We start from the raw sequence: 54,090 nt of genomic DNA on the forward strand, positions 1-54,090 counted from the left end.
GGCCACCTCAACGAGGATGCTGCCGTCACACCGGACGATCGACCTGTCGATCTCACGGGTCGTGGTTTCGGTCACCCAATCGCCCGGGGCATGAAGGCGCCTCTCGCGTCTGGCTGGTTCTCGCGCAAGCGCCGCCACGCACCGGTTCACGACCATTACATAGCTCAGCGGGCGATCTAAGCGCAGGTCTTCTGCTCGACGTCACACCGTTTGACCTCGGGGTAGCGCGTTGACGGCCTGTCCAGCAGGGGCTGGGGCTTGTGGCGCAGGTGCAGGTCGAGGAAGGCCCGAACGGTGCTGCGGGTGATCTCAACCGCGCGCTCTGCGGACAGGCCGGGATTGCGGTGGATACCGAGCTGCTCCACCAGCAGCGCGGTGTCGGTGAAGGAGGCATGCTCTGCCCCGGCCACCACGAGCCAGCGCTTCCATCCCGTCAGATGTGCCCAGTCACGTTCCCACGTGGTGTCCTTGCCTCCCGGGCTGTGCATGGCCTGCGTGCCCAGGAAGAGGAACGGCCGCGACAGTCCGCCGTTCGGAATGGGGAGGCCATGCGCAAGGCCGTCCAGGAAGAGCGCTCCCGGATCGCCGCGGAACTCCATGATGTCGTCACCCACAATGTGAACGTGATGGTGATCCAGGCCGGAGCGGCACGCAAGGTGATGGACACAGCCCCGGCCCAGTCGAAGCAGGCCATGCTGGCGGTCGAAGCCGGCGGCCGAGCCGCCATGGCCGAACTACGCCACGTCATGGGCCTGCTCGCCGGGCCGGAGAGCGAGCGGGCGGGCATCAGCGCCGACGGGCTCGAACCGCAACCGGGACTCGACCAGCTCGACTCGTTGGTCGAACGCGTCCGCGCAGCCGGAGTGCCGGTCAGCATCGAGATCTCCCCGCCGCCCGGCCCGCTGCCGCCCGGGGTGGACCTGGCCGTCTACCGCGTCGTTCAGGAGGCGCTGACCAACACGATCAAGCACGCGGCGGGTGCAAGGGCGTCCGTCACCATCGGCCACCGCGGCGACTGGCTGGAGATCGAGATCACCGACACCGGCGGCAGACACACGACACGCGCCGGAGACGGCCAGGGCCGGGGGCTGATCGGGCTGCGAGAGCGGCTCGCCCTCTACGGCGGCACCCTCCAGGCCGGGCCGCAGAGCGACGGCGGCTACCAGATCAAGGCGCGGGTTCCGTGGACCACCACATGAACAGCCCCATGCGCGTGGTCATCGCCGACGACCAAGCACTGGTACGCAGCGGGTTCGGGATGATCCTCGCCGCCGACGGCATCGAAGTGACGGCCGAGGCGGCCAACGGAGCAGAAGCCGTCGCCGCCGTCCGGCGTACTCGACCCGACGTCGTGCTCATGGACATCCGCATGCCGCAGATGGACGGCCTCGAAGCCACCCGGCAGATCATGGCGGACGGCACGAACGAGACCCGCGTCCTCATATTGACCACGTACGACCTCGACCACTACGTCTACGCCGCACTCACCGCAGGGGCCAGCGGCTTCCTGCTCAAGGACGTCACACCCGAGCACCTGGTGGCCGCGGTGCGCCTGGTGCGCGCAGGCGACGCCCTGCTCGCACCGACGATCACCCGCCGCCTTGTCGAGCGGTTCGCCCGCCGCGACGAGGCCGAACCAGCCGTACACCGGGATCTGTCGGAGCTGACACCCCGGGAACTGGAGGTGCTGCGCCTCCTCGCCACCGGGCTGAGCAACGCCGAGCTCGCTGACCGACTGAGCCTCAGCCCGACGACGGTGAAGACCCATGTCGCGCGCATCCTGTCCAAGCTCGGCCTCCGGGACCGGGTCCAGGCGGTCGTACTCGCCTACGAGACCGGGTTGATCGCGCCAGGCTCGCCCGCCGACCGGCCGCCAGGGAGTATGCCTGGGCGCTGAGAGCTGGTCGCTTGAGTCCCTCTCCCGCTCCAGTGCGCGCGCCCCGCTGCTCGCATGGTGTCGTCGTCGAGGTGCCGCTGCAGGTTGGTGTGGATGTAGCCGGGCTCGAGCGCGTTTGCGGTGATGCCGTCGGCGGTCCAGCGCCGGGCGGCGCCGACCGCGAGCAACGCGTCGGCGGTCTTCGACTGCGCGTACGCGATCCACCGGTCGTACGGGCGGCGCTCGAAGTGCGGCGGGGCTGTTCCCGTCGTGTGTCCGCGGGGGAGTGACCGGCGACGCTCTCGTGTGTGGGGGAAGCCCAGCGACCTGGCCGCGAGGAAGGCTCGGCGGCTAGATGACCTAGCAGGCCCATGGGGCCCGCCTGGAATCGAACCAGGAGAAGGAAGCTGCCGAATGGCCTCACGACCAGAGCGCGAGGAAAGCGGGAGGACTAGAGATTCTTTTGCAGAGAAGAGGAGAAGGAAGCCCTCCCATGGCCTCGCGATCTTCACTCTATCAGGCGGGGATCAGCTCGTGCAGCGTCGCCGGCGTGTACACCCGCGCGCCCTCCGGCAGGTCGGCCGGCGCCTGCAAGCCGATGTAGGTGGTGTGCTCACCCGCCGAGCCCTTGCCCCGCAGCAGGTCGGCCAGGTACCGGACCCGCAGGTGGTCGCGTTCGACGATCGAGCGCACCAGGAGAGAGGCCGTGACGCGATTGCCTTCCACCTGGTTGAAGCGAGGGTGCCCCTTCAGGTAGAGGTGCAGCCACTTCACCTGCCAGGCGCCGTCGTCGCCGCGCAGGAACACGAGCGGCAGGGCGACGCGGCCCGCGCCGCGCAGGTCGGACTTCATCCGCACCGTGCGAGGCTCGAAGGGCATGCCCTCCTGCTGGACCTCCCTGATCATGTACCCGAAGAACGCCTCCGCCGCCTCGTCGAACGCCTCGCCGGCGTAGATGTTGACCTGCGGGATGATGATCGGTCGGGTCGCCTGGGCGAGGCGGATGTTGATGAACTCGCTCGCGCCGTCGGCGGCGTCGGTGAGGTCGCCGGAGTACTCGGCGAAGTCGTTGCCGTAGTTCGTCCACGAGACATGCTCGGCATTGCCGTACGAGGCGTCCAGCATCAGGGCCGACAGGTCGTAGTCGGTGCGCCGCTCTGCCTGGCGCCAGTAGACGAAGAACCGCAGCAGCTCCCCGTCCACCCGCGACAGCGAGCCGCGCGGCAGCATGCCGAGCCCGGGCGCGACGGCCTTGCCGGACAGCGGCAGGGCGACGTCGAGCACCTCCGGATCGACGATCAGCTCGCCGGGGTCCGGCAGACGCCGGGTGATCTCCTCATCCAGGATGGCCACCGCCCGCGCCACGACGTCCTCCTCCAGTCGCGAGCGTGCGTCGGCCGCCGTCCAAGCCCGGCCGCGCCGGTTGACGAAGACGCGCCCGGGGGCGACGGCGAGCCGGTTCTGCAGATGCTCGCGCAACGACAGCAGGACCCGGCCGGAGGCGCCCGCCGCGGCCTTCTCGGCGGCATCGAGCACGATGCCGGGGGCGGTGCCGGTCCGCAGCAGATGGTCGAGACGGCGCAGCAGCGCGCCGGGCGCCTTCTCCAGCAGTTGCACCGCGTCGCCGGTGCGGCCGGACCACAGGGCCTCCTCGACGCGGCTGTCGAAACTACGCGCTTGGCGTACGCCTCGCGCGACCTCGAAGACGTGAGCGGCCTGCGGGAAGCGCGGGTACTCGTGCGGGTGCAGCCGTTCGCCGAGCCGCTTCCACTGCTCCCGATGGCGGGGCACGTCGCCGAGCTTCCCCGGGGCGGCGACCGCGTCCAGGGCCTGCAGCAGGGCCCGGCGTTCGCCCCGTCGGAACGAGCGGAACCTGGTGGGGGTGGCCAGCGTGACGTCGCCGCCGGAGCAGCCGCAGGCGAGCCGGAGCACGTCGGTCACCGTGTCCACGAGCAGCGGCCGACCGGCGGCCAGGCGCACTTCGTTGATGACGGCGCGGTTCTCGCGCACCGGGATGCGTTCCGGCTCGTCGCTGCAGAAGGCGGCCAGCGTGCGCAGCGCCGCCAGGTCCTCGGCGGCCAGCGGCGCCTGCGAGCCCGCCAGCGACAGGTAGAGCTCGCGCGCCTCCGACTCCAGGCTCGCGCCCAGGTCCAGCACGGTCACCCGGTCGCCGGCCAGCGGCATGAGCTCGGCGTGCGCGGCCAGCAGGTCGGCATAGGTGTGCTGGTAACGGCCGTAGCCAGGCAGCGCGAGCAGGTTGAGCGTCGCCGGCCGGACGCGCGTGGCGGCGACCTGGTCGAGCAGCGCCGCACGCAACAAGCCCACCCAGAACTCCACAGTGTCGGGCACGTTGCGAGGGAAGTCGAGGAAGTAGGCGTTGTGCTGCACATGATCACCGACCAGGTGGCGGACAGCAGCCAACACCCGCACGCCGAGATCGACCACGGTCTCGCCGCGCAGCTTCGCCAGGCGCTCAAGCAGGGCCGCCGAGCACTTGAAACCTACGCTCAGCAGCGCGGCGTCGAGCTGGCGGGCGGCCACCTCTCCCCAGCCCGGTTGGGAACCGGTGGGCGCGTCGCCGATAGGGACACGCAGCCGCCGGGCGATGACGAGGCTTTCAAGATTGTCCACGTCCGCACCTTATAGCCGGAGCTTCCTGGCATGCCGCCGCGTTTCCGGCATGCAGGCGGCCGCGTAGCGGACGTTGCGGCACTATGCCTGACTCGCAGTCAGTTCCCCGTTCCCGTCCGCTTGCTGGCGTTCTGCTGTCCGCGGCGGTTACCGCTGTGCTCGCGTCATGCTCAGCGATCGAGCCAGTCCCCAACGACACCGCCGCGTCGACCTCGGCGTTGCCCAAGCCCTCCGCCACTTCCACTGGCGCCACCAGCACTCCTACGCCCCCTACTGCTTCGCCCACGCCATCGCTGCCCGTGCCGGCGGACGGGAAGAATTCGCGGCCAAGATGGTTGCACCGTTGACCCAGTCAGCGTTCTCCAGCGACGGTGGGTGTTCTTCCGTCATCACCGGACCGGCGGCGAACGACCCCGCCCACGTGGACCTGACCTGTCACACGGGCGAGAAGGCAGTCTTCAACAAAATGAAGCTGGAGGTTGTCGGCATCGCCAAGAAAGCCGCCGTCATCCGTATCCGGCCCAAGAAGTGACCGGCCTCAGGCCTGGCCGCGTCATCCGGTAGAACCGACTGCGGCCGTCACGGCGTCGGTGGCCGCACGGGGAGGGGCAAGGGTGAGGCCGGCTGGTGGTGCGGGTCGGCGAGCTCGTGGGCGGAGCGGACCAGCCAGATCACCATCAGGGCACCCGCAGCACCTGCAGCCGCCGTTGCGGCGCCGTGGAGGTTCCCCACGCTTGCGAGCAGCGAGCCCACAAGTCCCAGAACCAACGGCGCCACCAGGGCGGCGATGCCGTACCGGACAGTGGCCCGCTGCCAGCGGCGGTCCCACCGCTGCGCCCGAAGGACCAGCACCGTCCAGATCAGGGCCGCCAGGCCACAGATCAGCGAAAACAATTCGGGCACGGGCTGGCCGAGGACGTCGAGTGTCTTGATGGCGGCGGCGCCTCCGTACCCCAGCACACCCGTCACGCGCGCTTGACCGGCGTGCTCCAGGTTGCGTCCCAGCACCGGCTGGAACAGCAGCACGACCACACACATCACCACGGCATCGAGCGCCTCCGCCCACCAGGGCCAGGACGGCACGAGGAGGTAGAGCAGCCAGGAGGCCGCCGCGGCATACAGCGCGACCCGCAGCCGCCGCGTGTCCCGGTCCAGCTCGGGCGGCGGACCCGCCAGCGGGCCACGCAGGCACTGCCACAGCGCCCAGGCCCACGCGATGCCTGTCAGGAGCACGACGAGCACGTTCGGCCACGTCGCCGCGGCGCCTTCGGCCGCCTCCGTGAAAAGCGCCAGCCGCCACAACACGCCGAGGTCGCCGGCGGCCAGCGCGATCGCGGCGCAGATCGCCAGCGCGGCAACGTACACGCCCACGACAAGCAGGGCGAGGATCCCTAAACGGTGACGACGGAGCACGCGGCACTTCCTGGGGGCGAAGGGGAGCGGACGCCCACCCTAACGGCGCGTGGCAACGAAGTCGACCAAGCATCCCGGCGACCGGCTTGTCCTGTTCGTCACGGGCGAGCCGGCGTCACAAGGGGGGCTTTGCCTGTCCCGTTCATAGTGCTCACCGTTCCACATGCCGCATGCTGGAAGCGGGGAGTTCGCCGGTGATCTGGGAAGGGGGCGTTCGTGAGGATCGGGTCCGTGAAGCGGCCTGTACGAGTTGCTGTCATCGGAGTGGGCATCCTGGGAGCCAGCGTGGGCTGGAACCTGTCCCGGCACGGCGCCAAGGTGATCTTCATCGACGCAGGCCAGCCGGGTGAAGGCGTCACCAACTGGTCTTTCTCGTGGGTCAATGCCAGCAACAAGACCGCGCGTAAGTCCTACTTCGAGCTGAACGTCGCGGGCATGGCTGCGCACCGTGAGCTTGCCAGGACCATCGGGCCAGATTCATGGTGGTATCCCAGCGGCCACCTGCGCTGGGCAGACGATCCAGCAGCGGAGGCCAAGCTCCTGAAAACAGCCGGACTGCTGGCTGGCTGGGACTACCGGGTCGAGGTGTGCACGGGGGCCGAGGTGCGCCGCCGCCTCGAACCTGCTCTCACGATGCCCGGCGAGGTTCCAGTCATGTACTACCCCGACGAAGCCTGGGTGCATGGACGTCATCTCGTCGGCCGCCTGGTCGGCCAGGCCGTTGCCGCCGGCGCCGAGCACCGGTTCGGCACCGCGGTCTGTGACATCGGCACCGGTGCCGACGGGAGCATCCGGACAGTTGCTCTTTCCGATGGGAGCTGTCTCGACGTCAACATCGTCGTGAACGCAGCAGGTCCCAGCGCCTCCCACGTCGCCGAGCTCATCGCACGGCACTTGCCGATGCGCCGGGAACCCGGCGTCATCACCCGGATCAGCTCTGCCCAGGTCCCGGTTCGCCGGGTCATGCACGCGCCTCACATCGAGATCCGTCCCGACGGAGACGCTTCGGTGGTGCTCCACAGCCGCGAGATCGACGCGCTCATCGACACCGGCGAAGATCCAGCGGAACTCGCACGGCTGCTCCACGAATCGGCGCGGCACGTCGTTCCCGAGTTCGGCAACGCGCGCATCGTACAGACACGGGTAGCCGACCGGCCCATCCCAGCCGACGGATTCCCCTCGGTGGGAGCGGTGCCGTCTGTGCCCGGCTACTACGAGGCCGTTTCCCACAGCGGCATCACGCTCGGGCCGCTAATCGGCCGGCTGCTTGCTTCGGAGATCCTCAGCGGGAAGAGAGATGAGATGCTTGCGGACTTCCGCCCGGAGCGGTTCCCCTCGTGACAGCCCGGGCAAGCGCCACCAAAGCCCGTAGATGAGTGCGGGTCCGGAGAACCCGGGTGAAGGGTCCCGGGCAACCGGCGCCCCTCGTCCTCATCAAGACATTCCGCGGCGCTGGGCGTCGTCGTATTCGCTCTGCCACCGGCGGGTGACGTCGGTAGGTTCCTGTCCGCCGTACCGCGTCAAAGTGCGGGCGGCGTTCACCAAGGCGATGGAGTCCGCCCGCACGGTCAGGAAGGCCATGACTGGGCATGAAAGGGCCGATCACAGGCCCCGGCCGCGGTGTCCGCCGATCTGGCGCAGCGCCCCGTGCGGTGAACGGGGACAGATTCCAGGCTGGCGACGTGTGCACCGCTCGCGGGCCTGACCACGTGGCAGATCCGCGTCGACGTCGCCCGCATCGACCCCGGACAGCGCGTGCCCGTCGCGGCCGCAGCCGGCGGAGGGGCACCTGGTGTACGGGCACCTGAAGGGCGACACCGTGCCCCGCCAGCCAAAGAAGACCCCTCGGTAGGACCGGTACGCAGTTGGGCGAAGACGACCTTGGCATGGTCGTCGTCGCCACACCCACTCGCTTACGGTCCCGGCTTGCACCTCAGCTATTTAGCGCTACTATGTACCAGTAGTCAGCAACATTGAGTAGCTGAAAGGGGGTGCTCCATGGGCAAGCAGATGACGGAGATGCTCAAGGGAACGCTGGAGGGCATCGTGCTGGCGATCCTGTCCGGCCGGTCCGCCTACGGCTACGAGATCACGGCGTGGCTGCGGGATCAGGGCTTCTCCGACATCGCCGAGGGCACCATCTACGCGCTGCTGGTCAGGATCGAGCAGCGCGGCCTGGTCGACGTGGAGAAGGTCCCGTCCGACAAGGGACCGCCGCGCAAGGTGTACTCCCTCAACGATCAGGGACGGGAGTATCTCGAAGAATTCTGGAGGACCTGGAGCTTCCTCGCAGAACGGCTCGAACAGCTCCGCGAAGGAGGCAGATGACCATGTCCGACGCTGAAAAGGGCGGCTTCCTCGCAAAGGTGATCGGCCCCAAGCGGCGGTGGCGCGAGTACAAGGCGCGCAGGGAGCAGCTCCCCGAGAACTACCGCACGGCGGTCGAAGCGATCGAGCGGTACCTGATGCACTTCGTGCCGACCGACGGCGACAGCAATGCGTCGATGTTCGAGGACCTCGCCGACCTGTTCGAACAGGCCGCGGCGGACGGGACGCCGATCCGCGAGATCGTCGGGGAGGACCCGGTGGAGTTCGCCGAGGCGTTCGTCGAAAACTACTCCGAAGGTGGCTACGCCCCCACCCGTGAGCGGAAGCGGCTGACCGACGCCATCACGCGCGCTGCCGACGAATAGACCAGAAAAGCAGACCAGACAGTCCGATAACGACACGGCACATCGTGCCCCGGGCCGAGCCCCACTTTCATCGACTGTCTGCACCACGCGGCCACGGGTCATGCCCGGCCGGCTACTTCTCGCCGCGGTTCAGCGGCGCGTCAAGACGGCGACAGCCAGTATCAGAGCGGTTGGCGATGGTGGACGCCATGAACCGTTCAGCGAATGCGCCCCGGGGCTGCGAACCGGGCAACGCCGCGCCCACCCCCGCCCCCCGTGCGTCGCCCATGCAAAAGCCCATGAGCGCCACGCGGGGACGGGTCCCGCAAGATCAAACACTGGGTGTGTCGAACACTGTATGCAAGGAGATTCTTGATGGGACAAGGCAACAGCGGCTTCTCCGAAGCAGGGCTGCGCAGACTGCGCGAGGTGCTGGCACGGCATGTCGAGTCCGGGAGGATTCCTGGGCTCGTCGCCCTGGTCAGCCGGGGCGAGGAGACACACGTCGAAGCGATCGGTACGATGCGCCATGACGGTGGCGCGCCGATGCGCCGGGACACCATCTTCAGGATGGCCTCGACGACCAAGCCGGTAGCGGTGGCGGCGACGATTGATGTACCAGCCGGGAGAGCGGTGGCTGTACAACGTCAGCGACGACGTGCTCGGCGTGCTCGTCGCCAGGGTCACCGGCCAGTCGTTCGAGACGTTCCTGCGCGAACGCATCTTCGATCCGCTGGGCATGAAGGACACCGGTTTCCACGTGCCCGCCGACAAGATCGACCGGCTGCCGCCCCTGTACGCCCCCGATCCGCAGACCGGAGAGTTCCTCGTGGAGGACGAGGCCGAAGGGGGACACCACAGCCGGCCTCCGGCGTTCCAGTCAGGCGGCGGCGGACTCGACTCAACCGTCGACGACTATCACGCCTACTTCCGGATGCTGCTCAACCACGGCATGCACGGCAGCGAACGGATCCTGTCCCGGCCCGCCGTCGAGCTGATGACCACCAACCGCCTCACGCCCGAGCAACATGCCGCCCTACAGGCCTGGGCCCGCAGCGTCGTCCATCTCTCACACGGCACGGGGCAGCACGGCGGCTGGGGCTTCGGGATGACGGTGCGCACCTACCGCGGCGACTACGCCCCCATCGGCCAGTTCGGCTGGGACGGCGGAGCCGGCACCACGACCTACGCCGACCCGGACAACCAGCTCGTCGGCATCCTGCTCACCCAGACCGGGATGTCCACCCCGGATTCGGCGCGGGCCATCCACGACTTCTGGACCACCCTCTACCAGGCAATCGACCACTGACCCGCCTACCTGGTCGAGGTCGGTACGGCACAAGAGCTCTACCAGGCTCCGGCCTTCGACGCCACCACGTTCTGCGATCAGCTGCACGACCGGAAGGCATCCCGCAGCTCAAGCGGTACGGCCCAGGACGACAGCGCCCACGCCAAGCGGATACAGCAGCTGATCAAGTCGTGGATGCCGGAACGCTCGTTGCTGAGCATCGTCTCGCGGACCGCGCACTCGCTGGAGTGTGGCGCCGGTGACGGTCCACCAGCTGCTCACTCACACCGCAGGCGTCCCTCCTAGCCCTGGACGGCACCGAACGCGATGACATCCGTCGGGAGGGTAAGCCGCCGACCCCAGCAGCAGCAGGAACAACGCGACCAGGAGTGCATCTGCTCGTTCGCGTACAGCCTCTATGGGTCGCCGGTGGCTGGCGAGCGCATGATCTGGTTCATGACTGCGGTTGCGAACCGGGAGGCCAGTCAGAGCCTGCCGAGGGCTTTGGCCAGCGCGGTCGCGGTGGAGGCGATCACCTTGTCGTCATGCGGGGTGTCGTCGGTGTTGCGGTTGGTGAACACCGACAGGATCATCGGCGCGTCAGACCCGGGCGACCAGACGATCGCCAGGTCGTTTGCGGTGCCGTAGTTGCTCGCGCCGCCGGTGCCGGTCTTGTCGCCGACCGTCCAGTCCTTGGGGAGTCCCGCCCGGATCCGGTTGGCGCCGGTGAGGCTGGCCTTCAGCCAGCCGACCAGCCGCGCCCGGTCGCGGTTGTGGAGGGTCTTACCGGTGGTGAGCTTGGCGAACGTCTGCGCGGCCGCCGCGGGGGTGGTGGTGTCGCGCTCTTCGCCAGGCTTCCACTCGGTCAGGCCGGGCTCCGGTCGGTCCAGGCGACTCGTCCGATCGCCGGTGGCGCGGAAGAACTCGGTCAGGCCGCGCGGCCCGCCGATCTGCTTCAGCAGCGTGTTGCCCGCGAAGCCGTCGGATTTGGTGATCCCGGCGCGGCACAGCTGTGCAGGTGTCATGCCGGTGTCGGTGTATTCGGTGGTCTCTGGGGAGTTCGTGGTCAGCCCGGCCATCTCTTCAGGCTTCCAGCGAACCACCTTGTCCATCAGCCCGGGGTCGCTGGTGCGTGCCTTGTGCAGTACTGCCGCGCAGGCGAACACCTTGAACATGGAGTTGAAAGGAAAGCGCTCGTCAGCCCGGTAGCCGACCGTTTTACCGGTTCCCAGGTCGATGCCCACCGCGCCGATACGCCCCTGGTAGGACTTCTCATGTTCCTGCAGCGTCTTGTTCAGGTCGGAGTCGGAGGGGGCGTTGGTCCCCGTCCGGACGGCGACGCTGGAGGCACTCGTCTCGCCCGTGAGGGCAACCGCCGCGTCGGCGGGGCCGCCCAGCAGCGCAGAAGCGGTCAATGTCGCGATCCCTAGCCGCGGGAGTACATGTGTCATGCCGAAGAGGAGATCAGAAGCTAGCCAGGGATGTCCAATATTGATATTGATCATTTCGTCATATCGATATGGATATCAGCAGGTGTCTCAAGCGCAGATGACGCCGATGAGTGTGCAGCGTGACCTGCCAAGACCCACAGGGCAGTCGGCTGCCTAAGGCGCCTGCCGGACTCGGGGAGACGTGGTGGCGCCGAAGTGCCATAAGTCCCGCTTTGGCGCAAGACATCGCGGGCCAGGAGGCTCAGCCACGGGCGGCCTCCTCCATGACCTTGCGCGCGTCGCGTTCGAACGACGTCCGGGCCCTGAGCGTGAGCAGCCCGCCCGCGATCATCGGGGGCACCAGGATGTACATCCCGGCGAGCAGTGACCCGAACCGGTCCGAGGCGATGCCGACGACCAGGGAGCCGAAGGCGCCGCCGCCCGTGGTGAGCAGCTGCAGGACGGCGAAGCCGAGCCCGCGCGAGGCGGCGGGGACCACGTCCGCCAGGCACGCCGTCAGGTTGGGCATCGCGATCGCCAGCAGCGAGCAGGCCAGCAGGACCAGCACGGCCATCGCGCCGATCGACTCCATCGACAGCGCCCCGGCCAGGACCAGCGAGCCGGCCGTGAGGCCGCTGCCACCGGCCAGCAGCCGGCCGCCCTTGCGCGTGCCGTGCCATTTGCGGCCCAGCCACGTGCCGACCAGGGTGCCGGTCAGCGTGCCCGCGACCGGGATCAACCCGGTCAGCGAGCCTGCTGTGCCCGTGCCGACGCCGAGGCTGCGCACCATGAACGTGGGCAGCCAGTAGAAGATCCCGGACAGGCCGAACGTGAGGAGACAGAGGCCGGCGCAGACGAAGACCAGGGTGGGGATGGCGAGAACCTGCCGCAACTGCCGCCAGAACGGCAACCGCACCACGGCCGCGGACCCCGGAGATACGGCGGAAGCATGCGTGGGAAAGACCAGGGCAGCGCGCGCCGCGGAGGCCGAGGGAACATCGCCTGCGGCCACCAGCCGGTCCAGCCGGCCGCGGGGCGGCTCGCGTAGCAGCCAGACGAGCAGGGCCGTGAGCACGCCGGGGACGACCATGACGAGGAACGCCGTACGCCACGAGAACGCCTCCGCCAGCACCCCGCCGAGCAGCGTCCCGACGCCCCCGAGGTGCGTGGTGACCCGCGTGAACCCGTACGCCTTCGCCCGGCTGACCGGCGGGTAGTAGTCGGCGAGGAGGCTGCCGGCGGCGGGGTTGTCGATGTTCTCGGCCGCGGCCAGGAGCACGCGCATCAGGTAGAACATCAGGAAGCCCGTGGCCAGGCCGGAGCCCAGCGTGGCGACCGCCCAGACGAGGACGACAACCGCGATGATCCGGGTACGGCTGAGCCGGTCCGCCAGATACCCGGCGGGCAGGGCCACGACTGCCGCGGCCAGCGCGGCCGCCGTCGGGATCGAGCCGGCAGCCGTGTCGCTGAAGCCCCATTCGCCCTGGATGGCCGGGAGCACGCCGGAGAGCAGGTTGTGCTCGATCCGGTCCACGAATCCGACGACGAACAGGACCGCCAGCGGCGCCCACCCGAACGGCGCGCGCGAGCCCACGTCGATGGCACCGGCGCGCGGCGAACCCAACGTCCCGACCATGCCCACCCTTCGGTTCGAAATTCTAGAACGTTGTTCTAGTATCTCAGAGTAGGGCGGTCGCCGGATTGCCAAATAAGGGGGCGCACGCTCACCACGCCTATTCCGTGCACTGGGTGGGGGCCAGCCTAACGGACACCCCGGTTCACACCGCCTCATGGCAAGGCACATGGCAGGGATGGCCGCTGCCGCCCTGCCATGTGCCTTGCTCGATGGACAGGGCTTACCAGCGCTCCACAAGGTGCTCGCGACCAGACGGCGGATCATACGGCTCCGGCCAGTAGTCGACGATCCGGCTGATCAGCCCCTGGTCGGAAATCTCGAACCACACGCACGCGTCCTGATGCTCGGCGCCGACCCGCGCGTCGATCCACGCCGCAGCATGGCGACCATCGGCGACGATGCGCCGCGTTTGAAGGTGCCAGTCACCGGGATACTCCATGTTGAACTGGAGGAAGGCCGACTTCCCGCGGATCCGTTCCCGGGTTTGCGGCATCTCGTACACCACATCCTCGGCGAGCAGGGCGCCGAAGCTCTCCCAGTCACGCCGCTCGGCGCTGTCGATGTAGGCATGTACGGCACCTCGGCTGCTGGCGGTCTCATCCATACGCCGGAGGTTATTAGGTCGCCGGGCAGAGCACGGCTTCGACGGCCTTGATCATTGCGAGGACGACAGCGCGGGTGTCGGCGGTGTTCAGCGTGACAGAGATGGCGAACTGGCGCCGGCCGTCGGCCGAGGCGAAGGTCAACGCGGTGAGACCGGGTGCCGAACCGCCGGGCATGGCGCCTTTCAGCGTCCCTCCGCACAAACCCGCGCCCTGTTGCCCGCCGCCATTAGCCTGCGGTTGGGTGAGGACCTGCTGCAGTGACGGCGGCAGCAGCTTGCCACGGGTGAAGGCTCGCTGGAAGGCGCTGACGTCACGTGTGGTGGAGACGACGCCTCCGGCTCCGTTGCCGTAACTGGCGTTGAACCGGTGCACGTCGCGCAGCATGCCGGTGGAGTCGGGGTAGTAGCCGTGCCCGTGCGGGCCTTTGATGCCCTGCGGAGGCTTGGTGAGCTGGTAGGTCCCGGTCATGCCCAGCGGGCGGAAGAGGCGCCGCTTGAGCTCGTCCGCCAGGGTGTGGCCGGTCAGCTTTTCGATGATCATGCCGATGAGGGTGTAGTTGGTGTTGGAGTAGCTGAACTTCTCGCCGGGCTCCCCGGTGCGCGGCCACCCGCGGGTCATCTTCACGATGTCGATCGGCCGGTAGTAGGTGGTGAAGTCGAAGACGTCGAACGCCGGCGTCGTTGAAGAACCCTTGCGGAACCAGTCGGGGATGCCGGACGTGTGCTGGATCAACTGCCGCACGGTGATCTCGTCGGCCCGCTCCACCAGACCGTCGGCGGCCACCTCGGGCAGCAGGTCGCCGAGCTTGTCCGCCAGGCCGAGCTTGCCTTCCTCGACCAGTTGGAGCAGCACGGTGGCCACCATCTGCTTGGACTGTGACCCGATGCGGAAGCGCGAGTCCGGCGGGATCTTGCCTCCCTTGCCGTCGAGCAGCCGCGATCCTGCGGATCCCTGGCCGGCCGGCTTGCCGTCCACGTATGCCCCGCCGATGGCGCCCACCACGCCGGGGGTCTTGGCCAGGGCTTCCATCGCCTGCTGGACGTCTCCGATGTCGGGCCTGTCAGTAGGAGGACTGGCCGGCGATTGAGCCGGGGCGGTACGAGCGGGGGTCGCCGCCGCGGGCGGGGTCGCGGCCAGCAGCAGGGTCGCCGCGGTCGCGGCGGTGATGGTGCGGACAACGGTCGCGTGATTCACGGAAAACAACTTTCTCGGAGTCGGACTCAGGCGAAGCGGTCAGGAAGCCGCGGCGGCCCTCGGCCGGGCGCTTCCGATGATGATCTGTCGTGCCGTCTCGACGATGGGTGCGATGGGGGTGTCGTAGTTGCTGAGGACCAGCGCCACCCAGTCGAGGCCGGGATAGGTGTCCAGGTAGTTGGCGGCGCCGGCGGCGCTGCCGGAGTGTCCGACGACGTGTCGGCCGCCCACGATGGCGTCGATGAAGCCGTAGCCGTAGAACAGGTGCTGTCGGGTGAGGCCCTGCTGCTCTGACGGAGGCATGATCATCTTTCCGGTGGTGATCAGTTCGGCGTAGGCGGGGCCGAGCAGGGCGCCGTTCCACAGGGCACGTGCGAAGGCGAGCAGGTCAGTGGCGGTGGAGTAGGCGCCGCGGTGCGGCCCGCCGACGAACGGGAAGAAGTCGCTGGTGGTGAAGTCGACACGGGAACCGGACGGCTGGGACGCATAGGGGCGTGCGATGGTCCGCTCGGCTGTCACCTGGGCCTTGGTGAAGAAGTCCGAGTGGGTCATCCCGGCCGGGGCGAAGACGTGCTCGCGGACGTAGTCGTAGTAGGACCGTCCCGACACCGTGGCCACGATCTCCCCGAGCAGGAAGAATCCGTCGTTGCTGTAGCGGTACTGGGTCCCTGGGGTGAACTGCAGCGGCAGAGCGCGGATGGCTTTCGCGGTGCCGTCCCACACCTTCTGGACCGTGTCCCATTCCGGTCTGGTCGGCGGTTGGGAGCCGACGGCCGGCCTGCCGACGCCGGAGGTGTGCGTCAGGAGCTGGTGAACGGTGACGGTCTGGCCGATCTCCGCCGGGAACCCCTGGAGGTAGGTGCCGAGCTTCTCGTGGAAGGCGATCTTGCCTTGCTGTGCGAGCTGGGCGACCGCCACCGCGGTGCAGGTCTTGGTCACCGACGCGATGTCGAAACGGGTGTCCAACCGGTTGGGAACCGAGGAGGCCTTGTTCGCCATGCCGTAGGCGCGCCGCAGCACCGGCCTGCCCTGATGGGCCACCAGCAGGACGCCGGAGAACAGGTCCTTGCCGGCCCGGTCCGCGACGAAACGGTCGAGCTTTCCGCCAGGCCGCAGATCGGCAGGAATCGAGCCGGAGGCCGAAGCCTCCGCCTGTGCGGGCTGACCGGCCGTGAGCAGCCCGGCCGCGATCGGAGCGGCGCCCAGCAGCCCGAGTACGGAACGCCGGGAGGTGCGCGAAGTGGACGTTTCGTGGGTCATGACAGGCTCGTCTCCTCGTAAACGGCTGTCGCGATCTCGCCCAGCGCCTGGCCCGCGGCATCGAGAAGATCGGCAGAGGTGGGATGCTGCTCCATGAATGCCGCGAACGCCGTCCTGGAGCCGTCGGGAAGATCGATGTACCCTGCCAGCGCCTTGGCGACCAGCGGCTCGCCCGTGTCGGGGGATGTCGTACCTGCTGTCCCAGTCTTGGCGTGGACATGACCCGCGGCGGGCGAGCCCTCCTCAACGTCGGCCAAGGTCCCGTCCCTGCCCATGATGGGCAGCGCCTGGTGGAATTCGCGGAAGTACCGCTGCCGCGCCATGTGGCGCAGGAACCCGATGAAGAAGTCCGGCGTGTATCTCACGTCGGCGGCGCCCGGCGGGTTCGGGTCCAGCCCCGCCTGCTGGAAGAGCCGGCTCTGGAGTTCTTCGCCCCGCTGCTTGGCGTTGCGCGCATCGCGTCCGGCGATCGCCCCGACCAGATAGGGGAAGTGGACGGTATGCACGTTCGAACTCACCTTGAGCATGACCTTCACCTCCTCCGACAACGGCAGCGAGACCTGCTCCGCAAGGAGGTTGCGCGGATTGTCATATGCCGCCGGCTGATCGCGGCCCGCAGCGGCGTCCACGCCGATCCCGGCGTCCCCGAGCGCGGTGGTGAAGGCGGTCTCAGCAAATCGTGTGGGGCCGGGCACGTGGTAGGCGATGAACTGCTCTTCACCCCCGAGGACGACGTCGCCGACGAGCCGCACCTGCCGCGTGCCGGCCGAGCTCGCGACGTCACCGGTGAACGTCAGCCGTCGTGCGTCCGCCGCCCTGTCCGCGGCGATGGTGGTCACCTCGTTGGCGATCTGTACGTATCCGGTGTCCGGCGACAACCTCACCAGCCCCGGCGCCCCGACCCGCGCCCCTGGCCGCACTGACACGTCCACGACGTTGTCGTTGACCATCATGGGCGACACCGCGGCCTTGATGCCGTCGCTGAAGATGTCCTCCAGCCCTTCACGGAACAGAGAGGCGTCGACCAGCACGCCGCCTTCGACGCGACGGATTCCCCGGGCTCTCACCTGGCGGGCAAGACCCCGAATTGTCCCCAGCGGGTCACCCGCGAGCGGCTTGGCGTTGTAAGTGTGGTCGGGATCCGGCAGGGAAAGCGTGCCGTCGCGCTGGACGCGGCCGCCCAGCAGCAGGTCCCCGCCCGCCACAAGAACCAGATCGCCCTTCAGAACGCCTCGCGCCACCGGCCCTGTGCGATACACCCTGGTACGGAAGCGATAGCCGCCACCCAGCGTCGAGAAGGCGGTACCGGCGGGGAAGATTTTGAACGACGACCCGGCGATGAACAGCTGATCCGTGTTCATCGAATAGAGGTCTTCGCCCGAATTCAGCGAAGAGACCTTCATGCCCCAGCGGGAGCCCTGGAACTCAGGCCTGCGGATGATTTCCTGGATTCTGGCGTCGATGGCGGGACTGCCTGTCCCGCCATGGCCGGGAACTTTGAACTGGTTGACACGGAAGCCGGACAGGCCGCCCATGCTCCCTAACGGAAGCGCCCCCAGCATGCCGAGCATCGCTCGCCTGGACCATGCCGGCGGCGATGATGATGATCGGTGTCGAGTCACGCCGACATGCAACACAGCGGCATGTTTCCTCACCGTTTCCGCCGCCTCGATACCCCTGAGATGACCGATCCGACAAAGAAGGCGCCCGCCGCCTGGTGTGGCGACGGTCAGTTGGCGGCGCGGGTGAGATCCTCTGCCCCGGGGACGCGAGAGAACGGCATGTCGCCCCGAGCGGGACGCCAGACAGCGGTGACACCCGCAGCGCCCAGCCGAGCCGCCGATCCGCCTCATCCATCGCCAGCAGGTCGGCGTGTACCGGCCACACCGCCGTTCCTGCTGGTCATGCAGAAGCATTGGAGGTTCGGCGCATGCTATGGCGATTTCACCACGCACCCGTCGTTGTGGAGGTTGTGGAGCCCGGCCGCGCTCTCCGCCATCCGCTGGTAGGCAGGGCACTGGGTGAAGTCGTCCGCGGTGCACTGCATGAGGTGCTCGATCAGCGCCTTGGAAGCCGATATCTCCTGTAGCCGGTGTTCCAGTTCCGCGTGGTGCCGCTGCAGGAGGGCCTGGCGTTCGGCCTGGCCGGCGACGGTGAGGATGTCGCGGATCTGCTCCAGGCTCATGCCCGCCGCTTTGGCGCGGATGATCGTCATGACGCGGATGACATGGTCTCGGGTGTAGCGGCGGCGGCCGTTGACTCTGTGGGCAGGGGTCAGCAAGCCCATGGCCTCCCAGTGGCGCAGGACATGCGGGGCGAGGTCGAACCGCTCCGCGAGTTCCCCGATCCGCATGGAATCGCTTGACTTCATGTTGACATTAACTTGCAGACTTGCCTTCACGTCAAGCGATCATCGCTAGGAGGCAAGAGATGTTCGACGTCGTCACCATCGGGGGAGGGCCGGCCGGCATGGCCGCCGCGCTGGCCCTGGGACGGGTTCACCGGACGGTGCTGCTGCTCGACGCCGGAGAGGGCCGCAACGCCGCCGCCGAGAACGTGCACAACTTCCTGACCCGGGACGGCACCCCACCGGCCGAGTTGCGCAAGCTCGGCCGCGAGGAACTGGCCGGATACCCGACGGTGCAGACCAGGACGGGGGCGGTCGCCGACGTCCGTGTGCTGGACGGGGACGGCTTCCAACTGGACCTGTCCGGAGGTGGGACGGTGGAGGCGCGGCGGCTGCTGCTGGCCACCGGGCTGGCCGACGAGCTTCCCGGCCCGCGCGGGGTGGAGGCGATGTGGGGCCGCTCCGCCTTCCACTGCCCCTACTGCCACGGCTACGAATGCACCGGCAAGCGGGTCGCGGTGCTCGGCACGGATCCGGCCCGAGTACGGCTGGCGCTGCAGTTGAGCCGCTTCGCCGCCGACGTCGCGCTGTGCACCGGCGGCCGGCCGTTCGACCCCGCGGCGCAGGCCACGCTGGTAACGCACGGTGTCGGCGTACGCTGTGAGACCGTCACCCGCCTGGAGGGCACGGACGGACAGCTGGAACAGATCGTGTTCGAAGACGGCCCATCCCTGGCCAGAGACGCGGTGTTCGTCGTCAACGTGCCACGCCAGCGCTCCGACCTCGCCGCCCGCCTTGGTTGCGCGACCTTCGCCGACGGATGTGTGGAGGTGAACGAGTTCGGCCAGACCAGTGTGCCCGGCGTGTACGCCGCCGGTGACATGGCCCGCCGGGCCAGCGTGCCGATGCCGATGGCCGCCGTCATCGCCGCGGCGGCGAGCGGCACCGTCGCCGCAGCGGTTGTCGACCAGGACCTGCTGAGCGCCGACTTCGACCTGCCCAACCCGTTCGCGCAGGCAAGGGGCTGATCGTGGTGTCCGCGGATCTCACGCAGACCGCCTCCGGCGTCCCGTCGAAGGGGGGCAGCAATGTGCCGCTGGCCACGGCCGGCCTGCTGCTCGGCATGCTGCTGTCGGTCCTGGACCAGACGGTGGTGGCCATCGCCCTGCCCGACATCGCCGCCGATCTGGGCGGCATGGACGCGATCGGCTGGATCATCACCGCGTACGTGCTGGCCTCCACCGCGACCGGCGCGCTCTACGGCCGCATCAGCGACCGGTTCGGGCGGCGCGCGGTCTTCGTCACCGCGGTCGCCGTGTTCGTCGCGGGTTCCGCGCTGTGCGGCCTGGCCCAGACGATGCCGCAACTGATCGCCGCCAGGACCGTGCAGGGCATCGGCGCGGGCGCGCTGTTCGTGCTGCCCACCATCGCGCTGTCGGAGCTGTACCCCCGGCATCTGCGCAGCAGGGTTCAGGGCTTCACCGGCGGCGTCTTCGCACTCGCCAGCGTGGGCGGTCCGCTCGCGGGTGGCGGGATCACCGACGCCTGGGGCTGGCGCTGGATCTTCTACATCAACCTGCCCCTCGGCCTGCTCAGCATGGCACTCGCCGCGTTCGCCGTGCGGTTGCCGAAGAGCGGCGGGGACGGCAAGGTCGACCTGGCGGGGGCAGCGTTGATCACAGGCGCCATCGTGGCTCTGCTGCTGGTGGCCGAATGGGGTGGCCGCACGTATGCGTGGAGCTCCGGCGTGATCCTCGCGCTGATCGGCGCCTTGGCTGTGCTGGCGGCCCTGTTCGTCTGGTGGGAACGCCGTGCGGCCAGTCCGCTGCTGCCCCTGCGGCTGTTCACCGACCCCACGCTGCGCGTCGTGCTTCCCGCCACTGCGCTGCTGGGCGCGCTGCTCGGCGGGTCGATCGTCTACCTGCCCACGTACCTGCAGGCCGCCTACGGCATGGGCGCCACTCAGGCCGGCCTGGCGCTCAATCCGTACGTCCTGACGTTCATGGCGGTCTCCTCCCTCGCCGGCGCCCGCATCGGCGCCAGCGGCCGGTTCAAGCCCTACCTGATCGCGGGCGCGGTGCTCGCGGTGCTGGGATTCACGCTGCTGAGCCGGCTAGAACCCGGCACCGCGTACGCCCTGCTCGCCGTGGAGATCGGCGTGCTGGGAGCCGGCTTCGGGCTGCTGATGCAGAACCTGGTGGTGGTTGCGCAGAACGCGGCCTCACCTGCGGATCTGGCCGCCACGACCTCCGCCACGGTGTCCATCCGCGGGCTGGGCCTCTCGCTCGGCGTGGCGGTCTTCGGCAACCTCCTCACCCGTGGGCTCCAGGACCGCGCCCCCAGCCCGGCGGCGACCGCCGCGGCCATCCCTGACGTGCTCTTCTGGGGCGTACCGGCCGCCGTCGTCCTGGTGGCGCTGATGGTCTTGCTGCCACAGCCGGTCAATCACCCGACGTAGGGCTGGACGGAGGCGGTGAAGGCGTCCCAACTCCTTCGCCTGCCGTTCCTTTCGTTGCCGGATCCGATGGGGTGGCGGACGGCCGAGGGGCGTCGCGTCTTCTTTGACGCTCCGGTGGCCCCTCACGGGTCTTGGGCGCAGCACGTCCTGGTGAGCGAGGCTGGCCTGCTGGATGTGGCCGCGGGGGTGGAGGATGTCACCGCGGCCGCGCTGGGCAACACCGGCCTGGCCGCGTGGTGCGCTCTGAGCTGGCGTGCGGGGCTCCAGCCCGGCGAGTCGGTGCTCGTGCTGGGGGCTTGCGGGGCGTTGGGGTCGGTGGCGGTGCAGGCGGCCAAGGCGCAGGGTGCTTCCTACGTCATCGCCGCCGACCGCGAAGGCTCGGCGCGCTCCAAGCCTCGATCGCGCGCTGCTTGGTGGCAGCGTCAGCACATCTACCTTGATTGAAGTACGCCCGTTCCCGCGCGGTTTGCGGGCTACTTTCCGAGCTACGTCGTCTCTGCGGTGAGCAGAGCGGTGGCCTCCTGCTGCATCGCGGCCGACCTGCGGAGGAAATCCAGGATCACTCCGAGCTGCTCGACGCTGTAGTCGGCGTACAGCTCGTTCAGGCCGCGGACGAAGTTCTCGAACAGCGGCGCCATCCGGGCCCCGAGATCGTGGTCGATCTCGACGAGGACCCGGCGCCGGTCGACGGTGTCGCGCACACGCCTGGCGAATCCCTTGCGTTCCAGCCGGTCGATCAGACCGCTGACCGACGCGGGTGCCAGGCCGGTCCTCTCCGCGATCTCCCCCGCAGTGCACGGACCGAGCCGTTCCAGCAGGTCGAGGGTCTTCTCCTCGGTCATGCTCAGCTCCATCCGCGCGCTGAGGGCGGTGTGGAACATGACCGCGGCGTTGCTCTGCTCGCGGCCCGCCGTGTGCAGCGCCGCGAGCAGATCGGCCCGCTTCGCCGCGTCTCCGCTTGCCATCGCAGCCACTCCTCTCATATATTTCGTTCGGCCGAACTAAATAAATTGTTCTCTGAGGCTAACACAGAAGGGAAGGCGGTCGACATGACCAAGGCATTGATCGTGGGCGGCGGCATCGCCGGGCCGACCATGGCCATGGCGCTGCAGCGGGCGGGAATCGACTCGGCCGTGTACGAGGCCTATGACCGGCCAGCCGACTACACCGGGATGTTTCTCAACACCGCCTCCAACGGCCTGGACGCGCTGCGCGCGATCGACGTCCACGTGGCGGAGGCGGCGGACGGCTTCCCGATGCCTCGGATGCGCATGTGGAGCGGCACCGGCAAGCCGCTCGGCGAGGTCGCCAACGGCGTCCGGCTCGCGGACGGCACGGTGAGCGTGTGCGTCAAGCGCGGCCTGCTGCAGAAGGTCCTGCGTGAGGAGGCGCTCGAGCGGGGCATCTCCGTTCAGTACGGCAAACGCCTGGAGTCCTACCAGGCCACCGGGCAGGGGGTGGTGGCCCGTTTCGCCGACGGCACCACGGCCACCGGCGACATCCTGATCGGCGCCGACGGCATCCACTCCCGCACCCGCCAGCTCATGAACCCCGAGGCGCCGAAGCCGAGCTTCACCGGCCTGGTCGGTGTCGGCGGCTACAGCCACATCGCCGGTCTCGCCCCGACCATCGGCACCCAGCACTTCGTCTTCGGCAAGCGCGCGTTCTTCGGCTACCTGGTCCGCGAGTCCGGCGAGATCTACTGGTTCGCCAACTTGCACCGTCCCGACGAACCCACCCGCGAAGAACTCGCCCAGATCTCACCGCAGGAGTGGAAGCGGCACCTGCTCGACCTGTTCGCCGACGACATGCCGCTCATCAACCAGATCATCGGCAACAGCATCGGCGAGATCGGCGCCCACCCGGTCCATGACATGCCGACCAGCCCGCTCTGGCACCGCGGCCCGGTCGTCCTCATCGGCGACGCCGTGCACGCGACCTCGCCCAGCGCGGGTCAGGGCGCCTCCATGGCAATCGAAGACGCCATCACCCTGGCCAAGTGCCTGCGCGACGCACCCGGCGCCACCGCCGCGTTCACCTCCTACGAGGAGCTCCGTCGCAACCGTGTGGAGAAGGTCGTCGCCTACTCGCGCAAGCTCAGCAACTCCAAGACGGCAGGCCCTGTCGCCCGAGTCTTCCGGGACATGATGATGCCCATCGCCTTGAAGGTCTTCGCCAGCGACAAGGCCCACGCCTGGATGTACACCCACCACATCGACTGGGACACCCCGATCAGCCAGGCCGCCTAGACGGCCTGCCTCCTGATCATGTCACTGGGTCGCGGAGCCAGATCCGGATCGACGCGGCATCGGGGGTGCCCTGGTGGATGCGCTCACGCTTGTCGAACCGAGTGGCGACGGCTCCCGCCGTATCCACTCCTCATCGGTCAGATCATGATGCCAGGTCGTGGAGGCCACGTCTTGACCCTGACACCGTGTCAGGCGATGATGCGGCGCTCGCGGCCGGGCTGCGCCGCCTGGCTCCGACGTACGAGCGGCTGAGGGCTGCACTGGACGCCCGCTAGGAGCGCCCACCAGGGCGGGCGCCCCTGCTCCCGGGGATGGTCTTGCTGCCGCGGGCGGTCGGCGCGCCGCCGGATGCCGCGCCCAGAACCTCGCGGGAGAACGGCTAGGCGAGCGGCTGGGTGATGTGTTCCGGGCGGGCGCCCAGCCCGATGAACCTGCCCATGGCATGACGCAGCGGTGGAAGCGCACGGAATGCGTCGAAGACCAGCGGCGCGTGGTCGGCGGTGTCGTCGATGAGGTCCTTGGGATAAAGCCCCCGAAGCACCCTCACCTGGAACGCCTGAGTCACCTTGGCCGGCCACTCCCTGCGTGCCTGAACTTTGGCGAGTTCGTTCTCGCTCACCTCGCCGCCGCGACGCAGAACCGGGGCGAGCAGGTTGGCGGTCGCCACTGCGTCCTGGACGGCGAGGTTGATGCCGACGCCGCCGGCGGGCGCCATGGCGTGCGCGGCATCGCCGATGAACAGCAGCCCAGGACGGTGCCAGCGGCTCAGCCGGTCGACCCGGACGGTGAGATCGTGCACCTTCTCCCAGTCGTCGATCAGGGTGACACGGTCGGCCAGGGCCGGTGCGGCCGCGCCGATCCGCTCATGGAACGCCGGCAGGCCCGCCTCGCGCAACTTCGGGTAGTCGCCCACCGGGATCGCGTAGGCGTGCTGGAAGTAGTCGCCCCGGTCGATCGAGATCAGCACGCCGCCCCGCCCGTTCTGGAAGAACGGCACCTGGTCGCCTTGCCGGCGGGGCAGGCGGAACCACAGCACGTCCATCGGCGGGGCGCTGCGTGCCGGCTCCAGCCCGGCCTGCTCCCGCGCGGTCGAGTGCCGTCCGTCGGCGGCGATCACCAGGTCGGCCCGCACCTCCAATGGTCCCTGCGTGGTGGTCGCCCGCACGCCCACCGTCCGGCCGCCCTCGGCGATCAGCTCGGTCATCCGGGCGTCGCGCATCAGCCGGAATCCCGCGTACCCAGCGGCCTTGTTCGCCAGGAAGTCCAGGAAGTCCCACTGTGGCATGAACGCGATGTAGGGGCAGCGCGCAGGCAGCCGCCGGAAGTCGGCGAAGGTGATCTGACGGCCGCCGATGCTGACGGTCACCTCGCGCATCTTGGCGTGCGGCAGCTGCAGGAACTCCTCGATCCAGCCGAGCTCGGCGATGAGCTCCAGCGTGGAGGGATGGACGGTGTCCCCCCTGAAGTCCCTGAGGAAGTCGGCGTGCTTCTCCAGCACGATGACCTCGCAACCCTGCCGGGCCAGCAGTAGCCCGGCCATCATGCCGGCGGGCCCGCCGCCGACGACGCAGCACCTGGTTCTCTCGACACGCACGATGTCTCACCCTTTCCGAGGGAAGATCAGCTCAACCAGGCTCCCGATGTCGACCGGGGTGCCGACTCCGCGGTTGACGGCCACCGTGGCGAACAGCACGCGTGCCGCGGTCTGCGTGTCATGCGGGGGCAGCTCGCCGGCGGCAACCTGCTCCGCCAGGAATCCGCCGATCAGCCGCTGCCCCTCGCTCACCAGCTCTGCCAGCGCCGCGCGGGCGTGGACGGCGCTGAAGAACACTGCCACCAGGTCGGCGTTGTCGGCCAGCAAAGCGTCGAACGCGGCCAGCAGGTCGGCCAGCGTCTGGCGAGCCGGCCGCCCACCGTGGTCGGCGGTCAGCAGCTCGCGCAGCCGCGGCAGGAAGCCCCGCTCTCTGAGCAGCGCTTCCACCAGCGCGTCCTTGCTGTCGAAGTACCGGTACAGCAGGCCGGGCGTCACGCCTGCCGCCTCGGCGAGATCCTTGATCGACGCCCCGTCCACGCCCTTGTGGGCGAAGACCCCCAGGGCCGCGTCGAGCAACTGCTCACGCCGCCACTCCGCCTGCTCTTTCCTTGTCCGCACGGGAGCCCATTCGTTGAGTAAACGTTTATTCAACGAACCTACCACTGCCGCGATCATCGAGGCAAGGAAAGCGATGCTCACCAGGCGACCGGCAGCCGCCACACCCCGTAGACAATCGAGCTCTCGCACATCGGGATCTCCTCCGCCGGAACCGCCAGGCGCAGGGTGGGAAAGCGCTCGAACAGCGCGCGGTAGGCGATGCGCATCTCGATGCGGGCGAGTTGTGTTGCCCCAGGCACTGGTGGACCCCGTGCCCGAAGGCCAGGTGCTGCCGGGCGTTCCCGCGCTCGAGCCGCAAGGTGGCGGGGTCGGCGAACCGCTCCGGGTCGCGGTTGATCGCGGCAGTCCCATGACCGCGGTCTCGCCCTTGCGGATGAGCCTGCCGCCCACCTCGACGTCCTCCAGAGCGGCGCGGTCGGGCGCGCCCCGGTGAACGATGGTGAGGTAGCGCAGCAGTTCCTCGACCGCGGCGTCGGTCAGCGCGGGGCCGGGCAGCACGGAGTGCCGCAGCTCCGGCCGGACGCTGAAGCGGGAATCGGACAGGATCGCGCGGGCTAGGCCGTAGCCGGTCACGAGCCAGCCGACATGGCCGTCGGGGAAAGCCAGGCGGGCCAGCGTCTGAGACAGAACTCTCTTATGAGAGTATACCATCATTTTTGAGTGCGGCAGAATGAGCACATGGGCAACGGCGGGCTACGCGAGCGCAAGAAGGCCAGGACCAGGGAGACGATCCTGCGTGAAGCGTTCAGGCTCTTCCGCGAGCGGGGCTACAACGCCACCACCACCGAGCAGATCGCCGAAGCTGCCGAGGTTTCCCCCGCCACCTTCTTCCGCTATTTCCCGACGAAGGAGCATCTGGTCACGCTCGATCAGTTTCCGCCCCTCATCGAGGGGATCGCGGCTCAGCCGCCGGGCGCGCCGGTCACCGTCCTGCGGGGCGCGTTCCGTACGGCGTTCGCCTCCTTGACCGCTGAGGAGATCGCGGCCGGGCACGCGCGGGAGGTGTTCGCGACGACCGTTCCCGAGCTGGTGGCGGCCAACCTGCGCAAGGCCTCCGGCGTCCTGGAGGAGATCGGCGCGCTGCTGGCGGACAAGACGGGGTGCAGGCCAGACGACCCTCGACTGCGGAACGTCATGGGGGCGGTCTTCGGGGTCGTGGCCCTGGTCTGGCTGGAGTGGGCGCGGGACTCCGAGATGGACGGGCCCGCCGAGCTCGACAAGGCACTGGAGCACTTGGAGTCGGGGCTGGGCGCGTGAGCGCCGTCCGTCAACGCCAGACGACGGTGTCGAGGAAGGCTTCCACGGCCGTCGTCACCTGGCCAAGGACCCAGGGCAGGCGCTCATCCAACGGCCGGCCCGGCGGCGGCGTCCACGAGATCAGCTCGAGGTGCGCTCCCCGGCGAGCGGCGGTTTCGCCCACATAGGCGAGCAGCCCGGCCAGTGGTCCGTAGCTGCCGCCAGGGATGATGACGGCGTGTCGCCCGGACATGGGTCAGGTCAGGCCGTGCGCCCGGCACCATTCTTCGACGCTTCCCGCCCTTGCCTCGGCCGCCTGCCGCCAGCCGGGATCTGCCGCGATCGCCTCGGAGACCGAAGCGCGGGGAGGCAGCACGGTGACGAGCCCCGTGATCCGGAAGATGCGCAGGATGCGCTCCGCGTCGGTGACGAGGGTGAGCGTGCCGCCGTGGGTGCGCTGCCGCTTGAGGCCGCCCACCAGGACTCCCAGGCCGGTCGAGTCGAGGAAGTCGACTCCGCTCATGTCGGTGACGACGTGGCGGATGCCCTTGCCCGCCAGGTCCACCAGCCGCTCGCGAAGCTGGGGAGCGGTATCCACATCGACCTCGCCCGCGACCTTCAGCACGGCGCAGTCGCCGATCGGGCCGATCACTTCTAACTGAAACTCTCGCATGTGGCGACACCCGCTTGTCATCCGTGACAGTGACAGGTAAATCTGTAGCGGTACAGTAGCTCGCCGAGGAGCCGCTGTCAATGCGGGCATATCCACGTCATTGCCTACGATGACACCAGGGGGACGGATGCGGGTTGAAGAGGCCATCGGCCGGCAGATCGCGCGGCTGCGCGCGGAGCGGCGGCTGTCGCTCACCGAGCTGGGCGAGGCCCTGGGGCGCTACCTCGACAGGCCCTGGAGCCGGCAGGCCGTTCACCAGGCCGAACGTGGCCAGCGCTCCTTCACGGCCGCCGAGCTGACCGGCCTCGCCCTGGCGCTGGACACGTCCATCCCGGCACTGTTCCGGGTGGAGGAGGGCGGGGTCGAGCTGCCCGGCGGGGCCGTCACTCCAGAGGATTACAGGGGCGTCCTGCTCAACAGGGAGCGCGAGTCGCCCATCGACGGCGTCGAGGAGGTGATCCTCGCGTTGCACGACATCGAGGCCGTGCTCTCCCGACCCGCGCTCGCCAAGCTGGCGAGGATCGGGAGAGCGGCCGAGCAGGTGGCCGGCCCCGGGCAGCCGTAAGGGCTCAGCTCAGCCCTGGTTCAGGAGGGGTACGAGGTACTCCTCCTCGTAGTCCAGGTGGGCCTCGACCTCCTTGGTGAGCCGGTTGACCTCGGTCAAGAGCGTGCCGGGGGCCAGGTCGTCGGCGGCGAGGAGGGTCTGGAGCTGTTCGAGCAGCCGCTGGACGACCTCGTGCTCGGCGCGCAGCCGCTCCATCACCTGGGCGAGCTCCGGATAGCGGTCCTCCATCGCCGGGAACACGAACCCGTCCTCGCGTGAGTGGTGCTCGTGCAGGTTGTGGCACATGGTCAGGCAGTTGACGCGCAGCTGCGCAACCAGGTGCGGGCCCGACGCGGCGACCTCGGCGCGGATGCGGGCCAGCTCCCTGCGGAAGGCGTCGTGCACCGTCTTGAGCGCGTCACCCACACGGCCGGCGGGCGGCCCCTCGAAGATCGGGATGAGCGCGACCACGGGCAGGGTCCTGCCGGAGGTGTCCTGATAGCGGCCCCAGCCGGGGTCGGCCTCGACGGCGCGGGCAAACATGCGCTCGCGTTCGTCGCCCTCCAGCACGACCGCCTTCGCCTGGTAGGTGAAGACGCCGTCCTCCACGTTGACCTGCGGGTTGGCGACCAGGTTGTGGTACCAGGCCGGGTGCCGGGGTGAGCCGCCGGCCGAGGCGATGATCAGGATGCGCTCGCCGTCGGGCAGGTAACCGAGCGGCGTCGTGTGGGGCGCGCCCGTCTTCGCTCCGACGGTCGTCAGCAGGAGCAGCCTGGCTCCTTCGAACGGGCCGCCGACCTGACCGCGGTTGGCCCGGAATTCCTCAATGATCTGCTGGTTGAAGTCAATGGGCATGCGTGTGCCAGCTCCAAGGCGGGATGGATGTCGATGACGTGGAAAACCCCGCGCAGGCAATGCGCGGCGGCCCGGGTGCGCTCAGGCACGTCCGGCGATGTAAGAAGCCACGGTGTCATCCCCCTTGATACGGCGCCTCCATGCCGCCGCCGTCCTCCCGGCCGGCGTCACGCGACGCGACGGCCATTACACGCGAATCCCGGGAAAGATGTCAACCCGGACATCGAAGAGACGCAGGCGAGAGTCGAACTCGCTCGGACAGGATTTGCAATCCTGCCTCCGCAACCGGCGAACTGCGCCAAGCCGCCCCGGCCCCCGTCGGTCGAGGCGGAAGTGCGCGAGGACGGAGTCGAACCGCCACAGCCGAAGCGTCCGGTTTACAGCCGGGTGGGCTCCCCAAGTGCCCAGCTCGCGCATTGTCTGGCCAGAGAATGGACAGTTCGTACCCCGTACCGGACTCGAACCGGCGATTTCCCGGTTGAAAGCCGGGCGTCCTGACCGCTAGACCAACGGGGCCTTGAATTTCGTACGTCCGGCGGGATTCGAACCCGCACCGTCCGGCTCCTGAGGCCGGTGCCTCTCCCATTTGGGCTACGGACGCGCGCTGACGTGGACCGACAGGATCTCGAAACCTGAACTCCTGCTTGCAAGGCAGGTGTGATGCCTTTTCACCATCAGCCCGCAGGAAAAGACCGAAGAAAAAAGGCCGCCCGGTGTGCACCCGGCGGCCTCTGGACGGTCCTTCGTGAGGGTTATCCAGAAGCCCTGCCGGCCAGCGCGAGCGCGCCGCGGCACGCCGTGCACCGGCAATAGACGCGTTCAGCTGCGAATCGCATGGCGGGCCTTTCCTTTCGTTCTTCCGATGTGCACGACAGTAACCGGTGCGGCTCGGCGAATGCCAATGATTTATTCTGAAGCATGCGGATCGGAGAGCTCGCCGCGCTGCTCGGGGTGTCCACCCGTACTGTGCGCTATTACCACCAGCAAGGCATCCTGCCGGAGCCGCCGCGCCTGACCAACGGCTACCGCGAGTACGGCATGCGCGACGCGGTCGCCCTGGCCCGCGTCCGCCGCCTGGTGGAGCTCGGGCTGAGCCTGGAGGAGGCGCGCGAGGTGATCGCGGACGACCGCTCCAGGGAGCTGCCCGAGATCCTCGCCGAGATCGACGCGGATCTGGCCAGGCAGGAGCACGAGATCCGGGTACGCCGCGCCCGCCTGGCCGAGGTGCTCGAGCGAGCCGAGAACGGAACGCTGGGCCCCGACGACACGGCCTCGCCCGACCTGATGGCGTTCCTGCGCACGGTGGACCTGCCCGCCTCGAAGGCGGCGGCCTGGGACCGTGACCTGCTGGTGCTGATGGACAGCATGGCGACCGACACCGGCCGGGAACGGGCGTTCGCGATGTTCGGCTCGATGGCCGCCGACCCGGAGGTGACGGCGCGCGGGCACGAGTTCTACCGGCGGCTCGACGCGCTCGCCGACGCCTCGCCGGACGATCCGAGGGTGGCGCCGCTGGCCGCGATGCTCGCCGACTACAGCCGGGAGCACCTGCTGGTGCACGCGGGCCCGCCCGATTGGGAGCCGGCGGTGATGGAGCCGTTCCTCGACGGGCTCGCTCCCGCACAGGCCGAGGTCGTACGGCAGGCGATGCGCCTCATCGCCAGCCGATGACGACTCGTCAACGGGCGGAGAAGGCCCGGCGCGCGTGCACGAGGAGCTCCCGTACGGCAGGGCGCTGCCCGGCCCGCCACACCAGCGCGAGCAGGGCGGGTATTTCCACGTCGGCGATGGTGCGGGCGGTGAGCCGGTCGCGGTAGCGGGCGGCCATCGAGTCGCTGAGGATGCCGACGGCGACGCCGCGGGCGGCGAGGTCGGCGATGGCGTCGGCGGCGCTGGCCTGCAGGGCGATCACGGGCTGCCGGCCCTGCGCGGCGCACGCCTGGTCGAAGACGGCGCGCAGCCCGGTGCCGGGCGGCATGCACACGATCGGGTACGCGCTCAGGTCGCGCAGCGTGACCTGGGGGAGTGCGGCCAGGGGATGGCCGGGCGGGACGGTCACCACGAGGCGCTCGCTGACGATCGTGAGCGCCTGCAGCCCCTCGGGAGCGGCGGTGGCCGTGCCGACGAGCGCCAGGTCAAGATTGCCGGCGCGGACCCCTTCGACGAGGCGGTCGGAGTTGTCCTCCAGGAGAACGACCTGCACGCCGGGATGTGCCCGGTGGAAGGCGGCGAGCGCGTCGAACAGCGGCGTGATCGTGCACCCGATCACCATCCCGAGGGTGAGCCGCCCCCGGATCAGGTCGGTCACCTCGCCCACGGCCTCGCCGACCGCCCCCGCGGCCGCCAGCGCGGCCCTGGCGTGCTCGAGTGCCGCCTTGCCCGCGACCGTCAGCGTGGCGGTGCGCCCCGACCGGTCGAACAGCTCGGCCCCCAGCTCGCGCTCGAGCTGGCGAATCTGGGCGCTGACGCCGGACTGGCTGATGTGCACCCGCTCGGCGGCCCGCGTGAAGTTCTGCTCCTCGGCGACCGCGACGAAATACTCCAGCTGCCTCAGTTCCATGACTGCTAATTCTAGTTTCCATAAGAACCATCTGTTGGACTTCTGGCCAGGGCGGCGGCAGGCTGGACGCAGTGAACGCCTGAGGAGGAATCCATGCCGGAACATGAGAAGGCCATGCGGCCCGAGGACATCACGCGCCTGTTCGTCGAGCGGTCCAACGCCGGTGACGCGGCCGGGGTGGCCGCGCTGTACGAGGCGGACGCGGTGCTGGCCTACCCGCCCGGCAGCCAGACGGTGGGCCGGGAGGCGATCCGGGAGCTGTGGGAGAAGGTGCTGGCCGGGCGACCGCACTTCGAGCCGGAGGAGCCGCTGCCGACGCTGGTCTTCGGAGACATCGCGCTCACCTCGACGCCGCCCAAGGACGGCACCGGCGCGCGGGCGCAGGTCGTACGGCGCCAGCCGGACGGCAGCTGGCTGCGCATCATCGACCAGCCCGAGTTCGTCCCGCCGGCCGGCTGACCGTCCTGCCGGAAATAGGATCGCCGATTCGGGGTGGGGGTCGCTAAGGTCACGCGGGTGAGCGATGATCGCCTGCCCTTGTTGTGGCTCTGCGGGCCGTCGGGTGTCGGCAAGTCGTCGGTCGGCTGGGAGGTGTTCGCGCAGCTCAGCCGGAGCGGCGTCAGGACGGCGTTCGTGGACGGCGACCAGATCGCCATGCTCCACCCGCTCCCGGACGGCGGCACCCATCGCGTCCGGGCCCGCAACCTCGCCGCGATGTGGCCCAACTTCCGCCGGGAGGGCGCGCAGTGCGTGGTGCTGGCGGGCTTCGTCTTCACCGCCGAAGAGGTGCGCCAGTACACCGACCTGCTCACGGACGCCGCGCTGACACTCTGCCGGCTCCGGGTCGACCTGCCCGAGCTCAAGGAGCGCTTCCTCGGCCGCGGCTGGATGCCGGAGCTGGTGGAGCAGGCCGTGGCGGACGCCGAGGCGCTGGACCGCACGGACTTCGCCGACCTGTGCGTGGACACTGACGGGCTCTCCATACCCGAGGTGGCCAGGACGGTCATCGAACGGGCCGGGGGATGGCCGGCCGCCGTGCCTTCGGTGCCCGTGCTGTGGTTCTCCGGCGCGGCCGCGGCCGGCAAGTCCACGGTCGCGTACGAGGTCTTCAGACGGCTGCTCCGCGACGGCGTACCGGCGGCCTATGTCGATCTGAAGCAGATCGGCATGCTGGGGCCGGGCCCGGACGGCCGTGAGCAGCACCGGCTCAAGGCACGCAATCTGGCCGCCCTGTGGGCCGGATACCGCGCCGACGGCGTCCGGTGCCTGATCGTCTCGGGTGACGCCGACCGCGACGACACAGTCCGGGGCTATGCCGAACTGCTGCCAGGAGCCGCGCTGACGGTCTGCCACCTGCACGCGGGAGCGGGCACGCTGGCCGAGCGGGTCGAGCTGCGCGGGCGGGGAGGCGGGCCGGCGATACCGGGGGACGAGCTGAAGGGCCTGGATGCGGGCGCGCTGCGGCGGGTCGCCGAGCAGGCGGCGCGCGAGGCCGAGGCGCTGGACCGCGCCGGCGCGGGGGACCTGCGCATCGACACCGACGGCCGGTCTCCTGGAGAGCTGGCCGACGAGATCCTCGCCGCCTGGCCCCACCGTCCTTAGCCGCAACCCCCGGACGCGGCTTCTCGTATGGTCGCGACGCTGTTGCTTGGCGGTCGGCCTTCCGGCCCCAGCTCACGCCGGGTTTTCCGCTCAAAAGCGGGGCCGGCACGCGGCCCGGCTATCGGCGTCCGCGGAAGGTGCGCCGCAGGTCATCGACCCACCGGTCGGGGATCTCCCAAGGGATGAAATGGCCGCCACCCTCGTGGGCGGTGAGGTTGACCAGGTTGTACCAGGCGGCACGGTCGCTGCCGAGAAAGTGCTGGACGCGCTGGTCGGTGGTGACGCCTGGCGGGTTCTCATAGCCGACGAAGGTGATGCCGGTGGGCGCCTCGACGACCGGCTGCCGATCGTGGGACGGGGTCCAGGGGTAGCGGTTGTTGTTGGCGTAGGTGCGGATCGAGGTGCCGATCGTGTTGGTCACCCAGAAGATCATGGCGTGGGTGAGCAGGTCGTCTTTGGTGAAGACGGTCTCGATGTCGCCGTGGTTGTCGCTCCAGTTCACCCAGCGTTCCAGGATCCAGGCGAGCATCCCGGCGGGCGAGTCGGTCAGGCCGTAGGCAAGGGTGCTCGGGGCGAGCACGTGCGCGGCCAGATGGACGGCGAACCGCTTTTCCAGCGCCAGGAGCCTGGCGTGGACGTCAGCGGGCAGGCCATCGGGGATGGGCCGGCCGCCGCTGAGGTCCCAGCCCCGGTCGCCGTTGAACAGGGTGAGCTTCTGGCCGGAGCCGATGTGGATGCCGTACAGCTCGTCGGCGTACTTGTGGCCGAGCTGGCCGGTGACCAGGGCGCCGACGTCGCAGCCGGCCGCCGCGTACCTGGAGTGCCCGAGTACGCCGGTCATGAGGGTGTGCCACAGGTCGGCGACCTTCCAGAAGTTCATGTCCGGGTGGTCGGGCAGCGGGCTGGAGAAGCCGAAGCCGGGGAAGGAGGGCACGATCACCTCGAACGCCTCGGCGGGGTCGCCGCCGTGGGCGCCCGGGTCGGCCAGCGGGTCGATGACCTTCGACCAGTGCCAGAACGTCCAGGGCCAGCCGTGCGTGAGGATCAAGGGTATGGGGTCGGGGCCGGCTCCAGGCTTGCGCATGAAGTGCACCGGGACGCCGTCGACCTTGACGCGGTAGTGCTCGTAGGCGTTGATCGCCGCCTCGGCCTTGCGCCAGTCGTAGCCGTCGCGCCAGTACTCGACCAGCTCTTCCAGGTAGGGGCGGGTCACGCCATAGTGCCCGTCCTCGTTGCCTGCGTCATCCGGCCAGCGGATTGACTCCAGCCGCTGCCGGAGGTCGGCGAGCATCTCGCCGGACACATGGATGGGTACCGGTTCCAGCGGGAACGTCAAGATCTCTTCTCCTGTTCATGTTGCCGGTTGATGTCCACGAGGCGCCTGCGGTCAGAGCGGCCGAGGCGAACGGGCCGGCCCACCGCGAACGCCGTCACTGGGTCTCTCTGCTTCACATGGCAACAACATAAGATATTTATATAACATTTTTATGCACTCCCTCTGTCCGAGCCTGTCCGAGTACGGCCGAACCCCTGTTGGACAGCAGGAGCGTGGGTCTTCACTGACGGTGACACGGCGATCCGCCGCACCGACGAAGGGAACTGTCATGATCGACAACGAGCGCAACGAGCCGTACGAGCCCCCGCAGCTGCTCGAGATCGGCGAGTTCGGGCAGCTGACCCGCGGCTACGGCATGCTCAACATGGACCACGCCTACTACTTCAAGCTGTGGTGATGCCACCGTGCCCACATCCCCGGGCCGCTGATGGACGCGGTCCACTACTACCAGTGAGGCGAGGGGTCCGGTGCGCAAGCTGAGCGGCGAGGAGTTCGCGGTGCTGCCCGACAGCGCCGCCGGCGAAGCCCTCGCTGAGGCGCTGCACGGCGCGGTGGTGCTGAGCTACGCGTCCGGCCGTCCGTGTCTGCTGGCCGCCTCGCCCGGCGAGATCGTCCACGCGGAGGCGGGCCACGCGCGGCTGGCGGTGATCGGCACATGCCCGGTCACCGCCGGCCGGCTCCGGCGGATGGCGGCGCGACTCGGGTGCCTGGCGGACGCCGACGCGGTGGCTGCGGCGCTGCCCGGCAGTTTCCATCTGGTCGCCGTCGTGGGCGGGCAGGTCCGGGTGCAGGGCACCGCTTCGGGCATGCGGCGGGTGTACTACGCGCGGGCCGGCGGGGCGGTGGTCGCATCCGGTCGGGCGGCGGTGCCGGCCGCGCTGACGCGGGCGGCGGTGGACGAGCAGGCTCTGGCGGTGCGGTTGCTGATGATGGTTCCGCCGGCGCTGGCCCAGCCGCTGTGGGAAGGGGTCGCCATGGTGCCGCCCGGTGAGGCGGCCCACATCGACGCGCACGGGGTACGGCTGCGCGCTTGGTGGCGGGCGCCGGAGCCGGAGATACCGCTGCAGGAGGGCGCTCCCGTGGTGAGGGCGGCCCTTGAGGAGGCCGTGGCCGCCCGGATCGGCGAGGGCGCGGTGGTGGCCAGCGACCTGTCCGGCGGGCTGGATTCCACGCCGGTCAGCTTCCTCGCCGCCGCAGCGGCCGGGGAGCGGTCGGCGAAGCTGATCACGTTCGTGCTGGCCATCGACGATCCCGAGCATGACGACCCGGAGTGGGCGGCCCGGGCGCGGGCGCACCTCCCGGGCGAGCACGAGGTGGCCCGGGCCGGTGACCTGCCCAAGTGGTTCGCCGGGGCGGCCGAGACCGTTCCCGGGCTGGACGAGCCGACGCGGTGGCTGCGCACGCTGGCCCGCGAACTGGCGAGTTCGGCACTGCTGGCCGGGCGAGGAGCGGCCAGGCGCCTGACTGGGCACGGCGGTGACGAGGTCACCCTGCTGCCCGACTGCTACCTGCACGACCTGGCCCATCGCCACCCGGCGGCGCTCTGGCCCCACCTGCGCGAGCAGCGGTCCAGGGCCCGGTGGCCGCTGTGGGCGTGCGCCCGCGCGCTGGCCGACCGGCGTCCCTATGCCGCCTGGCTGGCGGATCAGGCGGATACGCTCAGCGCGCCGCTGTCCCGCTTCCGCCCGGACTTCGGATGGGAGCAACCGCTACGCCTGCCTGACTGGACGACCGAGGCCGCGACGGACGCGGTCCGCCAGCAGCTCGTCACGTGCTCCGCCGAGCCGTACTCGCCTCTGCGCGCCCAGCACCAGAGCCTGTCGAGCGTCCGTTCCATCGCCGCCTCCGTCGACGGCGTGCGGATCCTGACGGGACGCGTGGGCGCCCCCGTGCACGCCCCCTATCTGGACGACCACGTCGTCGCCGCCTGCCTCGCCGTGCGGCTGGACCAGCGGGCGGCGCCCGGCGCCTACAAGCCGCTCACCCGGGCCGCGATGCGCCAGGTCATGCCGGCCGAATGCCTGGAACGCACCACCAAGGGGGAGTTCTCGGCCGAGATCTACCAGGGGCTGTGCCGCCACCGCGGCCAGCTCCTGACCCTGCTCGACGGTTCGCTGCTGGTGGAGCGCGGCCTGGCCGACGCCGCCGCCCTGCGCCGGGCCTGCGTGCGCACCCCGGCCGAGGGCGGGCCGGGCGTGCTGGCACTCGACGTCTTCATCGCCGCCGAGAACTGGCTACGAGCCCTTCTCGCCTACCCCGCCCAGGAGGAGTCGTGCACGTGAGCCTTCGCCCCGGCGTCACTCTCACCCCGATCGACGAGGTTGCCGTGCTCCTGGACGAGCACACCGGCCACTACCGCCAGCTGAACGCCACCGCCGCGCTCGTCCTGCGCAGCCTGCTGGCCGGACACGGCCCTGATGGGGCCGCCCGCGACCTCGTCCGGATGCATCCGGGCGCGACGCCCACCGCCGAGGCGGACATCGCCGCGTTCGTCGCGCAGTTGCGCGCCGCGAACCTGATCGTCGAGGCCGTCGACTGGGAGCAGCCGCGATGAGCGTGTCCATGGTGCCCGCCGACCGGCCCAGCCTGCCCTGGCGCCGCCGCCTGCCGGCGCTGTCCGCCGTGGCCGCCGCGCACCTGATCGCCCGCCTGCCGCCGGCCCGCATCCGCGCGGTGCTCACGTTCGCCCGCCGCGGCGCACCGCCCGCCGCCGCCGAGCAGGCCAGAGCGGCACGGGACGCGGTGATCGCGGTCAGCCTGTCGTGCGCCGGGGAAGGCTGCCTGCCCCGCTCCATCGCCGCCGCCCTGCTGTGCCGGTTGCGCGGATCCTGGCCCACCTGGTGCGCGGGCGTACGGGTTCACCCGTTCGGCGCCCATGCCTGGATCGAGGCCGACGGCCACCCCGTCGACGAGCCGCCCCACCACTACCGGGCCACGATCGTCATCGCCCCGGACAGAGAAGCTTCGAAATCGATGGATGGACAACAAGCACACAACCGAGGACGCTCCAGCCCGCGCGTGATGAAATACCGGTGATGATCAGATATCTCGTGATCGCCGGGCTGTTATCCCTTCACCTGCCCGCGCAGGCCCCTGTGCTTCACGTGATGACGTGGAATGTCTGCGCAGGCACGTACAACAGCTGCCCCCTCTTCCGCCGCACCACCACCGAGCTGGCCTGGCACGTTGCCGTGCTGGCCACCAAGGCGGACGTGGTCTTCCTCCAGGAGTTCTGTACGGGCGCGGACGCCGACCTGGAGCGCGAGCTGGAGGCACGCACCGGCCGGGCGTGGAGCATCAAGTCGGCCGGGTTCGCCCACCCGGATGGCTCGTCGTACCAGTGCTCCCCCGACTGGAGCGGCAGAGCGCGCGGGGCGCAGAGCGTCACACTTGCCGTGGCCGAGCAGGACGCTCGCTTCGAAGTGCACGCGTTGACCTCGCCGCCGTGGGGCACCCGCAGGTACGCGGTCTGTACGGCCGACCGAGCGTTGTGCACCGCGCACTTCTCGTCCGGCTCGATCTACGACGACAGGCAGAAGGGCGCGCCCTACCGGCGCAGACAGCTTCGCGAGCTGTTCAAGCTCGGCCGGGGTGTCGTCGGCGGCGACCTCAACCTGGTGCCGCGCGATGCCGCCACCGCCTACGCGGGTCGCGACGAGTGCGACCCGCGCAACCGCTGGACCTACGTCACCCGCAAGCGGAAGATCGACTACGTGTTCGTCAGCGACGGCCGCATGCGGGGTTGCTTCGTCGACTACGCCAGGAAACGATGGTCGGACCACGTACCGATGCACGCGTGGGTGGTGCGGGGGCGCCCTCGATCTGTGCGACGTGCTCCTTGACGTGCTCCACGCTGGGCGCCTGACCAGCACCATCAGCCGTATCCGCCCGATCTTCTGCGACCCCTACTGAGGGCGTGTGCGGAAGTACTTAAGCGCGTCAGATTCCCCGTCGTTCCCGTCTCCCTAAGTTGGTGGTCACAAGAGAGCACGACCACTGGGGAGAGAGATATGAGCGACATGAACGAGCTGGTCCAGCGCTACCTCGCCGCATGGAACGAGACCGACGCCGCAGCGCGGCAGGCCGTGCTGGCGGAGGTCTTCGCCGAGGACGCGGTGTACACCGACCCGCTGGTCTCCGTTCAGGGCAGGGACGGGCTCGACGCCACCATCGCCGCGGTCCAGGGGCAGTTCGGCGGGCTGGTCTTCAGCCTCGGCGGCGCCGTGGACGCCCACCACAACATCGCGCGGTTCACCTGGCACCTGGGCCCGGAGGGCGCCGAGCCGATCGTCATCGGCTTCGACGTCGCGGTGATCGGTGACGACGGGCGGATCAGCCAGGTGCTCGGCTTCCTCGACAAGGTGCCGGCCGGAGTCTGAACACCTCGGGGCGGTCCGCCCCGCCCGTCCATGAATCTGAGGAGGAACCATGAACGCCTATGTGATCGCGCACCTTCGTGATCCGGAGAAGCAGCACCCGGACGTGGCGGAGTACATGGAGAGGATCCAGTCGACGATGGATCCGTTCTCCGGCCGCTTCATCGTCCACGGGGGAGCGGTGGACGTCCGCGAGGGCCAGTGGCCCGGCAGCGTCGTCATGCTCGAGTTCCCGTCGGTGGACAACGCACGGGACTGGTACGAGTCGGCCGCCTACCAGGCGATCCTGCCGCTGCGAGCGGACCACCTGGAGGGTGAGGTGATCATCGTCGAAGGTGTCGAGCCCGACCATGACTCGGCCGCGATGGGCGCCGAACTCAGGAAAGCGCTCTGACCTTCGTCAACTGGTGACGTCGTAGTTGAAGCCGAAGGCGCGCACACCGGTCTCCGTGCGGGGGCGGTGGCTCGTCTTGGGGCCGAAGGCGACGTAGGTGCCCGGGCCGTGGGTGCGGTCGCCCTCGATGAGTTCGCCGTTCACGACGAAGTAGGCCTCGCCGTAGGTCTCGTGGACGTCGAGGTCCGGCCATTCGGCGCCGGGGGCGAGGTCGATCACCCACGTCCTGATGCCCGGCATGCCGGGGAGCATCCGTACGTGGATGCCGGGAGCCAGCTCGATCGGCGGGACTTCATCGACGTCCACGGGGAGTATTTGTCCAGGTAGCACCTGTTCCGGAGCGATCACCGGGACAGGATGTCACAGCCCTAGTTGACCGGCGAAGTCCTTGAGCTCGCTCCGGGAGGCGATGCCGAGCTTGGGATAGGCCTTGTAGAGGTGGTAGCCGACCGTTCGGTGGCTGAGGAAGAGCTGCGCGGCGATGTCGCGGTTGGACAGGCCCTGCGCGGCGAGCCGGGCGATCTGCAGTTCCTGCGGGGTGAGGCCGGCGGCCACGCCTTCGGCGGGCCTGGGGCCCTGGTCCTGGGCGCCGGTCGCGGTGAGCTCGCCGCGGGCGCGTTCGGCCCACGGCCGCATGCCGAGCCGGTCGAAGATCTCCAGGGCAGCGTTCAACGGCCCGCGCGCCTCGGCCTTGCGCCGGGCCCGGCGCAGCCACTCGCCGTGGAGCAGCGCGGTCCTGGCGTACTCCAGCGCGCGGCTGTCCTGGTCGTGCAGTTCGAGGGCCGCCGTGTAGAACGCCTCCGCCTGGTCGTCGGCGGCGAGCAGCCCACGGCAGCGCAGCACGAGCGCGTCGGCCCACGGCTGCCGGACCGACCCGGCCCACCGCTCCAAGCGCGCCAGAGGTTCGGCGGCGCATTCCGGCGCCCCCACCCGTACGGCCGCCTCCACCAGGTCGGGAATGGAACGGGTGGCGCAGATGTGATGGCGCATCGGCTCGCGGGTCAGGCGCTCGAAGCGGGCGAGCGCCGCCTCGGCGCGGCCGAGACCGAGGTCAAGCAGCCCGAGCGACCAGTGCGCCCACGGCGCGCCGGGGGCGATGGCCCCGGCGGTGGCCCCCGCCAGCCCCTCCTCGGCGTTGCGCCGGCAGGCCGCCTCCGCTCCCTTGGCCGCGTCGAGGTAGGCGAGCACGCTGCTGAACTGGCTGACCCACTGCTGCTGGCCGGTGTCGCGGGCGAGCCCCAGAGCCTCGGTCGCCGTGGCGAGCGCGTCCAGGTGGCGTCCGGTGAACACCTCGCCCTCGGCCATGAAGAACAGCACCGTCGGCAGCCGCCCGGCGCCGCCCCGGGCGCGGTGTTCGGCGGCGAGCGCGGCCGCCAGCTCGTAGGCGTCGGCGTCCTGGCCCAACGCGAGTGCCGCGCCGCAGAGGATCATCAACACCTGGTCGGGGGCCCGGCCCCGCCGCCGCATCGCCGCGAGGGTGTCGCCAAGCGGCGGCGGGCGCTCGGCACGGCCCCGGTCGAGGTGGACGAGGTAGGGCCCCACCGGCGCGAGTGGATCCGCCTCCTCCAGCGGGAGCGCGACCAGCCGGTCCAGCGTCGCCGCGAGCTGCCGTTCCCCCAGGTACCAGGAGGTGTGAACGGCCTGGATCAGCAGCACGGCGGCCTGGCCGGGATCGGTGTCGCGGATGAGCTCGGCGCCGTCCAGCAGCAACCGGTGGGCGGCGGGGTAGGAGCCCTGCCAGAAGTCCGCGAGCGCCCGCACTTGGGCGATCCGCGCTTGCGCCGCCGGGTCCTCGTCCAGCCGCCGGGCCGCGCGGCTCCCGAAGGCTCTGGCCCGCTCCAGGTCACCCGCCTCCAGCGCCGCCTCCGCCGCCAGGGCCTCGCGGTGAGCCCTGGCGGCGGGCTCGACGCTCAGGCGGGCGGCCCGTTCGTACGCCGCCGCGGCCGCCTCGTGACCGCTGCGCTCGCGGGCGCGGGCGGCGGTGCGTTCCAGAGCGGCGGCAGCCTCCTCGTCAGGTCCGGTGGCGGCGGCCGCCAGATGCCAGGCCCGGCGGTCGGCGTGCTCGGGCGAGCCGAGGGCGGCGGCGAGCGCGCGGTGGACGGCGAGGCGTTGCCCGAGCGGCGCCCGCTGGTAGACGGCGGCGCGGATCAGCGGATGGCGGAAGCGGAGCACGGTGCCGTCGGCGTCGCCGCGGAGCACCAGGCCGGCCCGCTCGGCGGGAGACAGGTCCTCGACGGACGCCCCCAGCGTGGCGGCGGCGCGCAGGATCACGGCGAGCTCGCCGCTCTCGTCGGCCGCCGCCACGAGGAGCACGCTCTGGCAGGCCTCCGGCATCCGGCTGACCTGGCCGTGGAAGGCCAGGTGCAGGCGGCTGGTGAGGGGGAGTGCCCCCGGCGAGAAGGCGCTGCCGCCTTCTGCGGCCAGGGCGACCGGCAGCTCCAGCAGCGCCAGCGGGTTGCCGCCGGCCTCGGCGAGCAGGCGGTAGCGCACGGCGGGCGCGAGCGGATGCCGGTCGAGCAGGGCCGCGGCCGCCTCCGGGGCCAGCCCGGACAGGCGCAACTCCGCAAGGCCGGGGGCGGGGAAGGATCCCTCGCCGTCCCGGGCGGCGAAGATCATCACCACGCCCTCGGCGTGCAGGCGCCGGGCGGCGAACATGAGCGCCTCCCGCGACGCCCGGTCGAGCCACTGCGCGTCATCGACGAGGCACAGCAGCCCCGTCTCGGCCGCGTGCTCCGCCAGCAGGGAGAGCACCGCCAGCCCCACCAGCATCGGCTCGGACCCGGATGCGGGCTCGAGCCCGAACGCCGCCTCCAGCGCCGCGCGCTGCGGGCCGGGCAGCGCGCCGAGGGATCCGAGCGCCGGGCGCAGCAACAACTGCAGCCCCGAGAACGGCAGCTCCGCCTCGAACTCGACCCCCGTACCGCGGACCAGCCGCATGTCCCCGGCCGCCGCGGCGGCGTGGTCGAGCAACGCCGTCTTGCCGATGCCCGGCTCGCCGCGCAGCACCAGGGACGAGCTGGTGCCCGCCCGGGCTCGCGCCAACAGTTCGGCGATCGTGTCCTCTTCGGGCTTTCGCCCGTACAGCACCCCCGCTTCCATGGCCCAATCCTGGCATTCGCCGGGAAGCGTCCCGTACGGGCTGGTCAGCACCTGGTCGGCCCGCCAGCGCTGGGGGGAACGCGTGCTCAGAGCCGTTGCAGTCCGCCGAGCACGCGTTCGAGCAGCCTGGGGTCCGGCCGTCCGCCGGGCAGCTGCGGATGGTGCAGCTGCAGGAGCCCCTCGGCCGCCATGTCGGCGATCAGCACGCGGGCGACCCCGAGCGGGATCTGCAGCACCGCCGCCACCTCGGCCACCGAGCGGACCTGCCGGCACAGCTCACTGATGGCGGCGTACTCGGGGGTGATGAGGGCGAAGGCGTGCGGCGGGGCGTCCGCGGAGCAGACCAGGGCCTCCATCGCCAGCTTGATGCGCGGCGCGGTACGCCCGCCGGTCACGGCGTAGGGCCGGACGGGCGAGTCCTGGTCCTGCTCGTCGGGGTCGGGCGGCGGCCGCCAGCCGCTGCGCGGGTCGGTCATCCGCGCTCACCTGATCTGACGGGAGCGCAGCTCCGGGGTGAGCACCTGCCCGGCCCGGTCGGCCAGGAGCGTCATCTGGTACGCCACCACGCCCATGTCGCAGTCGGGGGCGGCCAGCACGGCCAGGCAGGATCCGTCGCCGATGACCACGTTCAGCATGAGCCCGCGCTGCATCTCGACGGCGGTCTGGATGACCGGGCCGCCTCCGAACAGCGAGGCCGCGCCCTGCGTCAGGCTGGCCAGCCCCGAGGCGACGGCGGCCAGCTGGTTGGCGCGCTCGGGGGGAAATCCGGCCGAGACGGCGAGCGGCAGCCCGTCGGAGGAGACGACGGCGGCGTGGGCGACGCCCGGGACGGACCGGACGAAGTCGGTGATCAACCAGTCGAGGTTGCTGTCGCGGATCATAGGCCTTCCTCGCGGATCGTGCTCCCTGCTGTGAAGGGAGGAGTGCTGCGCGTGCTGATCTCGTCGCGTGCGGCTCGGAAGCCCCGCTGGTAACCGGCCATACGCTCGCGGATCTCCTCGGGGGAGATCTGCGGGATGGGGGCGACGCCCTTGGGCGCCGAGGCGGTCTCGGCGCTGCCGGGCACCAGGTTGGCCTTGGGCACGCGTTTGGGCAGGCCAGAGGCGGTGGTGCCGTCGTTGGCCGGGCTGGCGGCGGCCTCGGCGGCGCTCCACCCGGCGTCGACCTGGGGTGAGCCCCAGCCGCTGTCGGATTTGTCGCGGTTGAACCAGGCCGACTCCACCGCGGCGAAGATCGGCAGGTAGCCGTCGGCGGCGGGGCCGTCCAGGCTGCCGGAGAGCGGGTCGCCGAGGACGGGCCGGGCGCCGCCCGAACTCGAGCCGTTGGCGATCGGGCTGTTGGTGACCGGGCCGCGGAAATCGGGGTCAGGGGCAGGGGCGCCGCCTCGCAGGAGGTCGAATCGTGCCCTGGCCGCGGGCGTGTCGAATGTGCCGTACCAGCCGGACCAGCCCGCCGCGGGCTTCTGGGGACCGGGATCGGTGGCGAACGACGGCCAGTCGGCCATGTCCGGCGTGCGCTGGCGCGGCGGCTGCACCACGGGCGGGCAATCCTCCCAGTAGCCGGGAAACGGCCGGCCGAAGGGCGAGGCCGCGCCCGGCGTCGGGAAGGCGGGCGGCTGCAGCAGCGCCTCCGGCAGGAACACCGTCGCGGTCAGGCCCCTGGCGTCGTTCGGGCGCAGCTGCACGCGGATGCCGTGGCGGTGGGCCAGCCGGGCGACCACGTAGAGGCCCATGCGGCGCGAGACCGAGATGTCCACCGCGGGCGCGCGGGAGAGGCGCTCGTTGGCCTGCGCGAGCTCGGCGGGGACCATGCCGATGCCGGTGTCGCTGATGGTCAGCACGATGCCGCCCCCGCCACTGGCGCCGTCGACGGTGTCGGCGTCGACGACGACCGGGGAGTTCTGGGGCGAGAACGACAGCGCGTTCTCCAGCAGCTCGGCCACCAGGTGGATGATGTCGTTCACCGCCTGCCCGGAGACGGCGCTGCCGGTGGTGACCCGGGCGTTGACCCGCTCGTAGTTCTCCACCTCCGACAGGGACGCGCGTACGACGTCGGCCACGCTGACCGGCTTGTTCCACCGCCTGGGAGGCTCCTGACCGGCCAGGAGCAGCAGGTTCTCGTTGTTGCGCCGCATGCGTGTGGCCAGGTGGTCGAGCCGGAACAGGCTGGCCAGCCGCTGCTCGTCCTGCTCGCCCCGCTCCAGCCCGTCGATGAGCTTGATCTGCCGTTGCACCAGGGTCTGGCTGCGCCTGGACAGGCTGACGAACATGGCGTTGACGTCGGCGCGCAGCCTGGACTCCTCGCCGGCCAGCCGGACGGCCTGGCGGTGGACCTCGTCGAAGGCCCGGGCGACCTCACCGACCTCGTCCAGGGAGTCGACCCCGATGGGGGCGATGGCCACGGTGGACTCGTCGCGTGTCTCGCGCAGCGTGCGCACGGTCCGGGGCAGGCGGACGCCGGCGATGTGCAGCGCCTCCGTACGCAGCCTGCGCAGGGGCCTGACCAGCGACTGGGCCATGATGGCGGTGACGATCAGGACCGCGAGCAGCAGCAGGAGGCTGTAGGTGGCGGCCAGGAGCGCCTCGCGGCGCGCGGAGTCCTGCAGCGTGCGGCTCTGCACGATGATCGACTCGCCGAGGCGCCGCTGCACCGTCCACATGCCGTCGACGGTGCCGCTGATCGCCTGGAACCAGCGGTCGGCGTCGTCGTCGACCTCCGGGTCGATGTCGATCCGGCCGCCCCCGGTGACCTGGGCCAGCGCGCGCAGCCTGATCACTTCCGCGCGGTCCACCAGCGTGCCGGTGACGGTGTCGTCGTACGTCTGCAGCTCGTCCAGCGTGGCCGCCGACCGGAACACGGAGACCTCGCTCTCCTGCTGGGCGCGGGCGGCCATGAACCGGTCGAGTTCGCCGCTCTGGAAGCGGCCCGCCGAGGCCACCGCCGCGAGCAGGCCGCGTTGCTGCGAGGCGGCGTCGTGCGCCTTGGCCAGCGCCGACAGCGCGCGGACGCTGTTGGCCAGGGACTCCTGGTCGCCGCCCTGGCCGATCTGGTCGTGGAACTGCTCGAAGGCGTTGATGATCTGTGAGTACTTCGTCAGCGCGGGCAGGGCGAGCAGCTGGGTCTTCAGTACGGTGTCGCGGGTCGCGGCGATCTCCGGCAGGCGGCTGAGCATCTGCTGGGTGATGGTCCAGGCGCCCTCACCGTGATCGGGCGTGATCGCCCGGGCCTTGGCGCGGACGGCGGCGGCCGCCAGGTCGACGGGGGCGAACTGCCCGCGCATCGGCTGCTCGCGTTCGGGCGTGCGGCCGGCGCCGATGAAGTGGACCGCGAGGTCCCGTTCGTGGGCGAGCTGGTGGGTCAGCTCGATGATGGCGTCGCCGAGCTCGGCCTTGTCCAGCACCTGCTGGTACTGGCCGGCCGCGGCCCATGAGGTGATGACCTGCTGGGCGCCGACCACGACGCCCACTCCGGTGGGGATGACGATCAGGGCGACGAGACGAGCGCGTACCCGCCAGTCCCGCAGCCGCAGCCTGCGCCGGTGCCTCCTGTGGGCGTGTGCTAATCGGGGGCGAGGTCCGACCGTGGTCGGTTGCTTCGTCACTGACTCCCCACTCTTTCGCCTGAATGCACGCCGGCATGCGAGGCGCGTGCTGCGCGCCCGGAGACGAAGAGCAATTTGAGCACACGCCGACGAGCTAGGCCAACCTTACAAAGCACGTGACTCCGATTGGAATGGTTGATTGACCACGAATCCGGCAAGTCCCGAGTCATGACATTTCATGGCAATTACCGCAACCCCTGCTGTACGATCACCGACTGTCCGCGTGACTGCCACCCGTTCTCGCTTGTCAGGGCGTTCAGCGCGGTCTTTCCCTTGCGTGACCTGATGCGTGACCTGATGCGTGACCTGCCAAGGAGAAACCATCAATGGATTCCGGCTCTGCTTTTCGCGCGTTCCTGGCGTTACTGGCCGCCGCCACGCTCGCCGCGTGCAGCGGCGGCACCGGCTCCGCAGCCAGGACGGCCCCGCCGGGGACCCTGGAGAAGGCCACGCTGACCATCGGCGTCAGCCCCACGCCCTCCTCGGCGCCGGTGTTCATCGCCGATCGCAAGGGGTTCTTCAAGGCCGAGGGCCTGACCATCAAGACGGAGATCATCCAGGCGCCGCAGGCCGTCATGCCGAAGATCCTCAACGGCAGCATCGACATCTTCAAGGGCAGTTACGTCTCCCTGATCAACATCCAGGACAGCGGCGCCGCGAAATTGAAGATCCTTTCAGACAGTCTGCAGGCCGCGCCCGGCATCGCGGGCGTCGTGGTACGCAACGACTCCCCGCTGCAGACGCCGAAAGACCTCCTGGACAAGACGATCGCGGTCAACTCGCTGAACAACCTGGGCACCATGTCCATGAGCGCCCATTTGAAGGCGCATGAAGTGACGCCGAAACAGGTGAAGTTCGTCGCCATCGATTTCCAGGCCCAGCTGGCCGCGCTCACGAGCGGGCAGGTCGACGCGGCGTGGATGGTGGAGCCCTTCCTGTCGGCCGCCCAGCAGGCCGGCGCCCGGCTGCTGCTCGACACCAACACGGGGCCCACCGACGCGCTGCCGATCGACGGCCTGGCCGCCACGGACGCATGGGTGACCGAGCACCCGAACACCACCGCCGCCTTCCAGCGCGCGGTCGCCAGGGCGCAGCGCCTGGCCGCGACCAACCGCGCCGAGCTGGCCGAGGTCGTCCCGCTCTACACGCAGACGCCCAAGCAGGCGGTGATGACGATGGCGATGGGCACCTTCCCGACCTCGCTCAGTCCCAAGCGCATCCAGCGGGTGGCCGACCTGATGTACGAGTTCGGCTACCTGAAGGCGAAGGTGGACGTGGCCTCCATGGTGGTCCAGGAGCCCGGCCGGCCGGCCGGCTAGCCGGAGCCGTACAGGCGCTCGATCGCCTCGACCTGCCTGGCGGTGAACCACTCGCGCTCGCGTGCGCCCTGCGACAGGCCTTCGGGCCGCTCACCGTCGTGCCTGGCGTACTCCTCGGCCCACAGCCCGGTCTTGACCCGGCTCAGCAGGTTGCCCATGCCGGGCCGCCGCCGCAGCCGGCGCAGCGCGCCGACGTCCAGCTCGGCGGCGGCCACCAGCGACTCGCCCTGGCCGGCCTGGGCGAGCACCCGTCCCTGGTGGTCGAGCACCTCTGAGCCGCCGTTGGTGGAGTCGCCGGGGATCGCGATGCCGCGCAGGCCGCCGCTGTTGGCCGAGACCACGTAGGCGAGGTTCTCGGCGGCGCGGGCGCGGCGGGCGATCGCCTTCGGGGTCAGCGCCGGCGAGGAGGCCTCGGAGGTGGGGTGGCAGAAGACCTCGGCGCCGCGCAGGGCCAGCGCGCGGGCCAGCTCCGGCATGAGGATCTCCTCCGAGGCGAGCACGGCCAGGTTGCCGATCTCGGTGCGGGCCACCGGCAGCACGCCGTCGACGCCGTAGATCTCCAGGTAGCGCTCCCACACGTCGTACGGGCTCGGCGTGAACATCGAGTGCAGCCTGCGGTAACGCAGCACCGCCTCCCCTTGCGGGGACAGGATCACCGAGGCCTGGAAGTACAGCTCGGGGAAGTGCTCGTCGCGCTCATAGGCGTTCACGCACAGGAACACCTCGTGCCGGGCGGCGATCTGGGCCAGCGCCTCGTACTCGGGTCCGCCGGGCTCGAGTGCGGCCTTCTGGCGCCACTCGGCGAAGCTCTCGCGCATCGGGAACCCGGTCATGACGTACTCGGGCAGCACCACCAGGCGCAGGTCGCGACCGAGCCAGGCCTTGCTGCCGCCGACCTGCTCGCCGATCCGCTCGATGGCGGCGCGGATGGCGGCACGCGGGTCCGGCGCGGCGTTGACGGCCCTGGTCTCCATCTGGAGCGCCAGGGCCGTGTACGCGGTCACGGGCGTCCGTTGGCCGCGCACCAGCCGGCCCAGGTGGTGGCGCCCTTGCCGAGTTGCTTGTTGTAGAAGGAGCTCCAGGAGTTCTCGCTGGCGCCGGGCGCGCTGGGAGCGGCCTTGTAGAGCGGGTACTTCGCCTCGACCTCGGCGCGCAGCCACGGCTCGACCTCGTCGTAGGAGTTCAGCGACCAGCTGCGGGCGTGGTAGGTGAGCTGGCCGCGTACCTCGCTCTCCGCCAGGCACATGAACGGCGTCCACGGGCTCGTACGCGCCCAGCTGATCTTCGTCTTCATGGCGCCGAGGGGGACGGTGCCCGGGGTGGTTCTGGCGGCCACCTCGCGGTCGTCGACGGAGAAGTCGAACATCTCCTGCGCCGCGTACACGCCGCCCACGAGCCCGAACCGCTCGCCGAGCGCGGTGCCGAAGTCAGCGCGTACGGGGATGTCGCTGGTCCACACGGTCTCATCATGCAACGTGCGCAGCGGCGGGCCGGCGTAGGAAGAGGTGACGTTGAACGGGCCGAAATTCACCGTGTCGTTGTTGATGGGGATGACCGGGTAGGTCTTCTGGTCGATCGGGTTCTTCCATTCCCGCAGGATCCGGGTGGGGTCGGCCGGGTCGGTGTAGAAGACGATCTCGCGGGAGAGCTGGTAGAGCTGCGTCGTGTCCGGCACCCGGTACAGGCGCCTGATGTTGTAGCCCTCGATGTTGAACAACTTCTGGCCGTGCCGGATCGCCGGGTCGAGGCTGTTGCCTTCGACGTTCGCGTACACGCTGCCGGAAATCCGGAAAACCATGTCCTTGCCGTCGGGACGGCCAAAAGTCTGGAGCGAGAGAAGGCCGCTCCGGTCGGTGACCGTTTTGTAGACCGGTCCAGGAGATGTCGGACTTGTGGGTTCAGCGTCCGCCGCCGCTCCCGGCGCACTCACGCTCACGAGGAGAGCAGTGAGAACTAAGGACCTGATGACTTTGCGCGTGACCATGGGGCACTCCGGACGGTGAGCTGATAGAGCAGCCCATGTGATCATGCGCCGGGCGGCGCTGTCCACCGCGCCCGAAAACTGCAATCCACTTAAAGATTGCAGTAGACTCCAAGTATGGGTGAGGGGCTGCGGGAGCGGAAGAAGCGGCTGACCAGGCAGCGCATCTCGGACGTGGCCGTCGGGCTGTTCGTGGAGCGCGGCTTCGAGAACGTCACGATCGCGGAGGTCGCCGAGGCCGCCGAGGTGTCGGTGAACACCGTCTACAACTACTTCGCGGCCAAGGAGGATCTCGTCCTGCCGCCGGAGGAGGCCTCGCCGGATCGGCTGGCCGGCATCGTGCGGCGGCGACCGCCGGGCCGGTCGGCCGCCGCCGCGGTCCTGGCGCGGCTGCGCGAGGAGGTGCGCGGGCGTGCGCGCACGGTCGGGCTGACGACGGGCTTCGGGCCGGTGCTGGAGATGATGCGGGCCGCCCCCACGCTGGCCGCCCGGCTGGAGGACCTCGGCCACCGGATGACCGAGGCGCTGGCCGCCGAGCTGGCCGCGGAGACCGGCGCGAGCGCGGGCGATCCTTTGCCGCGGGTGATGGCCTGGCACATCGGATGCCTGCACGCGCTGGTCTACGCCGAGATCGGCCGCCGCACGGCGGCGGGGGAGCAGCCCGATGCGATCGCCGGGGCGGTGCTGGAGTTGCTGGATGTTGCCGAAGGCGTGCTGGGCGAGCAGGTGCTGGCCTACGCCGTACGAGAGGAGTGAGCGGTGTTCAGGGTGACGATCAGGGGGAAGTTCAAGGAGCTCGACGAGGCCGGGCGGGCCGCCGTGCTGGCCGCGGGCGGCGCCGCCTACACCGAGGCGGGGACGTTCACCCGTGACCAGAGCGTCACGGTGTTCACCTTCCGCTGCCAGGTGCCCGCCGGGCCGGACGACGGCGAGGACGAGGCGGCGCTGGGGGCGATGGCCGCGCTGGAGGCGCACGGGCATCCGCACGAGATCCTGCAGCTCGCGGTGACGGACATGCGCGACATCAAGGTGCGGCGTCGACGATGATCTCGCATGTGGGATATATTCCCGAATGTGAGATATGCGGAGGAGGTCGAGGCCCGGCTCGCCGGGCGGCTCGCTGAGCTGCGCCTCGAGCGGGGCTGGTCGCTGGAGGAGCTGGCGAGCCGGTCGGGGATCAGCCGCTCGACGCTGTCGCGGCTGGAGCGGGGCGAGATCAGCCCGACCGCCGCCCTGCTCGGCAAGCTGTGCAGCGTGTACGAGCGGACCATGTCGCGGCTGCTGGCCGAGGTGGAGTCCGAGCCGCCGCAGCTCGTACGGGCCGGGGCGCAGACGGTCTTCCGGGACGAGGAGTCCGGGTTCGTCCGGCGCTCGGTGTCGCCACCGCATCCAGGGCTGCGCGGCGAGGTCGTGGAGGCGACACTGCGCCCGGGAGCGGGCATCTCATACGAAACGCCTCCCGTGCCCGGGCTGGAGCAGCACATCTGGGTGCTGGAGGGGGCGGTGGAGATCACCGCGAACGGCCACACCCACACCGTCGAGGCCGGCGACTGCCTGCGCTTCCGGCTCTGGGGCGCCTCCCGCTTCCGCTGCCCTGGCCCGTCCCCGGCCCGCTACGCCCTCCTGCTCGTACTCCCATGACCCACTTCGGATGAGGAATCGCATGCACACCATCGAACGCCTGGCCGCCGAGGAGTTCGACGCCACCGTCAAGGACCTGGCCGAGCTCCTGGTCGACGCCGTGGACAGCGGCGCGTCCGTGGGTTTCCTGGCGCCGTTCGACCATGAACGGGCCGCCGCCTGGTGGCGGGCGCAGGCGCCGGCGGTGGCCGAGGGCAGCCTCCTGGTCTGGACGAGCCGCGACGAGGGCGTCATCACCGGCACCATCAGCCTGGCCCTGGCACGCAAGCCGAACGCCCGCCACCGCGCCGAGATCGTCAAGCTCATGGTCCACCGCGACGCACGGGGCCGGGGCCTGTCACGGGCCCTGCTGGCCACGGCCGAGCAGGCCGCCCTCGACGCCGGCGCCGACCTGCTGCTCCTGGACACCGAGACGGGCAGCACCGCCGAGCACGTCTACCTCACCGGCGGCTGGACCCGCTACGGCATCGTCCCCGACTACGCCGGATCCCCGGACGGCACGCTCCAGGACTGCAGCTTCTTCTACAAGCGGCTCGCCAAGACAGGCTGAGCCCTTTCACAACGTCTGCATGAGCGCCTCGAGCTCGGCCAGGCGCCGGGCGGGTGCCAGGCGGGCGGCCGTGGCCACGAGCAGCAGCTCGGTGACGGCGATCTCGTGCGCGAGCGGCGCGATGGGCCCGGCGGCCTCGCGCGGCAGCCTGATCAGCACCTCCGCCTCGGCCGACAGTGGCGACTCCCACGCGTCGGTGACGAGCAGCAGCCGCGCGCCCCGGGCGCGGGCGGCCCGCACGAAGCGGGCGGTGTCCGGGGAGTATCGCCGGAAGTCGTAAGCGACCACCACGTCGGAGCCGCTCAAGTCCAGCACGGTACGGGCCCGGGCCTGCGCGGGCTCGGGCACCCTAAGCGCGCCGGGGCGCAGGCTGGCGAGCTGGCGGATCAGGTATTCGGCGGCCAGCTCGCTCAGCGGCCCGCCCAGCGCCCACACGGCCCCGGCCTCGGCGAGCAGGGCCGCCGAGGCTTCGAGCAGCGGATCGGTGACGGCGGCGAGCGTGCTGTCCAGGCCCGTACGCAGGTCCTCGGCGGCGCGCCGCAGTTCGGGCACCTGCCTGCCGGGCACGGGGTTCTCGGCCGTGTCCGGCGATCGCGTCACGAACTCCAGCAGCCGCGACCGGTCCCGCGCCCCGTCACGCACGGCTGCCTGGAAGTCGGCGAACCCGGCGTACCCCAGGCGGTCGAACAGCCGCGACGCCGTGGGCGGGCTCACCCCGGCGCGCTCGGCCAGCGCCCGCAGCGAGCCCAGCGCCGCGAACGGATAGTCGTCGAGCAGCACCCGCACGATCGCCCGCTCGCCGGGCGGCAACTCGGGATAGACGGCGCCGAGGCGGTCGGCCACCGGATCGTTCTCCACAATGACAAATGTTACATCACTTCTCGCTTGCCAGGCGGCATGAAACAAGTGTTACGGTTCCGGCATGAGAACCTGGCATGGTCTGATCGACAGCGACTACCGGCGCTGGCTGCCGGTCACCGCCGACACCCCGTCCGTCTCGCTCAACGAGGGCAACACCCCGCTCCTGCGCTCGGCGCACCTGTCGGAGCTCACCGGCTGCGAGGTCTGGCTGAAGGTGGAGGGCGCAAACCCGACGGGTTCGTTCAAGGACCGCGGCATGACGGTGGCGATCAGCAGGGCGGCCGAGGCGGGCGCGCAGGCCGTCATCTGCGCCTCCACCGGCAACACCAGCGCCTCTGCCGCCGCCTACGCCGCCCGTGCCGGGGTGACGGCCGCCGTGCTGGTCCCCAAGGGGCGGATCGCGCTCGGCAAGCTGAGCCAGGCTGTACGGTACGGCGCCGAGATCGTCGAGATCGACGGCAACTTCGACGACTGCCTGCGCGTGGCCCGCGAACTGGCCGCGCACCACCCGATCGCGCTGGTCAACTCCGTCGGCAACGAGCTGCGCCTGGCCGGGCAGCGCACGGTCGCCTACGAGATCGTGGACGCCCTCGGCGATGCGCCCGACGTGCACTGCCTGCCGGTGGGCAACGGCGGCAACATCACCGCCACCTGGGGCGGCTACCGCAACTACCACGGCGCGGGCCTGGCCGGCCGGCTGCCGCGCATGTGGGGCTTCCAGGCGGCCGGGTCGGCCCCGCTCGTCCACGGCGCGCCCGTGGCCGATCCGCGTACGGAGGCCAGCGCGATCCGGGTCGGCAACCCGGCCACCTGGGACGGCGCCGTCGCCGCCCGCGACGAATCGGGCGGGCTGATCGCGGCGGTGACCGACGAGCAGATCTTCGCGGCGTACCGGATGGTGGCCCGCCGCGACGGCGTCTTCGCCGAGCCCGCCTCGGCGGCGGGCGTCGCGGGCCTGCTCGAGCAGCACGCGCGGGGCGCGCTGGAGCCGGGGCTGCGGATCGTGATCACGCTGAGCGGCAACGGGCTGAAGGACCTGGACGCCTCTCTGCGCGACGGCTACACCTCGACGGAGACCTCCGCGTCCACCTCCGACGTGGCCCGGGCCCTGCGCCTGGCCGCCTGACCGGCCTTGGCAGCACCGCGTTGTGGAGGCGGTATCGGTCGTTCGCAGATGAACGCACGGAAAGTTGTGGGATACCTCCATGCCTGAACCAGGGTGTTCTGGTGTGGGATCGACCTCATGAAGGATGCAGAGAACAGACGCGGGTTCCCCACGGGCGACCTGGCGCGGGTGGCTGTGTTCGCAGCGCTGATCGCGGTGCTCGGCCTGCCCGGCTCGCTGAACGTCTTCGGCAACACGGTGCCCATCACGCTCCAGACGCTCGGCGTGATGCTGGCGGGCGCGATCCTCGGCACGTGGCGGGCCGCGCTGGCCGTCGTGGTGCTGCTCATCCTGGTCGCGGCAGGTCTGCCGCTGCTGGCGGGCGGGCGCGGCGGGCTGGCGGTGTTCGCCGGGCCGTCGGCCGGGTTCCTGATCGGCTGGATCCCGGGCGCGGCCGTGACGGGCTGGCTCGTCGAGCGGGCGGGCCGCAATCCGGGCATCGTCCGCCTGACGGTGGCGTGCCTGGTGGGTGGCGTCGGCGTGGTCTATCTGTTCGGCATCCCCGTCCAGGCGGCCGTTACCGGCGTGTCCCTGGGGAGTGCGGCGCTGCTCAGCACCGCCTTCCTGCCCGGCGACCTGATCAAGGCGGTGCTGGCGTCCATCGTGACCAGGGGCACGCAGCGGGCCTACCCGGACGCGGTCCCCGCCGTGCACCAGGAGCGGCTGCGTACCGGCGGGGGGCGTTGACCGCCCGATGCCCGTAGCGGAACACGTGCTGCGGCACGCCGCCGAGCGCCCTTCGCGCCTGGCGGTGTGCGGCCCCGCGGGGGAGCTCACCTACGCCCAGCTCGCCGACCGGGTCCACGGCGCGGCCCGCCACCTGCTCGGCCTCGGCATCGGGCCGGGCAGGCTGGTCGCGATCGGCCTCGCGGACCCGGTCGAGGTGCTCACCGCCGCGCTCGCGGCGGACCTGGCGGGCGCGACGCCGCTGGTGGGCGACCCCACGTGGGACCGGGAGCGGTGGTCGCGCGTCGTCCCGGCATCACCGCAGGCGGCGGGTCCCGGCGTTCACGTGGACGCGCCGCTGCCGTACGTGGCGGGCCCTGCGGTGACACACGAGCCGGGACCCGGGGATCGGGCGTGGGC

General features: G+C 70.3%; 58 protein-coding genes, 5 tRNA genes and 3 pseudogenes (2 of these 66 cut by a window edge). 33 read left to right on the forward strand and 33 right to left on the reverse strand.

The features are described 5' to 3' along the window. A protein-coding gene (locus ABN273_RS42035) for a CocE/NonD family hydrolase (RefSeq protein WP_349455028.1) crosses the window boundary here: on the forward strand, positions 1-94 show its 3' end. 1,577 nt of this gene lie to the left of the window's left edge; only the last 94 of its 1,671 coding nucleotides appear in the window; its start codon lies off the left edge, out of view; the stop codon is at positions 92-94. An 82-nt stretch (positions 95-176) separates the two neighbouring features. Here the strand turns inward: ABN273_RS42035 and ABN273_RS42040 are convergent, their stop codons facing one another. Then, positions 177-614: a hypothetical protein gene (locus tag ABN273_RS42040; RefSeq protein WP_349455029.1), complete on the reverse strand. Its 438-nt coding sequence runs from the start codon at positions 612-614 to the stop codon at positions 177-179. A 12-nt stretch (positions 615-626) separates the two neighbouring features. Here ABN273_RS42040 and ABN273_RS42045 point away from each other — a divergent pair, with 12 nt between their 5' ends. Both ABN273_RS42045 and ABN273_RS42050 read left to right on the forward strand, forming a co-directional pair. After that, positions 627-1,199 carry a sensor histidine kinase gene (locus tag ABN273_RS42045; RefSeq protein ID WP_349455112.1) on the forward strand — a complete coding sequence of 191 codons (573 nt, stop codon included), beginning with the start codon at positions 627-629 and terminating at the stop codon, positions 1,197-1,199. Next, complete coding sequence (locus ABN273_RS42050) at positions 1,196-1,897, forward strand: response regulator (protein ID WP_349455030.1); 702 nt, start codon at positions 1,196-1,198, stop codon at positions 1,895-1,897. The genes ABN273_RS42045 and ABN273_RS42050 overlap by 4 nt, the downstream gene beginning before the upstream one ends. A 495-nt stretch (positions 1,898-2,392) precedes the next feature. Here ABN273_RS42050 and ABN273_RS42055 read toward each other — a convergent pair whose 3' ends face one another. Further along, complete coding sequence (locus ABN273_RS42055; RefSeq protein WP_349455031.1) at positions 2,393-4,507, reverse strand: TerD family protein; 2,115 nt, start codon at positions 4,505-4,507, stop codon at positions 2,393-2,395. Between the two features lie 166 nt (positions 4,508-4,673). On the opposite strand from ABN273_RS42055, the gene ABN273_RS42060 reads away from it, so the two are divergent. After that, positions 4,674-5,039 (forward strand): hypothetical protein, encoded by a 366-nt coding sequence (locus tag ABN273_RS42060; protein WP_349455032.1) that lies wholly within the window; start codon positions 4,674-4,676, stop codon positions 5,037-5,039. 47 nt (positions 5,040-5,086) lie between these two features. Here ABN273_RS42060 and ABN273_RS42065 read toward each other — a convergent pair whose 3' ends face one another. Beyond that, positions 5,087-5,878, reverse strand: a complete 792-nt coding sequence (locus ABN273_RS42065) for a hypothetical protein (protein ID WP_349455033.1) — start codon at positions 5,876-5,878, stop codon at positions 5,087-5,089. 273 nt (positions 5,879-6,151) lie between these two features. On the opposite strand from ABN273_RS42065, the gene ABN273_RS42070 reads away from it, so the two are divergent. Then, entirely contained in the window at positions 6,152-7,261 is a 1,110-nt protein-coding gene (locus ABN273_RS42070) for an NAD(P)/FAD-dependent oxidoreductase (protein WP_349455034.1), read from the forward strand. A 93-nt stretch (positions 7,262-7,354) separates the two neighbouring features. On the opposite strand, the gene ABN273_RS42075 is transcribed toward ABN273_RS42070, so the two are convergent. After that, positions 7,355-7,501 carry a hypothetical protein gene (locus ABN273_RS42075; RefSeq protein WP_349455035.1) on the reverse strand — a complete coding sequence of 49 codons (147 nt, stop codon included), beginning with the start codon at positions 7,499-7,501 and terminating at the stop codon, positions 7,355-7,357. 417 nt (positions 7,502-7,918) lie between these two features. On the opposite strand from ABN273_RS42075, the gene ABN273_RS42080 reads away from it, so the two are divergent. The 4 genes and pseudogenes from ABN273_RS42080 to ABN273_RS42095 all read left to right on the forward strand — a co-directional run bounded on the left by ABN273_RS42080 (position 7,919) and on the right by ABN273_RS42095 (position 9,901). Then, positions 7,919-8,248 carry a PadR family transcriptional regulator gene (locus ABN273_RS42080; protein ID WP_349455036.1) on the forward strand — a complete coding sequence of 110 codons (330 nt, stop codon included), beginning with the start codon at positions 7,919-7,921 and terminating at the stop codon, positions 8,246-8,248. A gap of 2 nt (positions 8,249-8,250) precedes the next feature. Next, positions 8,251-8,613, forward strand: coding sequence for a DUF1048 domain-containing protein (locus tag ABN273_RS42085; protein ID WP_349455037.1), 363 nt, complete (start codon positions 8,251-8,253; stop codon positions 8,611-8,613). A gap of 354 nt (positions 8,614-8,967) precedes the next feature. Beyond that, positions 8,968-9,138 (forward strand): annotated as a pseudogene (locus ABN273_RS42090) (serine hydrolase); the annotation flags it as partial. Between the two features lie 67 nt (positions 9,139-9,205). Next, a complete protein-coding gene (locus tag ABN273_RS42095; RefSeq protein ID WP_349455039.1) occupies positions 9,206-9,901 on the forward strand; it encodes a serine hydrolase domain-containing protein in 696 nt (231 codons plus the stop codon). Positions 9,902-10,365: 464 nt separating this feature from the next. Here the strand turns inward: ABN273_RS42095 and bla are convergent, their stop codons facing one another. The 7 genes from bla to ABN273_RS42130 all read right to left on the reverse strand — a co-directional run bounded on the left by bla (position 10,366) and on the right by ABN273_RS42130 (position 18,376). Then, a complete protein-coding gene (gene bla / locus ABN273_RS42100) occupies positions 10,366-11,295 on the reverse strand; it encodes a class A beta-lactamase (protein ID WP_349455040.1) in 930 nt (309 codons plus the stop codon). A 277-nt stretch (positions 11,296-11,572) separates the two neighbouring features. Then, complete coding sequence (locus ABN273_RS42105) at positions 11,573-12,946, reverse strand: MFS transporter (RefSeq protein ID WP_349455042.1); 1,374 nt, start codon at positions 12,944-12,946, stop codon at positions 11,573-11,575. Between the two features lie 220 nt (positions 12,947-13,166). Beyond that, on the reverse strand, positions 13,167-13,550 hold the full coding sequence (locus ABN273_RS42110; protein WP_349455043.1) for a nuclear transport factor 2 family protein: 384 nt from the start codon (positions 13,548-13,550) through the stop codon (positions 13,167-13,169). A 13-nt stretch (positions 13,551-13,563) separates the two neighbouring features. Continuing rightward, positions 13,564-14,745 carry a serine hydrolase domain-containing protein gene (locus ABN273_RS42115; protein WP_349455045.1) on the reverse strand — a complete coding sequence of 394 codons (1,182 nt, stop codon included), beginning with the start codon at positions 14,743-14,745 and terminating at the stop codon, positions 13,564-13,566. Positions 14,746-14,784: 39 nt separating this feature from the next. Further along, a complete protein-coding gene (locus ABN273_RS42120; RefSeq protein WP_349455046.1) occupies positions 14,785-16,005 on the reverse strand; it encodes a serine hydrolase domain-containing protein in 1,221 nt (406 codons plus the stop codon). Then, the gene (gene dacB, locus ABN273_RS42125) at positions 16,002-17,576 is read right to left on the reverse strand and encodes a D-alanyl-D-alanine carboxypeptidase/D-alanyl-D-alanine endopeptidase (protein ID WP_349455047.1); all 1,575 of its coding nucleotides are present in this window, start codon (positions 17,574-17,576) and stop codon (positions 16,002-16,004) included. Before dacB ends, ABN273_RS42120 begins: the two co-directional genes overlap by 4 nt. Before the next feature lie 362 nt (positions 17,577-17,938). After that, positions 17,939-18,376 (reverse strand): MerR family transcriptional regulator, encoded by a 438-nt coding sequence (locus tag ABN273_RS42130; protein ID WP_349455048.1) that lies wholly within the window; start codon positions 18,374-18,376, stop codon positions 17,939-17,941. 59 nt (positions 18,377-18,435) lie between these two features. Between ABN273_RS42130 and ABN273_RS42135 the strand changes: the two genes are divergently transcribed. The 3 genes from ABN273_RS42135 to ABN273_RS42145 all read left to right on the forward strand — a co-directional run bounded on the left by ABN273_RS42135 (position 18,436) and on the right by ABN273_RS42145 (position 21,254). After that, a complete protein-coding gene (locus tag ABN273_RS42135) occupies positions 18,436-19,380 on the forward strand; it encodes an NAD(P)/FAD-dependent oxidoreductase (RefSeq protein ID WP_349455050.1) in 945 nt (314 codons plus the stop codon). Positions 19,381-19,382: 2 nt separating this feature from the next. Next, positions 19,383-20,810 (forward strand): MFS transporter, encoded by a 1,428-nt coding sequence (locus tag ABN273_RS42140; protein ID WP_349455051.1) that lies wholly within the window; start codon positions 19,383-19,385, stop codon positions 20,808-20,810. 150 nt (positions 20,811-20,960) lie between these two features. Then, positions 20,961-21,254, forward strand: a complete 294-nt coding sequence (locus ABN273_RS42145) for an MDR/zinc-dependent alcohol dehydrogenase-like family protein (protein ID WP_349455053.1) — start codon at positions 20,961-20,963, stop codon at positions 21,252-21,254. Between the two features lie 41 nt (positions 21,255-21,295). Here ABN273_RS42145 and ABN273_RS42150 read toward each other — a convergent pair whose 3' ends face one another. Continuing rightward, positions 21,296-21,775 carry a MarR family transcriptional regulator gene (locus tag ABN273_RS42150; protein ID WP_349455054.1) on the reverse strand — a complete coding sequence of 160 codons (480 nt, stop codon included), beginning with the start codon at positions 21,773-21,775 and terminating at the stop codon, positions 21,296-21,298. 84 nt (positions 21,776-21,859) lie between these two features. Between ABN273_RS42150 and ABN273_RS42155 the strand changes: the two genes are divergently transcribed. Continuing rightward, positions 21,860-23,059 (forward strand): FAD-dependent monooxygenase, encoded by a 1,200-nt coding sequence (locus tag ABN273_RS42155; protein ID WP_349455055.1) that lies wholly within the window; start codon positions 21,860-21,862, stop codon positions 23,057-23,059. 379 nt (positions 23,060-23,438) lie between these two features. On the opposite strand, the gene ABN273_RS42160 is transcribed toward ABN273_RS42155, so the two are convergent. The 3 genes and pseudogenes from ABN273_RS42160 to ABN273_RS42170 all read right to left on the reverse strand — a co-directional run. Beyond that, positions 23,439-24,653: an FAD-dependent oxidoreductase gene (locus ABN273_RS42160; RefSeq protein WP_349455056.1), complete on the reverse strand. Its 1,215-nt coding sequence runs from the start codon at positions 24,651-24,653 to the stop codon at positions 23,439-23,441. 6 nt (positions 24,654-24,659) lie between these two features. Further along, positions 24,660-25,211: a TetR/AcrR family transcriptional regulator gene (locus ABN273_RS42165; RefSeq protein WP_349455057.1), complete on the reverse strand. Its 552-nt coding sequence runs from the start codon at positions 25,209-25,211 to the stop codon at positions 24,660-24,662. Between the two features lie 77 nt (positions 25,212-25,288). Beyond that, positions 25,289-25,697: pseudogene (locus ABN273_RS42170) on the reverse strand (cytochrome P450); the annotation flags it as partial. Between the two features lie 174 nt (positions 25,698-25,871). On the opposite strand from ABN273_RS42170, the gene ABN273_RS42175 reads away from it, so the two are divergent. Continuing rightward, positions 25,872-26,468 (forward strand): TetR family transcriptional regulator, encoded by a 597-nt coding sequence (locus ABN273_RS42175; RefSeq protein ID WP_349455058.1) that lies wholly within the window; start codon positions 25,872-25,874, stop codon positions 26,466-26,468. Between the two features lie 10 nt (positions 26,469-26,478). On the opposite strand, the gene ABN273_RS42180 is transcribed toward ABN273_RS42175, so the two are convergent. Continuing rightward, positions 26,479-26,700 carry a hypothetical protein gene (locus ABN273_RS42180; RefSeq protein ID WP_349455059.1) on the reverse strand — a complete coding sequence of 74 codons (222 nt, stop codon included), beginning with the start codon at positions 26,698-26,700 and terminating at the stop codon, positions 26,479-26,481. A gap of 87 nt (positions 26,701-26,787) precedes the next feature. After that, positions 26,788-27,120, reverse strand: a pseudogene (locus tag ABN273_RS42185) (STAS domain-containing protein); the annotation flags it as partial. 127 nt (positions 27,121-27,247) lie between these two features. Here ABN273_RS42185 and ABN273_RS42190 point away from each other — a divergent pair. Next, entirely contained in the window at positions 27,248-27,685 is a 438-nt protein-coding gene (locus ABN273_RS42190; protein ID WP_349455060.1) for a helix-turn-helix domain-containing protein, read from the forward strand. Positions 27,686-27,694: 9 nt separating this feature from the next. On the opposite strand, the gene ABN273_RS42195 is transcribed toward ABN273_RS42190, so the two are convergent. From ABN273_RS42195 to ABN273_RS42220, 6 genes are all read right to left on the reverse strand, one after another. Continuing rightward, complete coding sequence (locus ABN273_RS42195; protein WP_349455061.1) at positions 27,695-28,519, reverse strand: nitroreductase/quinone reductase family protein; 825 nt, start codon at positions 28,517-28,519, stop codon at positions 27,695-27,697. Between the two features lie 229 nt (positions 28,520-28,748). Further along, positions 28,749-28,819 (reverse strand) — tRNA-Cys (locus ABN273_RS42200). A 34-nt stretch (positions 28,820-28,853) separates the two neighbouring features. Then, positions 28,854-28,934, reverse strand: a tRNA-Tyr gene (locus ABN273_RS42205). A 28-nt stretch (positions 28,935-28,962) separates the two neighbouring features. Beyond that, a tRNA-Glu gene (locus ABN273_RS42210) sits at positions 28,963-29,035 on the reverse strand. 11 nt (positions 29,036-29,046) lie between these two features. Beyond that, positions 29,047-29,120, reverse strand: a tRNA-Leu gene (locus ABN273_RS42215). Positions 29,121-29,129: 9 nt separating this feature from the next. Next, positions 29,130-29,200: transfer RNA gene (locus ABN273_RS42220), tRNA-Ala, on the reverse strand. Positions 29,201-29,437: 237 nt separating this feature from the next. On the opposite strand from ABN273_RS42220, the gene ABN273_RS42225 reads away from it, so the two are divergent. Continuing rightward, on the forward strand, positions 29,438-30,190 hold the full coding sequence (locus tag ABN273_RS42225) for a MerR family transcriptional regulator (protein ID WP_349455062.1): 753 nt from the start codon (positions 29,438-29,440) through the stop codon (positions 30,188-30,190). 7 nt (positions 30,191-30,197) lie between these two features. Here the strand turns inward: ABN273_RS42225 and ABN273_RS42230 are convergent, their stop codons facing one another. Then, the gene (locus ABN273_RS42230) at positions 30,198-31,079 is read right to left on the reverse strand and encodes a LysR family transcriptional regulator (RefSeq protein ID WP_349455064.1); all 882 of its coding nucleotides are present in this window, start codon (positions 31,077-31,079) and stop codon (positions 30,198-30,200) included. A 93-nt stretch (positions 31,080-31,172) separates the two neighbouring features. Between ABN273_RS42230 and ABN273_RS42235 the strand changes: the two genes are divergently transcribed. Beyond that, complete coding sequence (locus ABN273_RS42235; RefSeq protein ID WP_349455065.1) at positions 31,173-31,538, forward strand: YybH family protein; 366 nt, start codon at positions 31,173-31,175, stop codon at positions 31,536-31,538. Between the two features lie 57 nt (positions 31,539-31,595). Further along, on the forward strand, positions 31,596-32,681 hold the full coding sequence (locus ABN273_RS42240; RefSeq protein ID WP_349455067.1) for an adenylyl-sulfate kinase: 1,086 nt from the start codon (positions 31,596-31,598) through the stop codon (positions 32,679-32,681). 118 nt (positions 32,682-32,799) lie between these two features. On the opposite strand, the gene ABN273_RS42245 is transcribed toward ABN273_RS42240, so the two are convergent. Beyond that, positions 32,800-34,017 carry an epoxide hydrolase family protein gene (locus ABN273_RS42245; RefSeq protein ID WP_349455069.1) on the reverse strand — a complete coding sequence of 406 codons (1,218 nt, stop codon included), beginning with the start codon at positions 34,015-34,017 and terminating at the stop codon, positions 32,800-32,802. 268 nt (positions 34,018-34,285) lie between these two features. On the opposite strand from ABN273_RS42245, the gene ABN273_RS42250 reads away from it, so the two are divergent. The 7 genes from ABN273_RS42250 (at position 34,286) to ABN273_RS42280 (ending at position 38,787) form a co-directional block, all read left to right on the forward strand. Beyond that, positions 34,286-34,414 (forward strand): lasso RiPP family leader peptide-containing protein, encoded by a 129-nt coding sequence (locus tag ABN273_RS42250; protein WP_349455070.1) that lies wholly within the window; start codon positions 34,286-34,288, stop codon positions 34,412-34,414. 70 nt (positions 34,415-34,484) lie between these two features. After that, positions 34,485-36,299: an asparagine synthase-related protein gene (locus ABN273_RS42255; protein ID WP_349455072.1), complete on the forward strand. Its 1,815-nt coding sequence runs from the start codon at positions 34,485-34,487 to the stop codon at positions 36,297-36,299. Continuing rightward, on the forward strand, positions 36,296-36,571 hold the full coding sequence (locus ABN273_RS42260) for a lasso peptide biosynthesis PqqD family chaperone (protein ID WP_349455073.1): 276 nt from the start codon (positions 36,296-36,298) through the stop codon (positions 36,569-36,571). The genes ABN273_RS42255 and ABN273_RS42260 overlap by 4 nt, the downstream gene beginning before the upstream one ends. Further along, positions 36,568-37,053, forward strand: a complete 486-nt coding sequence (locus ABN273_RS42265; RefSeq protein WP_349455074.1) for a lasso peptide biosynthesis B2 protein — start codon at positions 36,568-36,570, stop codon at positions 37,051-37,053. The genes ABN273_RS42260 and ABN273_RS42265 overlap by 4 nt, the downstream gene beginning before the upstream one ends. Then, positions 37,053-37,859 carry an endonuclease/exonuclease/phosphatase family protein gene (locus ABN273_RS42270; protein ID WP_349455075.1) on the forward strand — a complete coding sequence of 269 codons (807 nt, stop codon included), beginning with the start codon at positions 37,053-37,055 and terminating at the stop codon, positions 37,857-37,859. The genes ABN273_RS42265 and ABN273_RS42270 overlap by 1 nt, the downstream gene beginning before the upstream one ends. 168 nt (positions 37,860-38,027) lie before the next feature. Beyond that, positions 38,028-38,396: a nuclear transport factor 2 family protein gene (locus tag ABN273_RS42275; RefSeq protein ID WP_349455076.1), complete on the forward strand. Its 369-nt coding sequence runs from the start codon at positions 38,028-38,030 to the stop codon at positions 38,394-38,396. 49 nt (positions 38,397-38,445) lie between these two features. Further along, positions 38,446-38,787 (forward strand): DUF1330 domain-containing protein, encoded by a 342-nt coding sequence (locus tag ABN273_RS42280; protein ID WP_349455078.1) that lies wholly within the window; start codon positions 38,446-38,448, stop codon positions 38,785-38,787. Between the two features lie 6 nt (positions 38,788-38,793). Here the strand turns inward: ABN273_RS42280 and ABN273_RS42285 are convergent, their stop codons facing one another. The 5 genes from ABN273_RS42285 to ABN273_RS42305 all read right to left on the reverse strand — a co-directional run bounded on the left by ABN273_RS42285 (position 38,794) and on the right by ABN273_RS42305 (position 45,487). Then, complete coding sequence (locus ABN273_RS42285) at positions 38,794-39,093, reverse strand: cupin domain-containing protein (protein WP_349455079.1); 300 nt, start codon at positions 39,091-39,093, stop codon at positions 38,794-38,796. Between the two features lie 54 nt (positions 39,094-39,147). Further along, positions 39,148-41,886 carry a helix-turn-helix transcriptional regulator gene (locus ABN273_RS42290; protein ID WP_349455080.1) on the reverse strand — a complete coding sequence of 913 codons (2,739 nt, stop codon included), beginning with the start codon at positions 41,884-41,886 and terminating at the stop codon, positions 39,148-39,150. Between the two features lie 86 nt (positions 41,887-41,972). Next, positions 41,973-42,362 (reverse strand): DUF742 domain-containing protein, encoded by a 390-nt coding sequence (locus ABN273_RS42295; RefSeq protein ID WP_349455081.1) that lies wholly within the window; start codon positions 42,360-42,362, stop codon positions 41,973-41,975. A gap of 6 nt (positions 42,363-42,368) precedes the next feature. After that, the gene (locus ABN273_RS42300; RefSeq protein WP_349455082.1) at positions 42,369-42,767 is read right to left on the reverse strand and encodes a roadblock/LC7 domain-containing protein; all 399 of its coding nucleotides are present in this window, start codon (positions 42,765-42,767) and stop codon (positions 42,369-42,371) included. Then, the gene (locus ABN273_RS42305) at positions 42,764-45,487 is read right to left on the reverse strand and encodes a sensor histidine kinase (protein ID WP_349455084.1); all 2,724 of its coding nucleotides are present in this window, start codon (positions 45,485-45,487) and stop codon (positions 42,764-42,766) included. Before ABN273_RS42305 ends, ABN273_RS42300 begins: the two co-directional genes overlap by 4 nt. Before the next feature lie 326 nt (positions 45,488-45,813). On the opposite strand from ABN273_RS42305, the gene ABN273_RS42310 reads away from it, so the two are divergent. Continuing rightward, positions 45,814-46,806, forward strand: coding sequence for an ABC transporter substrate-binding protein (locus tag ABN273_RS42310; RefSeq protein ID WP_349455085.1), 993 nt, complete (start codon positions 45,814-45,816; stop codon positions 46,804-46,806). Here ABN273_RS42310 and ABN273_RS42315 read toward each other — a convergent pair. Together ABN273_RS42315 and ABN273_RS42320 are read right to left on the reverse strand one after the other, a co-directional pair. After that, positions 46,803-47,810: a nitrilase-related carbon-nitrogen hydrolase gene (locus tag ABN273_RS42315; RefSeq protein WP_349455087.1), complete on the reverse strand. Its 1,008-nt coding sequence runs from the start codon at positions 47,808-47,810 to the stop codon at positions 46,803-46,805. The genes ABN273_RS42310 and ABN273_RS42315 overlap by 4 nt on opposite strands. Continuing rightward, complete coding sequence (locus ABN273_RS42320; RefSeq protein ID WP_349455088.1) at positions 47,807-48,604, reverse strand: DUF1838 family protein; 798 nt, start codon at positions 48,602-48,604, stop codon at positions 47,807-47,809. Before ABN273_RS42320 ends, ABN273_RS42315 begins: the two co-directional genes overlap by 4 nt. A gap of 300 nt (positions 48,605-48,904) precedes the next feature. Between ABN273_RS42320 and ABN273_RS42325 the strand changes: the two genes are divergently transcribed. Genes ABN273_RS42325 through ABN273_RS42340 form a run of 4 tightly spaced genes read left to right on the forward strand, consistent with a single transcriptional unit; the run spans position 48,905 to position 50,978 of the window. Then, complete coding sequence (locus ABN273_RS42325; RefSeq protein ID WP_349455089.1) at positions 48,905-49,543, forward strand: TetR/AcrR family transcriptional regulator; 639 nt, start codon at positions 48,905-48,907, stop codon at positions 49,541-49,543. A 3-nt stretch (positions 49,544-49,546) separates the two neighbouring features. Continuing rightward, positions 49,547-49,834 carry a DUF6204 family protein gene (locus ABN273_RS42330; RefSeq protein ID WP_349455090.1) on the forward strand — a complete coding sequence of 96 codons (288 nt, stop codon included), beginning with the start codon at positions 49,547-49,549 and terminating at the stop codon, positions 49,832-49,834. Between the two features lie 27 nt (positions 49,835-49,861). Then, entirely contained in the window at positions 49,862-50,428 is a 567-nt protein-coding gene (locus tag ABN273_RS42335; protein ID WP_349455092.1) for a helix-turn-helix domain-containing protein, read from the forward strand. A gap of 22 nt (positions 50,429-50,450) precedes the next feature. After that, positions 50,451-50,978, forward strand: coding sequence for a GNAT family N-acetyltransferase (locus ABN273_RS42340; RefSeq protein WP_349455093.1), 528 nt, complete (start codon positions 50,451-50,453; stop codon positions 50,976-50,978). Positions 50,979-50,984: 6 nt separating this feature from the next. On the opposite strand, the gene ABN273_RS42345 is transcribed toward ABN273_RS42340, so the two are convergent. After that, positions 50,985-51,836, reverse strand: coding sequence for a MurR/RpiR family transcriptional regulator (locus tag ABN273_RS42345; RefSeq protein WP_349455094.1), 852 nt, complete (start codon positions 51,834-51,836; stop codon positions 50,985-50,987). A gap of 64 nt (positions 51,837-51,900) precedes the next feature. Between ABN273_RS42345 and thrC the strand changes: the two genes are divergently transcribed. The 3 genes from thrC to ABN273_RS42360 all read left to right on the forward strand — a co-directional run. Continuing rightward, positions 51,901-52,965 (forward strand): threonine synthase, encoded by a 1,065-nt coding sequence (thrC, locus tag ABN273_RS42350; protein ID WP_349455096.1) that lies wholly within the window; start codon positions 51,901-51,903, stop codon positions 52,963-52,965. Between the two features lie 117 nt (positions 52,966-53,082). Continuing rightward, complete coding sequence (locus tag ABN273_RS42355) at positions 53,083-53,691, forward strand: biotin transporter BioY (protein ID WP_349455097.1); 609 nt, start codon at positions 53,083-53,085, stop codon at positions 53,689-53,691. A gap of 7 nt (positions 53,692-53,698) precedes the next feature. Beyond that, positions 53,699-54,090, forward strand: partial view of a class I adenylate-forming enzyme family protein gene (locus ABN273_RS42360; RefSeq protein ID WP_349455098.1) — the 5' portion only. It continues 988 nt past the right edge of the window; the window shows 392 of its 1,380 coding nt (coding positions 1-392); its start codon is at positions 53,699-53,701; the stop codon falls past the right edge of the window.

Source organism: Nonomuraea sp. B19D2 (genome assembly GCF_040137845.1).
Lineage (GTDB): Bacteria > Actinomycetota > Actinomycetes > Streptosporangiales > Streptosporangiaceae > Nonomuraea.

Excerpts from the sequence above, each read along its gene's own strand:
- ABN273_RS42045 (WP_349455112.1), top strand. The coding sequence starts at position 627 with ATGGTGATCCAGGCCGGAGCGGCACGCAAGGTGATGGACACAGCCCCG.
- ABN273_RS42050 (WP_349455030.1), top strand. The coding sequence starts at position 1,196 with ATGAACAGCCCCATGCGCGTGGTCATCGCCGACGACCAAGCACTGGTA.
- ABN273_RS42060 (WP_349455032.1), top strand. The coding sequence starts at position 4,674 with ATGCTCAGCGATCGAGCCAGTCCCCAACGACACCGCCGCGTCGACCTC.
- ABN273_RS42075 (WP_349455035.1), bottom strand. The coding sequence starts at position 7,501 with ATGGCCTTCCTGACCGTGCGGGCGGACTCCATCGCCTTGGTGAACGCC.
- ABN273_RS42080 (WP_349455036.1), top strand. The coding sequence starts at position 7,919 with ATGGGCAAGCAGATGACGGAGATGCTCAAGGGAACGCTGGAGGGCATC.
- ABN273_RS42085 (WP_349455037.1), top strand. The coding sequence starts at position 8,251 with ATGTCCGACGCTGAAAAGGGCGGCTTCCTCGCAAAGGTGATCGGCCCC.
- ABN273_RS42095 (WP_349455039.1), top strand. The coding sequence starts at position 9,206 with ATGTACCAGCCGGGAGAGCGGTGGCTGTACAACGTCAGCGACGACGTG.
- ABN273_RS42105 (WP_349455042.1), bottom strand. The coding sequence starts at position 12,946 with ATGGTCGGGACGTTGGGTTCGCCGCGCGCCGGTGCCATCGACGTGGGC.
- ABN273_RS42110 (WP_349455043.1), bottom strand. The coding sequence starts at position 13,550 with ATGGATGAGACCGCCAGCAGCCGAGGTGCCGTACATGCCTACATCGAC.
- ABN273_RS42120 (WP_349455046.1), bottom strand. The coding sequence starts at position 16,005 with ATGACCCACGAAACGTCCACTTCGCGCACCTCCCGGCGTTCCGTACTC.
- dacB (WP_349455047.1), bottom strand. The coding sequence starts at position 17,576 with ATGCTCGGCATGCTGGGGGCGCTTCCGTTAGGGAGCATGGGCGGCCTG.
- ABN273_RS42130 (WP_349455048.1), bottom strand. The coding sequence starts at position 18,376 with ATGAAGTCAAGCGATTCCATGCGGATCGGGGAACTCGCGGAGCGGTTC.
- ABN273_RS42135 (WP_349455050.1), top strand. The coding sequence starts at position 18,436 with ATGTTCGACGTCGTCACCATCGGGGGAGGGCCGGCCGGCATGGCCGCC.
- ABN273_RS42150 (WP_349455054.1), bottom strand. The coding sequence starts at position 21,775 with ATGGCAAGCGGAGACGCGGCGAAGCGGGCCGATCTGCTCGCGGCGCTG.
- ABN273_RS42155 (WP_349455055.1), top strand. The coding sequence starts at position 21,860 with ATGACCAAGGCATTGATCGTGGGCGGCGGCATCGCCGGGCCGACCATG.
- ABN273_RS42180 (WP_349455059.1), bottom strand. The coding sequence starts at position 26,700 with ATGTCCGGGCGACACGCCGTCATCATCCCTGGCGGCAGCTACGGACCA.
- ABN273_RS42190 (WP_349455060.1), top strand. The coding sequence starts at position 27,248 with ATGCGGGTTGAAGAGGCCATCGGCCGGCAGATCGCGCGGCTGCGCGCG.
- ABN273_RS42195 (WP_349455061.1), bottom strand. The coding sequence starts at position 28,519 with ATGCCCATTGACTTCAACCAGCAGATCATTGAGGAATTCCGGGCCAAC.
- ABN273_RS42225 (WP_349455062.1), top strand. The coding sequence starts at position 29,438 with ATGCGGATCGGAGAGCTCGCCGCGCTGCTCGGGGTGTCCACCCGTACT.
- ABN273_RS42230 (WP_349455064.1), bottom strand. The coding sequence starts at position 31,079 with ATGGAACTGAGGCAGCTGGAGTATTTCGTCGCGGTCGCCGAGGAGCAG.
- ABN273_RS42235 (WP_349455065.1), top strand. The coding sequence starts at position 31,173 with ATGCCGGAACATGAGAAGGCCATGCGGCCCGAGGACATCACGCGCCTG.
- ABN273_RS42250 (WP_349455070.1), top strand. The coding sequence starts at position 34,286 with ATGATCGACAACGAGCGCAACGAGCCGTACGAGCCCCCGCAGCTGCTC.
- ABN273_RS42265 (WP_349455074.1), top strand. The coding sequence starts at position 36,568 with ATGAGCGTGTCCATGGTGCCCGCCGACCGGCCCAGCCTGCCCTGGCGC.
- ABN273_RS42270 (WP_349455075.1), top strand. The coding sequence starts at position 37,053 with ATGATCAGATATCTCGTGATCGCCGGGCTGTTATCCCTTCACCTGCCC.
- ABN273_RS42275 (WP_349455076.1), top strand. The coding sequence starts at position 38,028 with ATGAGCGACATGAACGAGCTGGTCCAGCGCTACCTCGCCGCATGGAAC.
- ABN273_RS42280 (WP_349455078.1), top strand. The coding sequence starts at position 38,446 with ATGAACGCCTATGTGATCGCGCACCTTCGTGATCCGGAGAAGCAGCAC.
- ABN273_RS42290 (WP_349455080.1), bottom strand. The coding sequence starts at position 41,886 with ATGGAAGCGGGGGTGCTGTACGGGCGAAAGCCCGAAGAGGACACGATC.
- ABN273_RS42295 (WP_349455081.1), bottom strand. The coding sequence starts at position 42,362 with ATGACCGACCCGCGCAGCGGCTGGCGGCCGCCGCCCGACCCCGACGAG.
- ABN273_RS42300 (WP_349455082.1), bottom strand. The coding sequence starts at position 42,767 with ATGATCCGCGACAGCAACCTCGACTGGTTGATCACCGACTTCGTCCGG.
- ABN273_RS42310 (WP_349455085.1), top strand. The coding sequence starts at position 45,814 with ATGGATTCCGGCTCTGCTTTTCGCGCGTTCCTGGCGTTACTGGCCGCC.
- ABN273_RS42320 (WP_349455088.1), bottom strand. The coding sequence starts at position 48,604 with ATGGTTTTCCGGATTTCCGGCAGCGTGTACGCGAACGTCGAAGGCAAC.
- ABN273_RS42325 (WP_349455089.1), top strand. The coding sequence starts at position 48,905 with ATGGGTGAGGGGCTGCGGGAGCGGAAGAAGCGGCTGACCAGGCAGCGC.
- ABN273_RS42340 (WP_349455093.1), top strand. The coding sequence starts at position 50,451 with ATGCACACCATCGAACGCCTGGCCGCCGAGGAGTTCGACGCCACCGTC.
- thrC (WP_349455096.1), top strand. The coding sequence starts at position 51,901 with ATGAGAACCTGGCATGGTCTGATCGACAGCGACTACCGGCGCTGGCTG.
- ABN273_RS42355 (WP_349455097.1), top strand. The coding sequence starts at position 53,083 with ATGAAGGATGCAGAGAACAGACGCGGGTTCCCCACGGGCGACCTGGCG.